Here is a 53,613-nt window from a genome sequence, read left to right on the forward strand (position 1 = left end):
GACTTTGAGCAGGACTTCGAGGCGGTGGTCGAGCCTCTGGGCGGTATCATCGAAGGATGGGGCGTCAAGCAGGAGGTACGAGGGCTACTCGCATAACGTTATGAACAGTGACAATTCAGCAACGGCTGACCTTCGGGTTGGCCGTTTTCGTTTTTGCGGTTTGCAAAGGTTTAAAAGATCGCAGCCTCGTTTCACGCGTTCTCCTGTAGGAGCTGTCGAGTGGAACGAGGCTGCGATCTTTTGATCTGGGTTTTTGATTCATAACGTTTCAAACACGCAAAAAAAACCGCCTGAGCAGGCGGCTAAAGGGAAGTTCGATCAGGTTTTCCAGCGAATGTGCCGATTATCCGCACCGCCGCCCGGGCAGTGAAATCAACTCTGGCTATGCTGCTGATAGGCGACAGCATTGCTTCGCCATGAAGCGGGGGCAATCAGGTTGGGGCATTTACCGCACAGGATTGGTGCGGTGCGCGCAGCGTCATTATCCAACTGATTGATATCAAAGCGTTTATGCCGATGGCACGGGCCTTGCGAAGACCTGGATGTCCATGTGACAAGGAGTACGGCATGATCCGCACCTATTTTGATGAGATGTACGATGCCGGCGGCCAGGTCCGCCCGCATTATCGGGAGTTTGCCCGTTGGCTGGCCGAAACGCCTGACGAGCTTTTGGCACAACGGCGACGCGAGGCCGATCTGTTATTTCATCGTGCCGGGATTACATTCACGCTCTATGGTGATGAGCAAGGGACAGAGCGCCTGATTCCCTTCGACACCATTCCCCGCAGTATCCCCGCCAGTGAATGGCGGGTCGTCGAGCGCGGCTGCATTCAGCGGGTCAAGGCATTGAACATGTTCCTTGCCGACCTCTATCACGAGCAGCGCATCATCAAGGCCGGCATCATCCCGGCCGAGCAAGTGCTGGCCAACGAGCAATACCAGTTGGCGATGCAGGGGCTGGATTTGCACCGCGATATCTATTCCCACATTTCCGGTGTCGACCTGGTGCGCGATGGCGACGGCACGTACTACGTGCTCGAAGACAACCTTCGTACCCCCAGCGGCGTGAGCTATATGCTCGAAGACCGCAAGATGATGATGCGATTGTTTCCCGAATTGTTCGCCGCCCAGCGCATCGCGCCCATCGACCACTATCCGAACCTGTTGCTCGACACCTTGAAAAGCTCCAGCCCGATCGACAACCCGAGCGTGGTGGTGCTGACGCCGGGGCGCTTCAACAGCGCATTTTTCGAGCATGCGTTTCTGGCTCGGGAAATGGGGGTCGAGCTGGTGGAAGGTGCGGACCTGTTCGTGCGCGATGACAAGGTGTTCATGCGCACCACGGACGGGCCGAAAGCCGTCGACGTGATTTACCGTCGCCTCGACGATGCCTTCCTCGATCCGCTGGCATTCAACCCGGACTCGATGCTCGGCGTTCCAGGTCTGCTGTCGTCTTACCGTTCCGGCAATGTGGTGCTGGCGAATGCCATCGGCACCGGGGTCGCAGACGACAAATCGGTGTACCCCTTCGTCACGGACATGATTCGTTTCTACCTGGATGAAGAGCCGATCCTGAAGAACGTGCCGACATGGCAGTGTCGTAATCCCTCCGAACTGTCCCACGTACTGGCCAATCTTCCAGAACTGGTGGTCAAGGAAACCCAGGGCTCCGGTGGTTACGGAATGCTGGTGGGGCCGGCGGCGACGGCGGCGGAAATCGAATCTTTCCGTGAGCGGATCAAAGCCAAGCCCCACGCGTACATCGCTCAACCGACGTTGTCTTTATCGACCTGCCCGACCTTTGTCGAAAACGGCATCGCTCCACGCCATATCGACCTGCGTCCGTTTGTATTGTCTGGCCGCGAAACCCGGGTTGTGCCCGGCGGTTTGACCCGTGTCGCCTTGCGCGAAGGCTCCCTGGTGGTGAACTCCTCCCAGGGCGGTGGAACCAAGGACACCTGGGTGGTCGAGGATTGAAGGAAGCCTGCCATGTTAAGTAGAACTGCCTCGGATCTGTATTGGATGTCGCGTTACCTGGAGCGGGCGGAAAACCTCGCACGGATGCTCGACATCAGTTATTCGCTGTCACTGATGCCGCAAGACGGGCGTGGTGATGGCTTGCATGAACTCGCCATGCCATTGCTGATCACTGGCACCCTGGACGATTACCTGGAGCGCCATGGCGAACTGCATGCTGAACGGCTGCTGCATTTTTTTGCCCTGGATGCGGCCAACCCGGCGAGCATCTACAGCTGCCTCGGTGCCGCGCGAGCCAGCGCCCATGCGGTGCGTGGGCGAATCACCGCCGACATGTGGGAAAACATCAACGCCACCTGGCTGGAAATTCGCGGGATCGCCGAGCAAGGTTTGAGTCGCTACGGCATGAGCCGTTTCTGTGAGTGGATCAAGGAACGTTCCCACCTGTTCCGTGGCGCGTCCTACGGCACCATCATGCGTAACGACGCGTTCCGCTTCATTCGTCTGGGCACCTTTATCGAAAGGGCTGACAACACGTTGCGCCTGCTCGACGCCCGTTACGAAATGGCCGGCGATCAGGCCGAAGCAGTCAGCGACGGCACGGCTCACGCCTATTACCAGTGGAGCGCCTTGCTGCGGGCCTTGTCGTCGTTCGAGGCTTACACCGAGATTTACCGCGACGCTCCCGGTGCCCGGCATGTGGCCGAGTTGTTGTTGCTGCGCGCCGATGTGCCGCGATCCCTGCGGGCCTGCACTGAAGAAATCGACCAGATCCTCGCTCAATTGCCGGGAGCCAACGGTCGTCCTGCCCAGCGGTTGGCGGCAGAAATGGACGCACGCCTGCGCTACACCGGTATCAACGAAATCCTCGACGAAGGCCTGCACGCCTGGCTGACCGAGTTCATCCCGCTGGTGCGCCGGTTGGGCAATGCCATACACAGTTCCTACCTGGAGGCTGCATGAGACTTTCCATTAGCCACGAGACCACCTATCACTACGAAGATCAGGTGCGGGCGAGCATCCAGTACCTGCGACTGACCCCCCATGACAGCGAACGCCAGCACGTGCTCAGCTGGCAGCTCGACCTGCCACGCCCGGTGCGTGCGCAACTCGATCCGTTCGGCAATATCCTGCATGTGCTGACCCTGGACGAACCCCACGAGGCAATCATCATCGGCGCCCGCGGGCAGGTGGACATCGACGAACTGCGCGAAGCCGAACATGAAAGCCAGTCGGCGCTGCCGTTCTTGCGCTTTACGCGCCTGACCGAAGCCGACGACGCGTTGCGCGCGTTTGCCGAGAAGGCCTGCAAACAACGCCGGGATCGTACGGCGCTGATCGATTTGATGCATGGCCTGAACCAGCACATGACCTACACGCCGGGTTCCACGGAAGTCGACACCAGCGCCGCCCAGGCTTTCGCCGGGCGCTCCGGCGTCTGCCAGGACCACACCCATGCATTTCTTGCCTGCGCCCGCAGCCTGGGCATTCCCTCGCGTTATGTGTCGGGGTATTTGTACAGCGAGAACTGCGAACACCTGGCCAGTCACGCCTGGGCTGAAGCCTGGCTGGATGACGCCTGGTACAGCTTCGACGTAACCAACGAACTGGCCCGCCCGGAGCGTCACCTGAAACTGGCGGTGGGCCTGGATTACCTCGACGCCTGCCCGGTGCGCGGCATGCGTCGTGGAGGCGGGTGCGAGCAGATGCATGCCAAGGTGTTGGTCTCGCCGACGCCAGCGCCGGTGATTTTGGTGCAACAGCAGTAACCTGCCACCGATCGTTCCCACGCTCTGCGTGGGATTGCCTCCACGGACGCTCCGCGTTCGGTTTTGGATGTGACGCAGAGCGTCACGGGCTGCATTCCCACGCGGAGCGTGGGAACGATCACTGAGCAGGGAGGGATGTCTTCAGGGCTTCACCTTGCGCCCAGCCATGTGCTTCAAATACCCCACCAACATTTCCAGATCCCCCTCCGGCAACACCGTCGTCGCGAACGCCGGCATCTTCGCCTGTGGCCACTGGCGCAAGCTTTGCGGATCACGAATGTAGCGCTTGAGGAAATCCGCGCCGAAGTACTCGGTCGGGTTGAACGGGATATTCAGGTCCGGCCCGAACTGCGCATCGCCTGCGCCATTCAATCGATGGCACGCCAGGCAGTTCTTCTGAAACAGCGCAAAGCCCTTGTTCACCGGATCGTCCGCCTTCAGTGCAGGGTCGGGCAGCAGGGCAGGGAAGCGCTCGGCCACCGGGGCCATGCGCTTGATGCTGGCGACTTGGAATGGCCATTGCTCGGGGCTGATATTGCCCGCCTGTGGATCGGTCCAGACCAGGTAAAACGGCCCCGCACTGGGCTTGCCTTCTGACAACGGCGGCCAAGGCTTGGCCGGGTCTTCAATCGCCAGCCAGGCCCGCGCGCCTTGGGTATTGAGTAATGGCGCGGCGGTCAGTTCGGCGGCAAAACCGTCCAGGGCAATGGCTTGCAGGTGATCGTCAGGCTTGATGCCTGTCAACAACGCCGCCAACGGCACCGCGCGATAGCTCATGTCCCGTTTGTAGGAAACGTCGTTCGCGATCGTGATGGTCTGAACCTGAGGATGCTTGAGCAATTGCTCGGTCTGCCAGGTGCGAGGGCTCGCGCCTGGCTCAAGATTCAGCTGTGCGGCAGAAAGAGGCATGCTGAGCAGCAAAGCCCCAAACACAATGAGCGCTTTCAAGTGATTGCCGTCCATGTCGTGGAAATGCCGCAAAGGTTGGCACAGCCACGCCGGCTCGAATAGCGAGCCAATCACATTTTTATCAGGCGAAACGAAAACCCTGATGCTCGATCAGCTAATCACCTTGGTCAGGTTCGGCAAAATCAACAGCAGCGTAGTGGCGAATAGAATGAGCCCGGCTTGACGAACTTTCGAATGCTTGAACATGGCTTGACCGCCTTTTTTGTTATTTCCTGGTGCCTGCCTGCATATCCATGACGGCAGAGCGCTGCACTTCCTGTAGTACGAGTGCCTCGGCAAAACCCGACGACAACTTCGTACAGGTTTACCTTAGGGCCCGCGTCAGGCTTGACTTAGATCCATTTCGTATGGGCTGAGTGCTCCTCGCTATTAAAAAAGAATGAGGCTTATTGCCAGCTTCTTGGGCGCCCGTTTGCTAGACAGCTTGGTGACGTGAATCGGTTTATCCGATAGCAGACTACCGTTCGTCTGAGCGTGAGGGTCAACATCAATGAGCACTGTGGTCATTGAATCCCCAGCTGCTGGGCATAAGGTGAGTGCATAAAGATCAGGATCAAACGGTTCCCTGTAGGAGCTGCCGAAGGCTGCGATCTTTTGACCTTTTGACCTTTTGATCTTTTGATCTTCATTCACCACCAGGTTCGAGGACATCATGACCCAGGCTTTGATATTCGACGCGTTACGCACCCCCCGTGGCAAAGGCAAGGCCAATGGCGCCTTGTACAGCGTCAAGCCGGTCAATCTAGTGGCAGGACTGTTGACGGCGCTGCAGCAGCGCATGTCGCTGGACACCAGTCAGGTCGATGATGTGGTGCTCGGCTGCGTGACGCCCATCGGCGATCAGGGTTCCGACATCGCCAAGACCGCCACACAGGTGGCCGATTGGGACGTCAGCGTGGCCGGTATGCAGCTCAATCGCTTCTGCGCGTCAGGGCTGGAAGCGGTGAACCTGGGGGCGATGAAAGTGCGTTCCGGCTTCGAAGACCTGGTGGTGGTCGGTGGCGTCGAATCGATGTCTCGCGTGCCCATGGGCAGCGATGGCGGTGCTTGGGCGCTGGACCCGGAAACCAACTTGCACAACCACTTCACGCCTCAGGGCGTGGGCGCCGACCTGATTGCCACCATCGAAGGCTTCAGCCGTCAGGACGTCGATGCCTTCGCGTTGCAATCCCAGCAGAAGGCGGCGCGGGCGCGAGGGAACGGTTCGTTCCACAAGTCGCTGGTGCCGGTGCAAGACCAGAACGGCATCATCTTGCTTGATCACGATGAATTCATTCGTGCCGATTCGACGATGGAAGGTTTGGGCAAGCTCAAGCCGAGCTTCGAAATGATCGGGCAAATGGGCTTCGATGCCACGGCGCTGCGGGTTTACAGCCAGGTCGAGCGGATCAACCACGTGCACACGCCGGGCAACAGTTCCGGGATCGTCGATGGCGCGGCGTTGATGCTGATCGGCTCCGAAGCGAAGGGCCGGGCGCTGGGCTTGCAACCGCGAGCGCGAATCGTCGCCACGGCGGTCACCAGCACCGACCCGACCATCATGCTCACCGGCCCCGCGCCGGCCACGCGCAAGGCGCTGGCCAAGGCCGGGCTACGGGTCGAAGACATCGACCTGTTCGAAGTCAACGAAGCGTTCGCCTCGGTGGTGCTCAAGTTCATCAAGGACATGGCCGTTGACCCCGACAAGGTCAACGTCAACGGCGGCTCCATCGCCATGGGGCACCCGCTCGGGGCCACTGGCTGCGCGATTCTCGGCACGCTGCTCGATGAACTGGAAGCCCGGCGCCAGCGCTATGGCCTGGCGACATTGTGTGTCGGCGGCGGCATGGGCATTGCCACCATCATCGAACGCCTCTGAGCCCTGACTTCTAGGAAAATTGCCATGACCCAAGCCATCCGTTACGAAAAGGGCCAGGACCGGATCGTCGTCCTGACCATCGACATGCCGGGCCAGAGTGCCAACACCATGAACGCGGTCTACCGCGACGCCATGGCCATCTGTGTCGCCCGACTGGTCGCTGAAAAGGAAGCCATTGCCGGTGTCATCATCACCTCGGCCAAGAAAACCTTCTTCGCTGGCGGCGACCTCAATGAACTGATCAAAGTCGGCAAACCCGAAGCCAAAGCCTTTTACGACGTGGTGCTGAGCCTCAAGGGGCAATTGCGCACCCTGGAAACTCTCGGCAAACCGGTGGTCGCCGCGATCAACGGCGCAGCGCTTGGTGGTGGCTGGGAAATCTGCCTGGCGTGCCACCATCGCGTGGCGCTGGACGATCCGTCGGTGTTGCTCGGGCTGCCGGAAGTCACGCTTGGCCTGTTGCCGGGCGGCGGCGGGGTGGTGCGCATGGTCCGTCTGCTGGGCATCGAAAAAGCGCTGCCGTATCTGCTTGAAGGCAAGAAAATCCGGCCGCAACAGGCGTTGCAAGCGGGGTTGATCGACGAGTTGGCCGCCGATCGCGATGAACTGATGGCCAAGGCGCGGGCATGGATAGTCGCTCACCCGGTCGCTGTGCAGCGCTGGGACGTAAAGGGTTATCAGATTCCCGGCGGCACACCGTCGGATCCGAAGCTCGCGCCGATGCTGGCGATCACGCCATCGATTCTGCGCAGCAAAACCCAGGGCTGCCTGCCCGCGCCGGAGAAAATTCTCTGTGCTGCGGTGGAAGGCGCCCAAGTGGATTTCGACACCGCGCACTTGATCGAAACCCGCTACTTCACCGAGCTGACCACCGGCCAGGTGTCGAAAAACCTGATTGGCACGTTCTGGTTCCAGCTCAATGAAATCAATGCCGGCGGCTCGCGGCCACAAGGCATGGCGCCTTATATGACGAAGAAAGTCGGCGTGCTTGGCGCCGGGATGATGGGCGCTGGCATCGCGTTTGTCAGCGCATCGGCCGGCATCGACGTGGTGCTCAAAGACATCAACCTCGCCGCGGCAGAGAAGGGCAAGGCCCACTCGGCGGCATTGCTGGACAAGAAGGTTGCGCGTGGTCAGTTAACCCAAGAGCAGCGCGAGGCAATTCTGGGGCGAATCCATGCCAGCGAAAACGATGAGGACCTGGCCGGTTGCGATCTGATCATTGAAGCCGTGTTTGAAGATCGCGAACTGAAGGCCAAGGTCTTATCGGCTGCGCAAACAATCGTCGGGCCGGAGGCGGTCATCGCCTCCAACACCTCGACCTTGCCGATCAGCGGCCTGGCCACTGCCGTGCCGGACCAGACGAAATTCATCGGCCTGCATTTCTTCAGTCCCGTGGAGAAAATGCCGCTGGTGGAAATCATCAAAGGCGTCCATACCAGCGATGAAACCCTGGCTCGCGGTTTCGATTTCGTCCTGCAAATCAACAAAACTCCGATCGTGGTCAACGACAGTCGCGGCTTCTTTACCTCGCGGGTGTTCGGCACCTTTACCAACGAAGGCATCGCCATGCTCGGCGAAGGCGTGAGCGCGCCGATGATCGAGACCGAAGCGCGCAAGGCCGGCATGCCTGTCGGACCTCTGGCGATTTCCGACGAAGTTTCCCTCAGCCTCATGAGCCATATCCGCGAACAAACCGCCAAAGACCTGCGAGCAGAAGGGAAACCGCTGACTGAACACCCGGCGTTCGCCGTGATTGATTTGCTGCTCAAGGAATACAAGCGTCCGGGCAAGGCCGCTGGAGGTGGCTTTTATGACTACCCGGCTGGAGGCCGGAAACATTTGTGGCCGGAGCTCAAAACCCGCTTCGAGAAAGCCGATGGGCAGATTTCGCCGCAGGACATACGCGATCGACTGCTGTTCGTCCAGGCCATCGAAACCGTGCGTTGCATGGAAGAGGGCGTGCTGACCTCGACGGCGGATGCCAACGTCGGCTCGATCCTCGGCATCGGCTTTGCGGCCTGGACCGGCGGTGCGCTGCAGTTCATCAATCAGTACGGCGTGAGAGACTTTGTCGCTCGCGCTCAGTACCTGGCCGAGCAGTACGGCGAGCGCTTCGCTCCACCTGCGCTGCTGCTGGAGAAAGCCGCCAAGGATGCGCTGTTCTAAGGGACCGATGACGCGTTCCGGGGCTTGCCTTGCCACCGTGTTTCAAGGCAGGCTCTGGGGTGTGCATTATTCCCATCATGTGTCAGGTATTTTTTATGTCGTTACGCATCTGCATTCTGGAAACCGACATCCTGCGTCCGGAACTGGTCGATCAATATCAGGGTTATGGGCAGATGTTCCAGCGTCTGTTTTCGCAGCAACCCATCGCTGCCGAGTTCACCGTGTACAACGTGATGCAGGGTGATTATCCCAGCGATGACGAGACTTTTGATGCGTATCTGGTCACCGGCAGCAAAGCCGATTCCTTCGGCAACGACCCATGGATTGAAACCCTCAAGACGTACCTGCTGAACCGCTACGAACGCGGCGACAAACTGCTGGGCGTGTGCTTCGGTCATCAGTTGCTGGCGCTGTTGTTGGGTGGCAAAAGTGAGCGGGCGACTCAGGGTTGGGGCGTCGGCACCCATCGCTACAAACTCGCGGCCAAGGCGCCATGGATGAACCCGGTGAGAGAAGAGCTGACGCTGCTGATCAGCCATCAGGATCAGGTCACCGCGCTACCGGAAAACGCTACTGTGATTGCTTCGAGTGATTTCTGCCCATTCGCCGCGTACCACATCAACGATCAGGTGCTGTGCTTCCAGGGGCATCCGGAGTTCATTCACGATTACTCACGGGCGCTGTTGGATATTCGTCAGGAAGCGCTGGGCGAGCAGGTTTATTCCAAAGGCATGGCCAGTCTTGAACACGAGCATCACGGCACGACCGTCGCGGAATGGATGATGCGGTTTGTGGCGCACAAGCCTGAAGGTGAGGGTGAGTCGGTCAAGCCTTAAAAGCTTCGCGGGCAAGCCTCGCTCCTACAGGGGCTTGAAGGAGCGAGGCTGCCCGCGCAGACGCCTCGGTCCCGGCTACAACCACCCCGACCGCTTGAAGCTCGTCCACAAACCGACGCACCCCACGGCGATAAATCCCAGTATTCCGAAATATCCGTAATGCCAAGTCAACTCAGGCATGTTCTCGAAGTTCATCCCGTAGATCCCGGCCACCGCCGTCGGGAACGCCAGAATCGCTGCCCACGCTGCAAACTTGCGCTGCACCACGCTCTGCCGCGACGCCTCCAGCAATATCCCCACCTCAATGGTCTGGCTGGCAATGTCCGCCAGCGTCATCAGGTCTTCCATCTGCCGCGTGACATGAATCTGCACATCACGGAAATACGGGCGCATGTTCTTGTCAATGAATGGAAAGTTCAGCTTCTGCAGTTCCTCACCAATCTCCACCATTGGCGCCACATACCGGCGCAAGCGCAATACGTCGCGGCGCAGGCTATGGAGTTTCTGGATGTCATGCTCGTTCAAAGAATTGCGCATGACGTTGTGTTCCAGTTCATCGATCTCGGCATGGATCGCCTCACCCACGGGCTGGTAGTTTTCAATCACGAAGTCGAGGATGGCATAGAGTACGAAATCTTCCCCGTGCTCCAGTAACAGCGGCCGCGCCTCACAACGCTGTCGGACATAGGCGTAGGACGCTGAATGACCATTGCGTGCGGTAATGATGTAGCCTTTTCCGGCGAAGATATGAGTCTCGATGAACTCCAGTTTTCCTTCATCGCGGACCGGCGAATACGTCACGATAAACAGCGCGTCACCGAACGTTTCCAGTTTCGGTCGGCTGTGTTTTTCCAGGGCATCTTCGATGGCCAGTTCATGCAGGTTGAACTGACGTTGCAAATTGAACAGCTCTTCGGCGTTCGGCTCTTCCAGACCAATCCAGACAAAGTGGCCAGGCTTGGCAGCCCAGGCAGCGCCTTCATCGAGCGTGATATTGGTGACCTTCTTACCGGCACTGTAAACCGCAGCAGCAACGACTCTACCCATGATTTTGGTTCACTTCTTTTAGCGCTTTGTATTAGCAAATATGCAGTGGCAAGCAGGATTGAGCTTAACCTTGTCTGCTGCTTCAGAGTCAGCGAAATCTGTAGAGTTCGTAGGCAAAGAAAACCCGCGCACGGCGGGTTTTTTTCAAGCGGCCTGTAATTGCCGATCCATCGAGTCGATGCATTCGCGCATCTGCTCGCGGCACTGGGCAATCAGCATCGGCATGTCATCCAGGCTCAATCCAGCCGTAGGAATCGCCGGTAACGAACGGATCAGAATTTTCCCACTGCGCCAGCGGTTCAATTGCATGTGTTTGACGTAACTGCTGACACACACCGGAACAATCGGCACGCCTGCGGCAATCGCCATCTGGAACGCGCCTTTCTTGAAGGGCAGCAGCTCTTCGCCAAGGTTGCGCGTGCCTTCGGGGAAAACCCAGATCGAGGTGTCTTCATGCTGCAAGGTGCGAGTCGTAGTCAGCATCGACTGGCGTGCCTTGTGGGCATTGCCGCGGTCGATCAACACATTGCCGGCCAGCCAGAACAACTGCCCGAACAACGGCACCCACTTCAGGCTCTTCTTGCCAATGCACACGGTGCGGCGGGGTACCACATTACCGAATACAAACAGATCGTAGTTGGACTGGTGGTTCGCAACGATCACGCAGCTGTCAGGCTTATCCATCAACGGCCCGACGTCAGCCTTCACCCGCAAACGCAGAATGCACATCGCCGGCCATGCATACAGACGCGCGCATAAACGGCTGTTGTCCGGATTGAACGGCCGGCACAGACCGATAATCACCCCAAGCATACCGGCCAGAATAAAGTGCAAGCCCATCAATAACATACGAAACACAAACAACATTTAAAGGGCCCACCGGGACAAAAGGTGGCGCAGTGTACGGAGGTGTACTGTTTTCGGCAATTGCCGCTATAAAAGTGGGAGATGGCCGATATTTGAGCGCATATTCCCGACATCTGGGTCAGATGCGGTCTAGAGCGGTTGTAGGCTTTAAACCACACGGGCAAAAAAGCCCGACACGACGGTCGGGCTTTTCGTACAGCGCATTCGGGCTTAACCCATATATTCCTGATCCAGGATGATCGCGTTGTCCAGCGTCTCCAGCAGTGCCTTGCGCACTTTCAGCTTGGTATTTTTATGGGCCGTCATATTGAGCTTCTTCAACTGACGAGCCGCCGCCAGCGCTGCGCCTTGCAGCTCTTCGGCCGACACCACCAGGTCAAGGAAACCGGCATCCACGGCACTCTGCGGATTGAACATCTCGGCATTGATCACCGCGCGATGAAACGCCGACTTGCGCAGACGATCACGCGCCAACTCGATACCGGCATGGTGCATGGTCATGCCGATCTGCACTTCATTCAGACCAATGCTGAACGGGCCATCGACACCAATGCGGTAGTCAGCCGACAACAAAATAAACGCACCCTTGGCCACCGCATGCCCAGGACACGCCACGACCACCGGGAAGGGGTGCGACAACAGGCGACGAGCCAGCGTCGAACCGGCAGCCACCAATGCAATCGCTTCTTTTGGGCCGGCCGTCATCACCTTCAAGTCATAACCACCCGAAAAAATACCCGGCTGACTGGTAATGATCACCACCGCCCGATCCGCCACCGCCCGATCCAGGGCTGCGTTAAACGCAACAATCACATCCGGTGAGATGGCATTGACCTTGCCATTGCTCAAGGTCAGGGTCGCGATACCGTCTTCGAGATGGTAGGAAATCAACTCACTCATGACGCCAATCCTATTAATAAAGTAAGCCAGACGTTACTCACCGTCGTAGGCCAGGTAAAGCGCCGTGACTGACCGCTCGGTCACCTTTTCCCCGCCCGGCAAGCGTCGCCGGCCACGCCAGCCGCGCATTCCCCTCTATATAGGAGAGGATGCGAAGCCGGAGATTGGCGGATTTGCCATGACACGGCAGCCAGCGGAACGACTAAATCGCTAACCGCATGAAAATTCTGCAAAAAAAATTTGCCATCAGAAAAGCTTTCGACTACATTAGCGCGCCTCGACAGACAGAACATGTTTGACGAGATACGGTGAAGTGTCCGAGTGGCTTAAGGAGCACGCCTGGAAAGTGTGTATACAGGAAACTGTATCGAGAGTTCGAATCTCTCCTTCACCGCCACATTCTGAAAACGCAAACCCCTGATTTTCCTAGAGAAAATCGGGGGTTTGTGGTTTTTGGCGTCTGAAAAATGCCCATATGGGACTGATATGGGACTCGAGTGTCTTTCCGGCCTAGTAAATGCGAGTCGCATCTCGTTGATCGCGGTGCCTAAAATCAGCGTTTACTACACTCAATCCACGGAACCGACAACTGCCGCCGACCAACTGAAAGGAATACCCCATGACTTGGTTCGGCTTCGTCGGCAATTTGCTCGCCGTCGCGCTTATTGAGTACGTAGCGGTTGGCTCCTATGGCGAATTTAACGTACTGCGCTGGCCGCTTTTCATCTGGCTCTGTTATGCCGCCACGCTCGCCATGTTTGTGGCATACCTGCTACCTGAAGTTCTGGAAGCCCGGCGCAAGGCCAGGGCGCGTGATGCATAACGCCCATTGATCGGAGAGGGAAAACTCTATCTTTAACCGGACAAACTTTCCCCGGAAAGGAACCTCCGCCCGCTGACGGGTGGACTAAGCTGAAGCGGTCGCCCCGCGTGGGCATTCGCAGAGGAAAGGACGCATGCAGCTCCATGAAGCGGCTGAAATAATCGAAGTATTAGGCCAGACCAAGGCGAACGCACTATTAGCCGAAGGCTGGAAACTGCTGGCGGTAACCACCGCCACGGGAAATGACGAAAACAAAAACCTGTATGTGCATTACGTCCTGGGCAAGCCGGAAAAAGCGGTTGGATACATACCGTCGGTGGGCAAGGTGTCCAGGAAAGACTGAGCGCATCACTCGTAACGCGCGCTATGTTCAATCGGTCCCACAAAAAAAAGCCCGCTCCGGCGGGCTTTTGTCGTTTAGCGTCACATCAAGCGTTTATAGATGGCGTTGTTCGACGCAACTTTGCGCAGGCCCCTGCCCGAACGCATCAGCGCTTCAGTCAGTTTTCTTAGCCGTATAAAAATTGCCGTTTTCGCCCCAGAACTCCAGATCGCCCTTTGCGTTAACGAGGTAATACTCACCGAAATCGCTTCCTTCAGCATCGACTAGAACAGATCGGCCGGAAATCTTCTTCGAAACAAATTCCGTGGTTCCCGACGAGCCATCTTTATACGTGGAGCGGATAAATATTTTCCCGCCTTTTCGGTAACCCACCATTTTGTAATCGGTTCCCCAGTTACTCAGCCAGCTACCAAACACCTCTCCTTCTGCTGCTGTGCTGCTGGTCTTAAGTTTTTTGTATTCAGCGACTGTGGTTCCCAAAAACCGAACGTTTAATGTCGGGTCAAAATCTGTCTTGGCCCAGTACCCACCACCATCCTCACCTTTGATCCGCCAGCTGATGAAGGTTCGTTGAAAACTCATTGGGTTCGAATTTTTGATTTGATTCGCCAATGCTTCAAGTGTGGGTTGATCCACACGTTCGTCTAGAACAACCTCGACTGCTCGCTTGATATCGCGCTTAGACTTATCACTGACTACCGAATAGTTAATATCCTGGAGGGAAGAGGCGGCGGAGGTAGCAAAGCTTACGACTGTGGCCAGAATTCCGAAAAAATGCGCAAAACGGTTCATCCATAAACTCCATGATTACAAAGTGACATCGCGGATTCTGTCATGGTTGTTCTGAATCCTCCTCATTTTTAGTTTATGCCGAGGCTGCACTGCGAATAACGGGACATTCGTTAAATGCCCCCCGTCATCCCAGCCCACCCTGGTGGGCTTTTTTGTGGCTGCTGGACGCCAGTAGTTGGGGGAATGGCCTACCATTCCCCTAGTGAGGGGTTTTACGCGCATTCGGCCCCTGTCCTTTCTGCCCAGAGACCTGCTTGAATGTCCGTGCCCTATCTCCCGCTGGAAGCCTGGAACAAACACTGGCAACTCGACGGCTCGCGGGTGCGCTGTCGGCTGTGTAACCACGTCCAGGACCTAACGCAGGCCGGCGCTTTTACCCACGCACCGTACTGCAAAGCTCGGACCGTCGAACCCCAATACCCCAGCCGTGAACTGGCTGTGCTGCTGCAGCAAAAAATCCAGGCCGGGTTGTATTGATGCGCGCCGGGATTACCGTCGATACTGGGACAGGTCCCGGCAAGTCCAATTCTCTAGCGACTTTCGACCGAATGACCAATGCGGAGTCTATCGGTGTCGTCGATTTCGGTGGCTCTTACGTAGCAGGCACCTGAGGCCTTCTGTCCTTGAACTCTCTGGAGCATTAACATTCTTTCCATGCCTTGCTTGCAGTGCGCCTCTGAATTTCTTGGGAAGGCCTCTACACCCTTCCCGTCGATCATCAGGATGAAAACCCACATTTTTAGCATGACGCCTCCTTGGCTTTGGGAGCGAAGCGGGTGGGGGGGTATTACACCCCCACATCAGTACGGTATAGCTGAACCTCTATAGCTTCAGTGCTAATTGCAACATCCCGACGACATCCGGCCCATCCTCGTTGATCCACGTCCCGTAATGCTGGCGGATCATGTTCCCGTTGGTGTGGCCCATCTGTTCGGCTATCCAGTCGATCGAGGCTACACCGGTGGTCAGCAACTGGCTGGCGTATGTGTGCCGGCATTGACCAGGCCCACGATAGCGAACCCCGGCCGCGAGCAAATGAGCCTTGAAGAACCTGTCTCGTACCACGAAGTCATTAACGTGCGGCAGGCCGCTTTTCGTATTCAGGAAGACAAAGTGCAGTTTGTGTTGCCGTACCGTCTTGTTGTCCCGCTCAACGATATCAACGGTTTCTGCTTTCCTCTTTCGATTCAACGCATCGATCTTCTGCAGTGCATCCCAGGCGGGTGCAAGTAGGCGAACCCTACGCGTCGATCGACGGGTTTTCGTCACCCGGTAAGCCCCACGCACCTTGGACCTGCGGAAGGTCACTGTGCCTTGTTCCAGGTCGATATCCTCCCACGCCAGGGCGATCGTCTCGGATACTCGGGGGCCCGCCCATATCATGAACTGGACCATCAACAGCTCTTGCGTGCGGCTGGTCGGAGTATCCAGGATCTGTTTGATTTCCGCCCGGGTGAACGGATCCGGAGCCTCGGGATCTGGCAGACGCACCATCAAACCCTCGGTCGGGTCGTGCGCGACTTTCATCCTGGTGCGGTACAGTCTGAACACCTGCCGCACGTTGCTGATGATGTCGCGGATGGTTTTGTTTTTGAGCGTTTTCGACAGGGTGCCCTGGATCCACTCCTGCAGGTCCAGGTGATCGATCTTGTTGATCTGTGCCTTGCCCCAGCGCGGCCGCACATGAACCTCTGCCTTGTTCGCGTAGCCCCGATAGCTCGATGCCGCCACGCTGTTGGCCTTGATCTTCAACCACAGGTCCAGGTAGTGGCCAAAGGTGTTTTCGACCAGCTTGGCCGAGTTGGGGAAGTGCCGCGCGTAATCAAACGTGCCGGTCTGGATCTCGTATTCGATAATGTCGACCAGGCGCCTTGCCTGGGCGACGATGGCCGGCGTATTGCCTCCCGGGATTGCTTCCCGACACTTTTCCCCATTGTGTTGAAAATAGATTCTCACGGAATTACCGCGAGCTTCGACCCCACTCATGTAAACCCCTAACGCTGTGCTTGTTTATTGACAGTCTGACGATCGGAAACAAAAAGGCCCGTTTCCGGGCCAAGTATCTGGAAGCGCATCTTCTGGTGGACGCGGCTATGGCTTGGGCTTGCGGTTGCGCAGGTGGGCATTCTGCAGCTGGCGCCGCCGGCTGCATTTCAAATGGTTGCCCTGGGCGCGCCACTTGCCGCACTGGTCACAAACGCTGGTGTAATCAATGTTCCAGGGAAAGGGCCGTACTGGTGTTACTGCAGGGTTATTAGACATTGCGCGATTCACCCCGGGTTGCGGGGTTGGCGAGCAGTTGGGCAACCACGGCGGCATCCGTTTCGTTCAGTTCACCCAAGGTGCTGGCCCTCTGACTGAGGCTTTCGAGGCGCGTTCGTGATTCAGGGGTTTTGTGCACCAGGTAGCCAATGATGGCCGCGCCGATGATCGCGGTGGCCACAAGGTGGCGTGCCGGTGTGGTAGCCTTCGTGCCGCTGCTGCTTTGGTTCTGTGCTTGCATGGTATAGCCCTCGGTAGTGGTTAGGTGTCGGGGAGCTGCAACTCCTCGGCACTGCTTCTTTTACGGTCAGTCCTTACGGGCCAGGTGGATCACCAGTCCATCAAACTCCGGCTCATGTTCAACACATGATTGCCATTCCAGAACCCTCAAAATCTGTTGCCTGCTGCAGTCATCCACCAGGATTTCGCGCTGGCCACCTGCTGCCCGGACTTCCAGAATTTCCAGCAAGCCATCCTTCCCATAAGCACCGGCGTGGATGATCGGCGCGCTTTGTCCTGTGAAGTCCAAACGGTCCTGTACTGATTGGAGCTTGCTTGTTTTGCCATCGCCGGCATTGCCCATAAACACTTGGATCTGCATCGGTCTTGCTCTCCTTTACGCCTTGAATGTCCAGCACTTCACTGTCGTCGGCCGGGGTTGTGAACAGGGGTTGCGGTTGTTGAATGCGGCGCGTACGGCGCTGTGCACGGCCTTGTTGCTATCTAGGAACTTGCGGGAACGGGACTCTTTGAGCAGATCGCGCAACGTGGCCACGTCCGCCAATTTCTGTTTGTGTTCGGCGGCTCGCTCGCAGAATTCGTTGAGGTTGATGGCGATCACGGTCGGATCACTGCTGTGGTCAACCACCGGATCCTCACTCAAGGATTCGAGGTAGTCGTAGACCTCCCAAAACTCCGCGACGGCCGCGTGGTCGGAACTGATCGATGCTTGTCGCTCGATGGCCATTCGCACGATCTGACGCTGGGTGGCGGCGACTTGGGGATCACTCAATTTCAGGACCAAGCGAAGGCCGTCCAGCAGCGAAAGCAGTTGAGCGTGGTTCTTGCTGATGCGCTCGACACGGATGTAGCCGCGAAGGTCATAGCCGCAACTGCTGCAGTTGCCTTGGTCGCTGATATAGGCCGTGCCGCAGGCAAAGCAATGGGTGTGCAGGCGGCGCAGCTTCGCTTCGTGTTCAGGCATCCGCTGGGCGAACAGATCGAGCACCGCGGATTCTTTACCCACGGCACGCAACAGGAAGTGGCTGAGGGTGCCGCCCTCCAGCGCGTTCAACTGATCCGCTGCAGCACGGCTTTCAGGTGTGACGGTCGGGCGTACAAAGTGCAGTTTTACGATGCGCGTCATGATCGCTTCGTGGGCGACCACGGCCGCGTTCTGGCTGATAGCGATCGTTCCCCTGAATGGCGGTTCGTACGTCTCGTTGCCGGCCGTCTTGACGCCTTTCGTTGCCAGAGTGCCGCCGCCGTAGAAGTCTTTCAGCTCATCCCATTCAAAGGTTTTAGCGTGTACCCGATCATCGCCGTGGCGATCGGCTTCCAGAAAGACGACCGGCATGCCGGAGACCTGGCCCATCAGGCGAGAGCGCCCGGCCTTGGTGGATTTCATCGGGTCGAAGCCTTCATAGCCTTCGCGGCCGAGTAGTTTCCACAGCAGGTTCAGCAGGGTGGTTTTGCCGGCGCCGGCCTCACCGGTGGCTTCCAGGAACGGAAAGGACTGGTAGCGAGCGCGGATCTGTTCGCAGAAAAGCGAGCCGAAAAAGAACACCAGGGCAACGAAGCCCTGGGCGCCGAAGCAGGTCCACAGCAGCTGCACCCACTTCTCGTCAAAGCCCTTGGCTTCGCGCTGCAGCTTGATCGGCACGCCTTTCTGCAGGGTTTTCAGGCGCAGCTTGCCGAACTCGAAATAGTCTTCGCTGTTGACCTTGTAGGTGGTGCCGTCCTTGATCGCGATATCGCCGTAGACGTAGCAGGCGTACTCCTTGCTGTAGCCCACATAGTCGATCGTCGAAACGGTTTTGATGCCGAACAGCTGGTCTTTCATGAGCTTGTCGAGCTGCTGGCCACTGCCCGTAAACATGGCACCTGCCGCCATGCCGAGCAGCCGCTTTTTGAATTCGCTCGCGGCCGACAGTTGGCCACTGGTGAAGGTGTTTTTCACGCTTTCGGAGTCGTGGGGGAAGTCCACGCGCAGGTAGTACCAGGATTCGTCGGTGACTTCGTTGCGCTGGAAATACAAGGCTTGCGGGTAGCAGTTAGCAATCTCCACGACGCTGCCGGACTGCTGCAGCGCCTTTTCGCGCTGTTGCGCCTGATTGAGTAACTGGTCGTCGTGGTTTTCGCTGTCCTCGATGTCGGACATGGCCCGGTTGAATTTCTCCATGTCCAACTTGAACCAATACAGGCGGCTCCCAAAGCCCAGGTGAAATTCCCCGCGCTTGTTCCAGTCGTACATGAGCAGGGCTTTTTCCGCAGCGCTCTCTGCCAGCAGCAAGGCTCCCTGGTGGCGGGCTTGTTTGAGGTCGGTAGCGATTTGTTCGGCACGCTTGGTGTCGTCCTGGATGAAGCTCCAGCGCTGGTGAAGATCGTTCCAATCAGCCTTACGGCCATCGCGTTGCGGGATCTGCGCTGACTCGCAGACGAAGCCCAGGGCACGGGCTTCGCGTACCCAGCGCCTGGTGTACGCGTTGGCGCTCGGCTCGTTATCAAGCGCCCATACCAACTTGGGCAGCTTCCCTCCCTCGCGGGTCTTAACCAATGCCTTGAGCGAGTCCCCAGGGAACGCATTGGACGACATGGCTGATACGGCCGCGATGTCGTTGTGCGCTAGGGCTATGGCGTCGAAGATCCCTTCAACGATCCAGATTTCCTTGGCTTCAAGAAGGTCGACGCAAGGCGGACACCACCAGACGCCGCGATAACTGTCCTTGGATTTGAAGCGGGCCTTCATTTTGCCGAAGCGATGCGGCTGATCGATCAGCCGTTCCCACCAGCCGCCTTTTTCCAGGGCGAAGCGCACAGTGGCGCTGCCGGCGTTGTGTTCAGGAGAATAGAAACTTTCCTGAGTGAACCAACCCTGGATCAGCTCAAACCGAAAGCCCCGTGCGAACTCCAGGTAGGCACGCGCAGTGGCGTTGGGGTGCTGGTCTGTAGCCGGCGCACGCTTGCTCCAGTCTTCAAACAGATCGTCGTACAGCTCTTTAACGTGCAGGGTGTGGCCACATTTTTCAGGGCGACCACAGATCACCATCCATGGTGTATCGAACCGGGAATACAGCTCTTTCTTCTTGCACTTGGGGCAGGTGCCCCCGCGCATGTAGTCGGTGCCCGTGCGGTGCTTGAGCCCGAAGTCGGACTGGAGGCGTTGCAACACGTCGTGGCGAAGATCTTCTTTCATGGGGTTACTTCACTGCTTTGAGGCTGTGGGACAGAGCTGCCATAAGGCGTTTTTGCGCAGCCATCACCGGAACGTGGGCGAGAATTGCGCCGTGGCGCAGACCGTCCGCAACAAGGCGGAACTGATCGGCATACCAGTGTTCGTTAAGGCTCAAGCGATACTGTTCACGCAGGTTGGCCAGCAATGCTTCGGCCTCTGCGGGGGGCAGTTGAGTGGTGACAATTACGGCATTTGCCATCGTTAAACCTCGATTTCGGGCGCAGCTCACCCAAACCCACGGAGGTGGGACAGGCGATTTATTGGTTGGGGATTACGGTGCGGCTACGCGGAAACGACCGTTGTCCGGTGCGTTGAGAATGCGTTCGTAAATCAGACTGACCGGGACTGCCCAGGCGTTGCCTGTGGCGGGGTCGATGATGACGGTGTGCGTCGACGTGCTGCTGACGATGTCCAGGCGCTGCCGATCTCGGACGGCGGACATATCGCTGCAGGCCAAATGCACCAGTTTTTCAGCAGTCTGTGTCAGCACGTCATAGTCGCTGACCAAGTGCTGCACGGCGCGGTCGAACAACTGTTGATCGTCGCCCAGGTGTTCGCATTGGTGGCGTTCCAAGAACACACGCGCTGCGACTTTGAGTACGTCCTGATATTCCTGTACTGCAGGGAACTGAGTCATTTGCATTTCCCCGCCTGCGACGCGTGCAGTTGGATGACGGCAAGAACCTCGGCGTGCCGGGCAGCCAGGTGCAAGGTGTCTGCATGGAGGATGGCTTCGGCCTCGGTGTCGTTGATGATTCCATCTTTCAATGCCTCGGCAATGAGGTGGTCAACGGTGCCCCTCTTAGCGGCGGCTTGGACGCATCGGGCATACATCTCGACGTTGTCCAACAATTCAGGCTCGACAACCGGGACAAACATGCCGCCGTACATCGCTGCGATGTACTCGGGCAAATAGGATGTTCCGGCCTTGAGCTCGAGCTGATGGATCTGAGCGTCGGTCAAAGGACGGCTGTTGTTGTTCTCGTAGGCGTGGTTATCAAACTTCTTGAGTGACAGGCCGATGCGAGCCGCCGCACATTCGCGTCCGCCTGGGTAGGCGCAAATGACTGCGCTGACTACCTGGCGCCGAGTCTTTAGAATTGAGCTTTTCATGTTCTGCTTTCTCCCTTGGCTCAGTGCCATTACTGTTCAATCACGCCGTCTTTAATTCCGAGCAACACGGCGGCGCGATGCGCCTCCCCACGGCGACCTTTGATCCGACCGTTCAATAGGTCGCTGACTAAATTTTTGTTCAGTCCGTGCTTTCGGCTGAACTCCGCAATGCTCACTCCTTTGCGATCCAGATCCGCACGGGCTTGCTCGGGCGTAACAGTGGCGGGCATAGTGTTCACTCTGTTCAATTGTGTTTGTTTGCGTTTGTCTGTGGTGATTCTTGGTCAAAAAATTGATCAAGTCAACGGTGGTGAATAAAAAAATGCTCATAGCAGATCAAGTAGGTGAACGCCTGAGGGAAGAGCGCGAGCGCTTAGGGCTAAATCAAACAGAGTTTGGGGTGCTTCTTGGGGTAAGTCGGGGAACCCAAAAAAACTATGAATTGGGAGCTAGTTCGCTCGACCTTCGGTATGTGACGGCATTGGAAGAACGTGGTGTAGATGCAGCCTTCGTGTTGACAGGCCGCCGTTCTACGCCGCTCGGACAATTGTTTACGCCAGATGAAGAGAAATTGATTACGCAGTACAGAAGCATTACTCCGTTTGACCAAGAAGCGATTCGTCGTTTCCTGCAAGCCATGGCCGACGACGCCGCCCGCCATAGGAATTAACTTGTAGCAAAGCATGTACGACATTCGTCGCCCTTCCTCTCTAAAGCTAGTTCCCGCCCGGATAATCGATTCAGCAATGCACTTATGGAGTAGTAAGCATGTTGGATCGCACGACAAATGAACGCGACCGCGTTGGAATGACCGAGTTCGAATGGCCTGGTCTGACGAAAATTGAACGCCGGCTGATCGAGCTCTACCGTCGTTTGGGTGAGCTAGACCAGCAACAAGTCCGCCGGGTTACTGAAATTCTGGTTACCAACCCAAAAGGGTCTGCAGTTGATAGCCCCAGTCGTTGTGCCTGAAATAGATCATTCGAAGTAATCGATCGCCGACATCTTTGAGTCGGCGGTTTGCGACTTATACCCTCGCTTGTGATCCCAACTGCTCAAACAACTCACGCTGTTTTGCACTGGGCATATCTCTCAAACGGTCGAACAACATTCTTTCGAATGACTGAGCCGACGGGCTTAAAGTGTGGGAGAACGTCAGATTCGCAACCCACGTGTGCCCGCACTTTGCATCCAGGCACTGACAATAGAGCTTCGCAAAATCCTCCGATAACTGGTCTCGCGAAGCGATTCGCCCCTTGTGTCCGCATTTGCAAATAACTCGCATTGTGTCCCTCCCCAGGGCAGTCAATCGCCACTATCTTGCCATAATGCAGTGACAAACTCTTTATTGTGCGGATTATGTAGTTGAATCAACTGTGTCTTTTTGAGTTCTCCAGGTGAATCGCCTGTCTTCGCGTAACGAGTCATTCAACTGGTTGAACAGCTGGCAGATCGGGCGAATTTCGTTGCTGGTGTATACCCGATCGATCTTCTCGATATCGCCAAAGCCTGCGTTGTTTTCCGGGATGATGCCGGCCAATGCGGGGTTCATGCGCCAAGCCGCGATCACGTCGTTGCGCGTGATGTTCTTGACCTTCTCCAACTCGTCTTTGGCCTGGAAATCCCCCACAGGAATGATCTGAATTGCCTTCTCGGTACCACCGGGGATGTTGACGAATAACGAGCGGAAGTTGCCCACACCCTTGCTTGCGCTTATCTGCTCGCGCAACGACTCTTCGTCGTCCTCAGTCAGGTTTGGGTCGTTGGTGTAGAAGATGTAGCCCGCGTGGGCACCGTTGCTGTAATAGCGCCGGCGGAAGAGGGTAGCGGCCTCATTGAGCAACAGCGCCTGCATACCGCCCAGGTACTCAGGCACGCCGTAGATGTTTTGTTCCACGTCATAGTTCATGACGTGCTCAACCTCGTCTTCGTTGAACTCCAGCTCTTTGCCGTCCTTCTGCAGCATCACAAACCCGCCACCAACTTTGACCCGCATGTTGATCGCCGGGAGGTGGTCCATCTCCAGCACTTGACCGAATGCATTTCGGTTACGGCGGAAATACGCCTCGCCGAACACCATAAAATCCAGCGCTGCACAGCTCATGGTCTTGATCGAGCAGCCTTTGGACGATACGAACTCACGCAGCAACAGGTTGCGCTTGAACCCCGGAATGGCGCCGTGGTGTGCGTTGGCGCGCAGCAGTTTGGCCAGGCCTTGGCGTGACACCGGTGGCGTGTAGGTTCGTCCGTCGTGGGTGGCGAACACGCCCAGGTAATGCCCGATATTTTCGGTCAGTACCTGTTCCGGTGCACCGAATGAAAACGCCCGCATCGGACCGGTTGCCGGCAGTTGCTGCTGGTTTTTTACTGGTTTGCCCATGGTTGCTTGATCCGCTAAATGTGTAGCGGCTACGCCGCTGTTTGTTGGTGTTGAGAGGTTCATGGGCCAAGGCGTGCATGATCGCCCAGGCGATATCGGCGTGACCGGAGGCGTCGGTGCGTGATGCGCTGTAAGTCACTTGACCGCCGCCGGTGGTGCCGCGCTTGATCGTCAGGAAGGCCTGAGCGATATCGTTCCAGCCGGCGTCCCACTCGATGCGGCTGCCCTGAATGGTGTCCTGTGCCTTGAGCACCAGGGTGTTCTTGGTTTCAAGGCTGTAGTGGATCGAGGTCGCACGCGGGTAGAAGTCGCGTACCAGGTCGAACACGCCGTAACCGATGCCGGTGGTATCGATGCCGATGTGCTGGACGTTGAAGCGCTCGGTGAGCTTCTTGACCTGGTCGGCCTGGTACTTGAACGATTGGCCGCGCCAGCTGTGCTTCTCCAGGATTCGGAACTTGCCGCCATCCTCGAGCGGCGGGGCGATAACCACGCAACTGGCATCGTCCCGGGTGCGGCTCGGGTCGTAACCGATCCAGACGGGGCTGTTGCCGAACGGGCGCGGATCGTCGGGGTCGTAGTCGGTCCACAACGACAGGTCGGAGTAACAGCGCTCCAGATCGACCAGGGAAAAGGCGCTCTGCGTGCTGTCGATGAACTTGCACATGAACAGCTGTTGAAATTTGTCCTCGTCGTACTCCAGCTGCAGCTGCTCGAGGTCGAACAAATCGCAGCCGCCGGCGATGGCGTCGAGGATGGTGATGACCTTGCGCCATTGCCCGTCCGGACACAGCGAGCCAGCCGCGGCTTGGGCTTCGCTCGGCCAGGGATCCTTGGCGTTCTTGCGTTTGCTGTTGCGGAATTTCTCACCGGTCCAGAACGGGTACGCCTGGTGCGATACGGCGCTTGGCGTGGAAAAGTAGGTCTTACGCCATTTCTTATGCGTGGCCATGGCACTGGCGACGGTGTTGAGCTTTTCGAAGTCGCGGATCCAGAAATATTCGTCAACGTAGACATGGCCATGGTGACCCTGGGCGGTGCTGCTGTTGGTGCTGAGGAAACGCAATTCCGCCCATGGCTTGCCGTTTTTGCTCAGCACGATCGGGTTGCCGGTCAGCTCCAGGCCGAACCATTCCTGTGCAAACGACACGATATAGCTGCGGAAAATCTCGGACTGGGCACGGCTGGCCGATAGGAAAATCTGGTTATCGCCGGTCAGCACGGCGTCCATGAACGCTTCGCCGGCGAAGTAGTAGGTCAGGCCCACCTGGCGGCTTTTCAGGATGTTCCGGATTCGGCAAGTCAGCGGGTTCTGTTTGGCGGCAAACAACTCCTTCTGGTAGCCGTACATTTTGCTGATGAACTTGTCGAGGAAGTCCACCTCGGTCAGCTCGCCGACTTCGTTTTTTGCCTTCTTCTCGCGCTTCTTCCCGCCCTTGTCGTTGCGATCGCCTCGCTCCCGGCGCTCGTTCCGTTGTCCTTCTTTACGCTGGCCATCGTCCGCCGGCGGATCACCGATCGGCGCCGGTGCCGGTTTCGCGGATTGCTTCAACAGCCGATCGCGGACGGTAGTCAGACGATCGAGCTCGTCTAGATCTCCCTTGGTCAGTGACGTGGATTTGTCCAGGAGGAGGGTGATTCGCCGGCCAACAGCCGTCAGCGGTTCTTCGTCCGACAGCATGTCGTCCCACTCACCCTGGCGGATCCAGTAGTAAATGATTCTGATATTGGGCAGGGACAGTTGCGCCTGAATTTCACGCGGCTTGCAGCGGCGCAAATAGAGGCGTTTAGCGGCTTCTTTAAGTTCGGGGGCGTATGGCATGGCCGCAGTCTATGCGGCGAAAACGCTGTAAACGTGGGCTTAAAATCTGGGTTTGACCTATATCCGAGAAATAGGACCAAAGCAAAAGTGAACCGTTTGTTTGGTGGTCGGCCGGTGCATATCGTGGCGGCTCAAATCACCGATTGAGCGCAGTTATCGCCCATGCCCCGTTCCCTTGTTTCGTTCTGGAAACGTGTCGCCACCAGCGGCACCACCGCTGATGGTCGCGAAATCCTTCCCCAGGAACTGCGTGATATCGCTGAGACCTACAGCCCGACCAAATACACGGCGGTGATCTGGTGTGAACACGAACGCTGGCCCGGTTCCTACGGGACCGTCTTTGCAGTACGCCTGGTAGAAGAAGCGGACGATCTGGAACCGGGCCAAGTCGGTTTGGAAGCCCAGCTCAAGCCTAATGACAAGTTGCTCTGCCTCAATGACCAGGGCGAAAAGCTGTTCACCAGCATCGAAATTACCCCCAACTTCGCAAACAGCGGCAAAGCCTACCTGTCCGGCCTTGCCGTGACCGATTCGCCGGCCAGCCTGGGTACCCAGGAACTCTACTTTTCCCGCAAAACCGGCGAGCCCGTGCATTACGCCGCGTCTGTCCCTCTTGGCGTGCTGGGTGATGAGGAGCCCAAAGGTGAAATCGGCAAGTTGAACAACCTGCTGACCCGCCTATTCAAGCGCTTCGCTGTTGACGACACCACCACCGAAACGACCCAGACCACCCCCACCGAGAGCAACCCCCCAATGGATGAAGCTACAGCCAAGGCATTGAAGGCCTTGATCGAACAACTCGGCCTCGTCGTCACCGGCCTCGCTGCTGTGATCGAACCGGCAACTGTTGAAGTCACCGACCCGGTTACCACTGAAGTCGATGACGTGAAAGAGGCCGTCGACACCATCGTGGCTGAGGCCGAAGCGGATCGTGAGTTCGCCAAAAAGGGCGACGACAGCAAGCGTCTCGATCGTATCGAAGCGCTGTTGGAAAAAGCCTTCAACACCACCACCGGTCAGCCTTTGCCGAAAACCACCGGTTCCACCGAAATCAAAAAGCGGGTGCTGTGACATGAGCCAGCAATCTTTGAGCAATCGTGCTCTGAAGCAATACGCCTCGCTACGTGACGCGATCGCCGAGACCTACGGTGTCGACGTGACTCGCCAGTTCAACGTCGAACCAAGCGTTGCCCAGGAGTTGAACGACAAGATCACCGAGCGTGCGGATTTCCTCGAACGCATCAACGTTGTGCCGGTGACTGAGATCAAGGGCGAGAAGGTCATGTTCGGTGTGAATGGTCCAGTGACCAGCCGCACCAACACCAAGACCACCGACCGCGAAGCGAAAGACGTTTCCGACCTGAACGGCCTGGGCTACGAGCTGTTCCACACTGAGTCGGACGTCGGTCTGCCGTTCGCCAAGATCGACAGCTGGGCGAAGTTCCCGGACTTTGCCGATCGCTACTCGGCGGCAGTGCAGAAGCAAATCGCCCTGGATCGCATCATGATCGGCTGGCACGGCTTGACCGCTGCCATCCAGACCAACCTGGTCACCAGCCCGATGCTGCAGGACGTGAACAAGGGCTGGCTGCAAATCGCTCGCGAGCAGATCCCTGAGCAGGTTCTTGAAGAAGGCGCGACCGCCGGGAAAATCACCCTAGGCGCCGGCGGCGATTACGAAAACCTCGACGCCCTGGTGCACGACGTCAAGCAGATGATCGACTCCGTGTTCCGTGACGGCGGTGACCTGATTGCCATCGTCGGCAGTGATCTGTTGGCGAGTGACAAGGCCAAGCTGTATTCCAACCAGGCCGGTAAACCGACCGAGAAAGAACGCATTGAAAGCGCGCAGGTCATTGCGACCTACGGCGGTCTGCCGACCTTCACCGTACCGCACTTCCCGGTCAACGCCGTTGTTGTCACCAGCTGGGACAACCTGTCGATTTACTTCCAGGACAGCAGCTGGCGCCGTCACTTGATCGAGAATCCGAAACGTTCCCGCGTTGAGGATTACAACGGTCGCAACGAAGGCTACGTGATCGAGCAGCTGGAGAAATTCGCGGCCGCTGAAAAAGTGGAGCTGATCTGATGAGCCTGGCACTGGCGCACAAACGCCGCATTCAGGCCGACGGTCCAGCAGCTGTCCGCGCCGGTGCCGAAGCGATGGCCTATTCATCCGCCACTGCGCTGTCCAGTCCAGCCAACGGCAAGAAACACCTGAAGCTGATGGAAGACGCATTGGCGCAGGACCTGGAGCGCATCAGCGCGATCAATAGCCGCGAACTGCGTCAGCAACTCAAGCGTGACGAGCTGCTGCCCAAGTACCTGGACTATGTGCAGCGCTACCGCGATTCCGGATTGAGTTTCCCGAACTCGGTAGTGATGCAGGTTCTCGTCTGGCTGTTCGACACCGCGCAGTTCGAAGCCGGTCTGGACCTGGCGAACTTCGCGATGGGGCAAAACCAGCAGCTGCCTGAGCGCTTCAAACGTGATGTGCCGACCTTTGTCGCGGATGAGGTGATCGACTGGGCTGAGGCCGAGTACAAGGCCAAGCGTAGCCCCGAACCTTACCTCTCCGACCTGCTGCCCTTGGTGGATGGTGAATGGAAGCTCTTCGAGCGCATCCCGGCTCGCTATCACAAGCAGCTGGGGATTCTGGCCTTGGATCAGCGCGACTTTGCGAAAGCCATCACCCACTTCGAACGTGCGGAAGCGCTGTACGAAGGCATTGGTGTCGGCACGCGCCTGGAAGGTGCTCGCAAGGCTTTGACAAAAGAACTGGCTGAGAAAGCCCCCGAATAACCGACTACCCCCCCGGCGAGAAACTGTGGATGTGAGCCAACCATTTATGGCCTGACCCACTGAAACAGTTTTCCCGCCCCTATTCGAGTGCCCAGCAATGAGCTTTTCCGGGAAACCCACCACCTTTGTGGAACAGGCGATCGAGAACGACGGCTTCTGGCCGGACCTCTCCTTGGCTGAGTTCCAGAAGGGTTACCGCCTGCCGGCGGAGTACCTGGTAGACATGCTGGCCACTGATCTGACCACGGCGATGATCGAGGTCAACTGTGACCTCGCCAAGCGCAAGGCGGCTTGGCAAAACGCAGGCGTCACCACCGTGGAATCTGCTGACCCTATGGTGCTGCCCGAGCGCACATTTCACGCAGCGACGTACAAACGCGCCGTGTATTGCCGTGCTAAAGCCAGCTTGCTGACTCAGTTCGCTACCGTGACTCGGCGTGAAAGTGCGGAAAACACTGGCAAGGAACTGCCCGAGCGTGGCGAAACCTTTCTGGAGTTCAGCCAGCAGGCTGTCCGGTCGCTGCAGGGTCGTGGTCGCATCACGGCGGCACTCCTGTGATCAAACTTCGCGCCCTCACCACGTACCTGATTGAGCACAGTCTGGTGCTGCCGGAACAGCTCGACAGCTGGACCGATCAGGTGAACCTGGAACTGATCTGGAAACCTGATCTCGACGGCCTTCGCATGGGTGACATGCGTTACAGCGCGACGATCGCCCTTGAGCGTTTCGCCGATCACCCGGGGCGCCTGATGGCGTTGATGGGCAGTTGGCTTGAAGCCAATGACCAGGAGCGCGATCGCGACGAACTGTCGGCGCCGAAGTTCGACATCACCATGCTCGACAACGACCAGGCCGACGTGGACATCACCCTCGAGTTCAACGAGCCGCAATACCTGGCCGAAGATCCCGCCGGCGAGATCGAGGCCTTCGGCAAAACGTGGGCGTTTGTCCCGTTTGACCTGTGGATTGCCGAGCACGGCGAGGTGGGCACCCGTGGCGCGTAGCACCTTCGAGCTCGATGCCCGGGGCTACCTGGGCGTGCGTGAGCAGCTGGCGTTGCTCAGCCTGCCGCCGCAGCTGCGCCGGCGTCTGCTGAACAACGTCACCAAGCGCGTGCGGACGATGAGCCGCAAGCGGGCAAGGGACCAGCAGAATCTGGACGGCTCGCCTTTCGAGGCGCGCAAGGGGCCGGCCAAAGGCAAGAAGAAGATGGAAGCCGGCCTGGCCAAGCTGATGATCGTCACCCGTGTGAGCGCTGACGAAGCCGAACTGGGGTGGCGTAACGCGCTGACCAGCTGGGTCGCCGCACAGCAACACAACGGCGTCAGCGAGCGCCGCACCGCCGCCCAGATGCGCAAGTGGAACACCGTTCCCGTGGGCCTGGCTGCCACGGAAAAGCAGGCCAAACGCCTGCGCCGGTTGGGCTTCAAGGTTCGTCAGGAAGGCAAAAAAACCCTGACCCGGCCGTCAGTGGCGTGGATTCAAGAGCATGTGAACTACGCCAAGGCCGGCCTGCTGATCCGCATCCTGGACGACGAAAAAGCTGAGAGCAGCGGCGCGCAAAGCTGGGAAATCACCCTGCCTAAGCGCCAGTTCATCGGCGTCAGCACCGAGCGCGATACCGGCTTGCTGTTGAACCAGGTGCTCCAACAAATCCTTAATTCTCCCCGCTAGCGAGGCACTGCATGGCACTCGGCAAAGTCAGCGTAAACAATCTCAATCTGGGCCAGGGAGCCGTGACTGAGATCGAGCGCTATTTCCTTTTCATCGGCACCGGCGCGAAGAGCATCGGCCAGTTGATCCCTTTGAACACCGACAGCGACCTGGACAGCGCACTGGGCATTCCGGTTAGCGACCTGAAAACCCAGATCACTGCCGCCCGACTGAACGGCGGTGATCGCTGGGCCTGTCTGGCAGCGCCGATCGCGGCGGACGGTGAGTGGTCTGAAGCGTTGGAAAACGCCCAGCAGCAGGGGTTTTCGGTCGAGGCGGTGGTGATCACCAAACCGGTGACTACTGCCGCACAGCTGTCGGCCATGCATGACGCGGCGATCTCGCTGAACAACGTCTACGGCCGCCGCGCATTCGTCATGGCGGCGAGTGCCGGCATCACCGTGCTGCAGACCTGGGATCAATACCTGCTCGAGCAGCGGGCCATCACTGCCGACCTGGCCGCGCCGCGTGTCCTGGTCGTGCCTCAGCTGCACGGTAATGACCTGGGCGTGCTGGCCGGTCGCCTGGCGAATGCTGCCGTGAGCATTGCCGACAGTCCCATGCGCGTGGCTTCCGGTGCGGTGCTGGGCTTGGGCGCGGTCCCTGCCGATGTCGAAGGCGTGCCGCTGCCATCGGCAATCCGTGCCGAGCTGGATAAGGCGCGTTTCTCCGTGTCGCAGACCTACCCGGATTACCCGGGCGTGTTCTGGGGCGACGGCAACATGCTCGATGCGCCGGCCAGCGACTTCCAGGTGGTGGAGTACTTGCGCCTGGCTGACAAAGCCGCACGCCAGGTGCGCCCGCTGCTGATCCGCCGCGTGGCCGATCGCCGACTGAACAACACCCCCAACAGCATGGCCGCCGCGATCAGTGCGCTGATGAAGCCGCTGCGCCAGATGGCCAAGTCCGCCACGTTTGCCGGCCAGGTGTTCCCGGGCGAGATCGAAGCGCCGAAGGACGGCGACATCGTCCTGGTGTGGCTCAGCAAAACCAAGGTCGAGCTCTACATCAAGATCCGGCCGCTCAACTGCCCGAAAGACCTGACGGCCAACATCGCCCTCGACCTTTCCAACGACGATTCGGAGTAACCCCCTATGTCACGTATTGGCGGCAAGAACTTCGACGTGAACCTGGGCGATCTGCTGGTTCACGTCGAAAGCTGTACTTTGGATATCACGGACAACACTGCCGTGGCGCAGAGCGGGGGTGTCCCCAACGGGCACGTTGACGGTGACGTAGCGGCCAGCGGAGAGATGGAGTTCGACACCAGCAACTTCAACCTGCTGATTGAAGCCGCACGCTCAGCCGGCAGTTTTCGCGAGCTGGAACCTTTCGACTCCGTGTTTTTCGCCAAGGCTGGCGAAGAGGAACTGCGTGTCGAGGCTTTCGGTTGCAAATTGAAAGTCTCCAGCTTGCTGAGCATCGACCCGAAAGGCGGCGAGAAATCCAAGCACAAGGTGCCGTTTGACGTCACCAGTCCGGATTTCATTCGCATCAACGGCGTGCCGTACCTGGCCGCAGCCGAGATCGAGGGCCTGCGCTGATGGGGGACTGGCTCGACAACGCCAAAGCGATCGAGGAGCTGGAGCGTGAGCGTTCAATCGCTGCCCAGCTCGCCAAACCGCGGCCAACAGGGCCGAGCCGATCCCATTGCAAAGACTGTGACAACCAGATTCCTGCTGCGCGTCAGGCGCTGGGTGGAATCGCACGCTGCACGCCATGCCAGACCACTTTCGAGAAAGGAAACCGCCGATGACAAACAGTCTGCGGCAGAAAATCGCTGCACCGCTTTCGGCGCATGGCCGGCTGACTGCAGTGGAGGGTGACCTCGCCATGATCGCCTACCGCCTGGGCCAGCTGGAAACCCGGCATGAATTGGTGCCGACACGCGTTACCAAGCTGGAACAGCAGTTCGAACACATGTCTGGCCAGCTGTCTGAACTCAACGTCGGCCAGCAGAAGCTGACCGTTGTCGTGTCCGCGATCGGCAGCAAGATCACCTGGGCATTGGCGATTGCCAGTACCTTGTGGGCAATCCTGCAGATGTTCGGTCCGACGCTGTTGCGGGTACTGCTGCCATGAGCCTGCGCGGCAAGATCACCGCCGGCGCGATCGCCCTGTGCAGCTCCGGGTTGCTGGCGTTCCTCGGCACCTGGGAAGGCAACGGCCAGAACGTCGTCTACGCCGACAAGCTGGCCCGTGGTCTGCCGACGGTATGTAAAGGCATCACCCGCCACACCAGCCCGTATCCGGTCGTGATCGGTGACTACTGGTCCGATGCTCGCTGTGCTCAGGTGGAGCAGCTGGTGATCGAGAAAGGGCAGCTGCAGCTGGCCGACTGCATCACCAATCAGCAAGTGGGGCAGAACACCTTCGACGCGTTGAGTAGTCATGCGCACAACTTTGGCGTGCCGAGTACGTGCGCCAGTCGAGCGGTCGGCCTGGTGAATGCCGGACGTATCGCCGACGGCTGCAAAGCGATCGCTTGGGCTCCGGATGGCAAAACGCCGGTGTGGGCATTCGTTACCGACGCCCAAGGCCGCAAACAATTCGTTCCCGGGTTGCATGGGCGGCGTGTGGCAGAAGCGGAGCTGTGCACGAAATGATCATTACCCCGTTTCGACTTTTTCTCGCAGTGGCTTTGACCGGATTGATTCCACTGTTTTGGTTCATCCAAGTCGTCCAAGACCGCGACACCGCCCGTAGTGAACGCGATCTCGCCCAGATCGAAGTCAGTGGCCTGCGCGAAGCGGCCCGAATCAGCGGTGAGATGTTGGCCGCCCGCGATGAGATCGATCTTCAACGTACCCAGGAGCTGAGTAATGCGCTCAATCAAAACGATGGCTTGCGCCTCTCTGTTGACGCTGGCCATCAGCGGTTGCGCCTCGCCGCCACCTGCAGCACCCCAAAGCCCGCCCAAACCGGCGCCGGCAGCGTGGCTGATGCAGGCACCGCCGAACTCACAGCAAACGCTCGATCGGATTATTTCACCCTCAGAGATCAACTCGCCCTCAGCCGGCAAATGATCCTAGGCCTGCAGGACCACGTGCGCCGGATCTGCCTGCGCTGACCGTTACCCATAAATCTGAATGGAACAACACGATGACTGATAAACGCGAAATCACCCTGGAAGTCGGCGACAAGGAATTCACCTTCTCCATGACCCCGCAGGACGTGACCAAGTACTTCAACGCCATGACCGCCAATAACAAGGTCGCGCCGTCCCACAACCTGCTCAGCAACACCGTGGCTGCCGAACAGCGCGCTGATTTGAAAGCAATGCTGACCAATCCGGTGATGACGATGCAGATCGCCGGTGCGCTGCTCGAGGAGTACGCGCCGGACGTTGAAATCATCGTAAAAAAGCACTCGACCACGCTGAGCGCCTGAGCGAGGACGGACTCGGCCAACTGATGGCCTTGTCCAGTCGCTGGCTACCTGGTCAGGAGCCCACACCCGAGGTGATGGGTACGGCCAAGTGGCTGGAAGACGAACACTGGAAACGCATGGAAATCGCCGTCGCGAACGGCATCGCCCATGCACTGGACGGATAAATACACATGGCTGACCGCGCTGCCCGCCTGGCCTTCATCTTGAGTCTGACCGACAAGGTCACCGCGCCCCTGGGCAAGGTGAAGATGGGATTTTCCGACCTTGCCGAGCAGAGCGAAAAGAACATCAAGACGATGGGCCTGGGGTTGGGCGGTATGGTCGGCGCCAGTGTGGCAATCACCCAGTCTTTGGCGCCTGCCCTGGAGATGAACCGCGCCCTGGGCGAGGTCAAGTCACTGGGCGTGGCGGAAGATGCCCTGACCGCCCTCAATCAAAAGGCGTTGGAATTTTCCGTCGACTACGCCGCCAATGCCCGGGATTTTGTGGCGTCAGCGGCGACGATCGACGGTGCCATCAAAGGGTTGACCGCCAGCCAGCTGACCTCGATCACCAATACCAGCAACGTCCTGGCCAAAGCGACCAAGGCCGATGCGGAAACCACCAGCGCCTACGTGGGCACCATGTACAACCTGTTCAAGGGCCAGGCTGACGCCTTCGGCAAAACCGAATGGGTTGAGCGACTGGGCGGGCAAACCGCGCTGGCAGTGAAGCTGTTCCGCACCGACGGTGCCCAGTTGAAGGACGCCTTCAAGGAAGTCGGTTCGATCGCCACCACTGCGGGGGTGGACCTGGCCGAGCAGTTCGCAGTGATCGGCTCGCTCAGCAGCACCATGGAAGGCGGGGACGCCGGCGGGATCTACAAATCATTCTTCGAGAACATCGGTAGCGCCTCGGAAAAGCTGGGGATGAAGTTTGTCGACCAGAACGGCAAGTTGCTGCCGATGCTCGACATCCTCGGCAAGTTGGAGGGCAAGTTTGGTGATCTGAACAGTGCGTCGGCCGGTGCCAAACTGATTGAGGCCTTCGGCGGCGAGGGCGCTCGCGTGATCACGGCATTGGCCAAGGACACCGATCGCCTGCGTATTGGCATGGACCAGTTGGGCAAAGTCCGGAGTCTGGAGAATGCCGAGCAGATGGCGAAGGCCATGGTGGATCCGTGGGCGCAATGGGCGTCCCTGGTGGAAAGCATGCGCGCCTTGTTTGGTCAGGTCCTGATTCCAGTCTTGGCCCCGTTTATGGAAAAGATGGTGGCGATCGGCAAGGCGCTGATGCGCTGGGTCACTCTCTTTCCCAACATCACCCGCGTGATCGGCATCACCACGCTGACCATCTTCGGCATCATCGCCAGCATGTCTTTGCTGACCCTGGCTGTTGGGATGTCAAAAATGGTGTGGCTGGGGATGCTGACAGTCTGGAAGCTCCTGACCTGGACGGGCTACCGCAGTATCGCGATGTTCCTGTTTCACTCCGTCATGACCATCGCCTTCGTTGCCGGCCTGGTCTTGTTGTACAGCTGGATGGGCCTGGTCAAAGTCGGGATGCTCGCTTGGCAAGCCGCTATCTGGCTCGTGAACGGGGCACTGCTGGCCAACCCGGTTCTTTTGATCATTGTCGGGATCGTGGCCTTAGTCGCGGCGGTGGTCGCTGCCGTCTATTACTGGGACGAATGGACCACGGCACTGCTCAACAGTGACGCCTTCAAGTGGGTCAGTGATCAGTTCAAGACCCTGTCCGACTGGTTCAACTCCATGGGCGGCTGGTCAGCCATGGCCAAAGGCGCCTGGGACAGCATCGTCAGCGTCTTTTACAAGGCGATCAACAGCCTGATCGAAATGATCAACAGCATCCCGGGCGTAAACATCGAAGCGCGGTTTGGCGGCATGCCAGAAGTGCCGGGTGTCGACGCGGCGGTGAACGCGGCCAACACCGCCAGCAGTGGACAGAAGACCCAGCAAACCATTAACGCCGCAATCCCGAGCCTTTCCCCGTCGCGGGCAACGGCGGTGCCCCCGGGCGGCCTGCTGACCAGCATTCAGAACTCCAGCAGCCAGAACAAGGGTACGCACGTCGAGAACGTGAACATCCATACCGCCAAGCCAATGACCCCGTTGGAGCTGGAAAACATGGTGGCGATGGGAGTCGGTGGATGAGCCTCTACATCGATCTGCTGATCACCAACAACGACCTGACCCTGGACCCCTCGAACCAGCCGTTGCTGGTGGACGATCGGGCCAGCATCGCCCAGGACATCGGTCACATGATCCGCGAAAGCGGGCTCCTGGTGACGCTGGTCGCCGAGCGCGACCGCTTCCGTCAAGCCGACTGCATCCAGCAGCTGGAACTGCTGGTGGAGGCGGACGTGCGCCTGGTACCGGGCACCGTCCGCATCCTGGAGGAAGGGAAGGGCCAGTACCTGGTCACGGCCAAAACCGTTGAATTCGGATCTGTCGAGGTAGTGCTGTGAGTGACGTAGATTTCAAACAGGCGTTGAGCGACGCCGGCATTCCGACCACCGAGGCCAAACTGCGCGCCGCCTGGGAACTTGAAGTCGTCGCCCAGGGCAGCAAGTTGAGCAACACCAGTGCCTGGTCGCCGTTCTGGCGGTTGATCACCGCCCTGGTCACCAAGCCGGTCATGTGGCTGATCGACTTCATCGCCGGCACCGTGTTGCCGAACTTCTTCGTGAAAACGGCCGAGAAGGCGTGGCTGGACATGTTGGCTTGGGCGGTCAACGTCACCCGCAAGCCGGCGACCAAGGCCGAGGGGATGTTGCTGTTCACCCGCAGCGCGCTGGCCGGCTTGCTGGAAATTCCAGCCGGTACCCGTGTGCAGTCGATCGCAATCAACGGCAACGTGTACGAACTGGTGACGGTCGCAGCGGCCAGCTTTGCCGATGGCGAATCCCAGATCCGAGTATTGGCCCGGGCGAAACAGGCAGGCAGCGGCTTCAATCTCGCACCAGGTTATTTTTCGATTCTCCCGGAGCCCGTGCCCGGGGTTGTCCAGGTGGTGAATGCTGACGGCTGGCTGAGCCAGCCCGGCGCCGACACCGAGCCCGACGACGAGTTGCGCCTGCGCGTGCGTAACCAGTTCTCAGCGGTCAACCAGTGGCACACCGATGCGGTGTACCGCGCCATGATTGCCGCGTTCCCGGGCGTGCAGCCCGATGGCGTTTACTTTGAACACAACGCACCCCGGGGCCCGGGCAGTGCCAATGCCTTCGTGCTGTTCGAAGCCGACTCGCCGGCGGACACCTTTCTGGCCGAGATCAACACCTACATCCGCGACCAGGGCAACCATGGCCACGGCGATGACCTGTTGGTGTTGGAGATGCCCGCCACGCTGCACGCCGTCAGTTTGACGGTGTGGCCCAAAGCCGAAGTCGGTACCGAGCGCTGGCCTGCGTTGAAGGCTGACATCGAGCTGTACATCCGTGCCGCGTTTCGCGAGAGCACGGCCAGCGACTATCAACCGACGCTGACTCACCCCCAATCGCGTTTTTCCTTCAGCCGCTTGGGTGAGGAATTGCACCAGCAATTCCCTGGCATCGACTCCCTGAAGTTCGACAACACGGACATCATTTCCGAGCTGACTATCCCGCGCCTGTCCGGGGTTGAGGTGGGACTGAATGCTTAAGTTGAGCCTACCTTTTTGGCTAGACGGGCCGGAGCTGGCCAAGCTCAAAGCGGCGGCGCAAGCCTGGTGGAGCAAAGTCGAAAACTGGCTGCACTGGCCGTTGCTGCAAATGGACGCCGAGACCTGCCACCTGAGTGTGCTCGATCTGTTGGCCTGGCAGCGCGACATTCAGCGCTTCCACGGCGAGCCCGAAAAGCTGTACCGCCTGCGGGTCAAGTACGCGTTTATCAACGCCGTGGACGCGGGCAGCACCGCCGGCATGGTCCGTATTTTCGAGCGCCTGGGCGTGGGTTATGTGGAGATCCAGGAGCGCCTGCCCGGTCTCGATTGGGACGTGGTCCTGCTGCACCTGTCCGACACGCAGCTGAGCGAAAACCCAGTGCTGCTGCGTGTCCTGATGCAGCAATACGGCCGCACTTGCCGGCGTTACGACTTCGTCACGATCACCCCCGTGAAACTGAACATTGGCGTGGCCGACTTCAACGATGACCAACAGACCCTGATTGCCACGTTGGATGACAGCGCAAGCCGCCTGATCGTGATCAACGAGCTCGCAATTCTCACCTTTCTGAACGATTCATTTTAGGAGCCCCCATGGGAGCTAGCATTACCCTTGCCGGCGAAAGTCTCATTGCCCAAAAGCAAGGCGCTGGGGAGAAGCTTGATATTGCTCGCTTCATTCTTGCCCTTGTTCCTGGCCTTGACCCCAATGCCCCTGTAGATCGATCGGCCGGGAAACCACCGGCGAACCAGATCGTCTTCACCAAGGCCTACGACCGCAAAGGCTACGTCAGCCCCAATCAAGTGATCTACAGCCTGATGGTGGGCTCTGACGTCGGTGACTGGGACTTTAACTGGATCGGCCTGGAAGCCGCCGAGGGCGTGTTGCTGGCGGTCGCAACCGTTCCAGTCCAGCAGAAGCGCAAGAACATTCCGCCGCTGCAGATCGGCAACAACGTCACCCGCAACTTTCTGGTGGAGTTCAACGGTGCCCAGGCGCTGACGGGCATCACGGTCGACGCCAGCACCTGGCAGCACGACTTCACGATGCGCCTGAACGGCATCGATCTGCGCGAGCGCATGAGCAATCGCGACGTGTTTGGTCGTGTTTGCTATTTGGCCGACAGCCTGCAGATGGAACGCAGTTTCGGGCTGTACCAGATCAAGGCGGGGATTGCCTACGTGGAAGGGATCCGCGTCGAATTGGCCGAGCCTGTCCAGGTGCAGTTGCCGGCTCTACCGGCCAAAGCCTGGCTGGACGTCGCACTGGCCCGCGAAGGCAGTGACGCGGTCGCCGTCTGGAAGGTGGTATTCGGGGCCGTGAAGACGGACTACGTCGACAGCAACGGCACAGCCCATTACTTGGTGGAGCTGGCCAGCGTAGACGCATCGGAAACCATCACTGATCTACGCCAAAGCGAGCCGATCACCGGCGCCCTGGTGAAGCAATTTGCGTTGCGCCATGGCGACTACGAAAACCTGCGAGCCCGCGCTACCACCAAAGAAGACGTCGAGCTGGGCGAGCTGCCCAACGCCAAAAGCGACGACCCAGTCACCGACAGTAGCGAGATCCTGGCGACCACCAAGGCGCTCAATGTGCTGCGCAAGATCATTGCGGACTCCGAGGTCGGCCGAATCGGCACGTTTGCGATGGCCACGCCACCGCCTGGTTGGTTCAGGGCCAACGGTGCGGCGGTGTCGCGTACGGTCTATGCCGCGTTGTTCGCCAAGATCGGCACCACTTACGGCGCCGGCGACGGCGTCTCCACCTTCAACCTGCCTGACCCACGCGGCAAGTTCATTCGTGTCCTCGATGATGGTCGTGGGATCGATGTCGGTCGGGTGCTGGGTAGCTCTCAGGCCGACGAAATTCGCAGCCACAACCACAGTGGCAGTGCAGCCAATGCCGGTGGCCACGCGCACACCGCCTCTTCGGATACTCAAGGCGCTCACAACCACACCATTGATCGCGGGCGCGGTGAAGAGGATACCCAAAAGCCAGCCAACCCCGGCGGCGCTCTCGGCGGTTACGCGGATGTAACTTCCACGGCTGGGGCACACGCCCACAACATTACGGTCAACGCTGCAGGGGATCACAACCACGTCATCACCGTTGGCTACACCGGCGGGGCAGAAACACGCCCCCAAAACATCGCTTTCCTTGCCTGCATTAAGTACTGAGACCCGTCATGGATACCAAAGTCGTCTACCAAACCGATCACCTGGGAATCTTCACCGGCAAAACCGTGGCTGATCGCTCGCCGCTGGAACCGGATGTCTGGTTGATCCCAGGCGGTTGCGTTGAAGTCGCGCCGCCAGCGGTACCGGATAGAAAGGCCGCGTTTTGGGATGGCCGACGCTGGCAGCTGGTTGACTCCTACCAAGGGCTGACGGTCTACAACATCCAGACCCGCGAGCCCCTGGTGATCGAGCGTGCGGGTTCGCTGCCGACCGGGTACACGCTGGAAGTGCCAGGCCCGGGCCAGATCTGGGGCAATGGCCATTGGATCGACGACATCCCGGCCGTGATCGAGCTGCGCTATGTCGCCCAGTTATCGGCGGTCAATACGGCTTGTCTGCAGGAGATCACCGGCGGGTTTTGGTCGGCGGTGTTGGGCGATCGCTTTTTCTACGAAACCCAGCTGCAGGATCAACTGAACCTGACCGGCATGATTTTGCGTGGCCTTGGCGGCGGCTATGCCTGCCAAGATCAAGCTGGGGTGAAAGCCTTCCTCGATCACACCGCCGAGCAGCTGCGCCAGATCGGCGACGAGTTCACCGAATTCAAAATGCAGCGGCTTCGCAAGGCCAACGACCTCAAGCAAGCCTTGGCACTGGCGCGATCGACTTCGGACCTGGACGCCCTTAACGCAGTGACTTGGGAGTCTGCGCCGGTATGACTTGGGCACCCATCACCATGCGTTGGCCGGAGCAATCAACGCAATGGCTCAGCGACCTCGAGGCGGCCAAGGATCTCGCGAGCAGCGAGCTCACCAGCACAGGGCAACGCCTGGAAGGTCTGGCCGACCTAGCCACCACCTCGCCCGGCCCGGTCGGTGCCGCAGCAGAAGCCGCCGTGGTCGCTGGCCGCGCCGGGCTCACCGATGCCTTGGGCGAGGTACCGACCTGCCTGGTGGTGACGCCATTTCAAAGTGGTGTGGGGCAGGGGCGCGGATACCAGCGTTACCTGTCCGCGCCCAACCTGCTGCAGCAGATGGGCGAGAAGCTGGAGGACACCGGCGACGACGGACGTCCGGCCGGCCCGCAGTACGCCCTGGCAGTGATGTTTCTGGGTACGCGCTACGACAAATTCGCGGTGACCTTGGCCCGATTTAATGCCGTGCTGCCAATGCCAGACCTGCAGCGCGCCGAACGCCGGGCGAAAAACCTGTTCGCACTGGACACTGAAAAGTGGGAACTGCCGACTGCCGGCACACTGCCGCGCTGGGGGGCACTGCCTTTGGAGCGTTGCACCGTGACCAAGGCCACTACGCAAGCCCTGAACGGTCAGCTATCGGCATTGGAGAGCTACGCGGACAGTTCGCCGATGGCCGATCTTGGCCGGCTGGCTGCTCGCAAAGCCGACCAGGCACAAACACAGGCCAAGAAATTGGCCGACCTCAAGTCGCAATTCGCCGGCGGTACTGCAGACGACACCATGCGCGCGCGCCTGATCGGCCCGGGTAATGCCGCCGAGTTGCGTCGCCAGCTGCTGCAGGGCGAAGCACCAGGTCACGAGTGGGGGTTGTCCGCCGGATTGCTCCTGGTCGGATCCCTGAAAGGCTTAGGCTTTGTTCGGGAACTGGTGGGCCTATGACTTTATTGCTCGATGGCGAACAGGTGCGCGGCAAAAACCTCAAGGTCGCCGCCAACCTGCGAATCGAAAGCGACGACCTGTCCGGACAGACCAGCAACACCGATTCGGCCCACAAAGGGTTCAAGCCCAAGACGCTGGCGGTCACCTTGCAGATCCCATTCGTCGATAACACGTATTTACGCAACCTGATGCGCTTGGCAGAAGCGACCGGCACCGGTGGCCAACTCAAAACCTACCGGGTCGTAAACGACACCGCGTCCGCGTTTGGCGTGCGCCAGGTGCAGTTTTCCGACGGCGTCAGCGCCCGGGAAGACGATTCTCTTCGGGCCTGGCTTGTTCAATTCACGCTGTCGGAAAAACTCTCTAACCCTGAGCGGGTCGAGACGCGCCGGGCCGGTAAGGGCGTAACCCAGCAAGGTGCGTCGGGGCAGTCCGTGACTGCACCAGGTGCAAGCGAAACCGGCGCACCAGGTGAGGAACTGACCGGCTTCGAAGCCACCCTGAAAAAACTGGATAACTACCTGGGCGGTGGCTCATGAGCATGAAACTGCACAAGGTGCTGACCATTGGCAATGTGGTGTATCCCTTGGTCAGCGATGACGTTCGCCTTGAACTGCGAACCCCAGGCCGAGCAACGCTGACCATCCAGGCAGCGGCACCGGTGAAGGGGTTAGTCACCCTTGATATCGGCTACAACGACAGCCCACTGCAGCGCCACTTCATCGGCTACGTCGAGCGCTGCACGTCGTCCAACGCGATCGAGCAGGTGCTGTTCTGTCGCGAGCTGGCCGCGATCCTGACCAACCCATTGCCGCTCAATCTGCGCCATGCGGATCTGAGTACGGTGCTGGCCGAGATCAACCAGAAAACCGGGCTGAGCTTTCGCGTACCTGACAAGGCCTACGCCAAGCTAAAAGCCCCGTTCTTCTACAACCTGGCCGCCGGCTACCAGGCGATGGACAGCTTGGCCCGGGTGTTCGGGATTCCCGACTTCATGTGGCAGCAGCAAGGCGACGGCGAAGTGTTTGTGGGCAGTTGGGCCGACAGCTTCTTCGGTACCCGATCGCCGCTGCAGCTGCCGGTCGAGCTGTTCAACGACTACCAAAACAATCAGAGCGCGATGATTGCAGCCCTTCCCGGGTTGCGACCGGGTGCATCCATCAACCAAGGCGAGCGCATCACTCATGTGACGCTCACCGGCAACCAAATGGCGATCCGATGGAAGACGCAATCCGCCGCAGCGTAGAGCGGCAATTTCCCGAACTCACCGGTGGTTATCACCTGCCGCGCTTTGCTCGTGTGGTGGGGGTGGCCGATGCCCCGGCCGGCGCCGGGATCTGCGACGACTTCCGTCCGCGCTTCGCGGTGGACCTGGAACTGTTGGATGAGGATGACGAGCCGGATCCGGAGCTTCCGGTGCTCGCCGGCGTGCCGCTGCCCATGCCCATGGGTGGCGACGAAATGGGCTTCTTCGCCTTCCCCGAAGAAGGAACCCGGGTGGTCGTGTCCTTCGCCTACGGTCTTCCGAACAAGCCTTTTATCCAGGCGATTCTGCCGCATGGCCTAAGCCTGCCGAAGGTGCCGAAAGGTGACCAGGTGTGGCAGCACAGCGAAGCGGCCCAGCAACGCGCCGATGTGGACGGCAACTGGCTGCGCCAGACCGACGGCCGGATTCTGGACAAGTCGATCGAGCGGGAGGTTGAGAGCCTGACCAACGCCGAGCGCCACCAGAGCAGCAAGGTGGAAGTGGACGACCATTCGACCGAGTCGGTCGGAGGCATCAAGACGATCGAGGCGATTGGCGCGCTCAAGTTGTTGTCGGGCGGATCCGCCAGCCTTGCCGCACTAGATGACCTGCACCTGGCCAGCGGGCGGGACCTCAACCAGGTCGTGGCCCAGAAACTCAACCTCACCGTGGGGGGCGATCTGCTCGAGCGGATCGAAGGCGCCCGTCGCAGTATCGCGCCCAAGACCTGGTTGGGATCAGCAGACGTGAACGTGCTGCAGGTGCTGTGCGATTTGATTGACCTGGTCACGCAGATGAATACCGAGATCGCGACCCATATGCACGGATCCAGCCCCGCCCCCAGCAACGCCGCGAACTTCATCACCAACGCCGGTACCGGCCTAACGTTTGCTGGGCAGCTTAAGCCCATCACCGGAGCTTAATTTGGAACTCAAGAATTTCTTTCCCCAGGACGATCAAGGAAATGCTCTCGTTGGGGCGACTTGCTACCTGTATTTGCGCGGTACCGAAAGCAAAGCCAACGGATTGCTCAAGGCCAACGGTGAGATCCTTTCTAACCCGTTCATAGCCGAAGAGAACCTGGTGCAATTTGCGGCGCCCAATGGTTTGTACGACTTGCGGGTAATCAAGGACGCCCGGGATTACCGTATCCGCGTGCAGTTCAATGATGTGTCCGAATCACTCCAAGCGGCTGAGTCCGCCGCCAATCGTGCCGAAGTGGCCCGGGACGCCACCCAACTGGTGGCCGGCGTCAAAAATGACATCGCACACGGATTAGCGACGACGGTCAGTGGCCAAACCTTCACGGTCGCTTCTGCAGCGGGCAGCCAGTTTTTGATCGTGTACAAAAATGTCGCCGGTGAAGCCGTTGAGCAAAGCGGATACCCCAGCACAAGTAGCCTGCAGGCCATTGCTCGCTCGACTTACCCGTTGGCATCGAAACGCTTCCATCGGAATGCGTTTCGGGCGCCGTGGGTCCATATGATCCACGGCAAAAAAGTGCATGCGATTCGCCCAGATGGCGTTCACGAAATGAATGGCCTGACGTTGACGAAATCAGAGTCGGCCAGGCACACCGGTTTTTCGGGGCTTACGCTCTTTTATGCACGCGATCCGGCCGGTACGCCGCACCAGGTGCTGTCGGCAGATCCTCAGGGACGTTTGTCTTTCATTCCGTCGCCCAAGCTCATACAGCACCTGGAAGCCAGTCAGGTCTACCCGACTTCGGATATCCGCGGCGCCTACGCTGTCAGCAACATACGCAAGACCGATACCCACAATATTGCTGCAGTCCAGGACAAAGGCGGGCAGATCTACGATGCGCTGCAACGTCGTAATGGCATTCATGACACGTTGGTCGTCAGTCGTGCAGTTCCCATCGAGCTGATGCCCGGGGCTGGTCAATCGAACCAGGGAGGCGCGGGCACTGGCGCTGCAGCGGGTGCAAAGCTCACCAGCGCGCAATGGCCCCATAGCGTTCTCTCCTTGAACGGCCGTTTTCAGATGCAAGGAAGCAACGGGCTGGTCGACGGCGCCACGCTGACCGATCTGGTCCCCCTGTACGATCCGGCGACGCCTTTGGGTCAGTACCCGATCACCATGCAAGCGTTTGCCTGGGCCAGACAGCAATGCCGCGAAGGCATCGCCCAGCCAGGCGTGATCGGTTACACGGCATGGCAGGGGGACACGCCCGCCAGCGGTTTCCTGCCCGGGACCAACAACTGGACCAACTTGATGACGTTCACGGAGAAATCCGTGCAGTGTGCCGCCCTGTATCAACGCACGACCGAGTGCCACTACATCACCCGTGTACAGGGTGAGGCCGGAGCGAACTGGGCAGCGGACTACGCCACTTGGGCCGACGCGGTTAAACCAGCAATAAAGGCACGTACCGGTCAGTTGTTTGATCCGAAAATTGCCCTCTGGCAGATCGCGGGAGTCGCGCCGGATAACGGAGTGGCCAATCCGCAGCTGGATGCCGCGAACAACCGCGCCGACACGGAGCTCGTTGGCACGTTGTATCCGTACCCCGTGAGCGATGTTCAGCATTTGACCGCTGAAGGCCGAATGATGATGGGCGACGTTTACAGCGATTTTCGGTTGCAGCTCCAACGCGCAAGAACCTGGACACCGTTGCAAATGCAAAGCGTCACTCGGGTGGGAGCAGTGGTCACCATCACGCTGGCATTGCCCCCGGGGACGTTCGAGGTGCTGAAGAAAACCGACTGGCCACCTCAAGTTGCACAAGATGGGTTTGTATACCGAGACAGCAACGGTGACACCCCGATCAGCAATATCGCCTACAGCGCGAACACTATCGTCCTGACATTGGCCACTGTACCTACCGGAAACCTTGCGGCTGTCCGCTATGGCATGGACGCCGGTTCCGGTGTCGCTGGCTGGTATCAGCTGGGCGGCAATGTATGCGCCGTGTCACGCACCCGCAGCGCCTATTACGAACAGGGTTTCAACGTCCCTGAATTTATTCGCCATTACCTGGCCCGTCATTCACGTCTCGTAGCGTAAGGAACAAACAACATGCCTGCAGGAATCGAACTCCCTTGGTCCATTGAACCCGCCGGTCAGGAGCCGATGCTGGTAGAACTTATTAAGGGTGCATCTGGCTTCGCCGGGTGGATCCAGGCGGACGCGGATTACGCCACGTTTGCCGGTGGCAAAGTTCTGTCCTTAGGTGGACCAAGTGCCATGGCGGTCATGCAGCCGATCGCGGCCAACCAGGCGGCCTTGGTTGATAACGCAGTACCGGGTGGTTACTCCGCGCTGGCCTTTACACCGGCAGCTACGACACGTTATCCACTTTCCACTGGCGTGCTCGACACCACTAAGCCGTTCTCGCTTCTGGTGTTGATCAAGCCCGCTTTGCCAGGGGCGGCTACGCAAATTTGCCTGGGCCGTTTTTCCAGCTCAACAGTACGAGCCGCGCTGTCCACCCCGGCGAATGCGGTGGCGAAGATGAACTTCCTCTATGGCGCAGCCACCATCGAGTTTCCAATTGCCTTTGGCCAGTGGAACGCGGTGTGGATTGTTTGGGACGGCGCAAAGCTCAAAGCCCGATCAAATGGCGTGCGTGCTGCAGACGTGACAGCTGCAGCGGACACGGCAACGTCCCCGTTCGTTATCGGTGGCCCGGCCAGTGGTGTTTTGTTTTGGGAAGGTCAATTTTCAGAGTTGATCATGTTCAATGTGGATATGTTTTCGACGGACCATCAAAGTGGTTTTGAAGACGTTAATGCGTATATGGCTAACGTGTACGGGTTGGCTGCGTAAATTGCGGTTTACTACATAAGTATAAGCCCGAAGGGTTCGGGCTTATACTTATCTGTCACCAGAATAGCAGTGGCATTAGTTCAGAAATGTCTAATATCGCGCTATCTGTCGTAGGCGAAATTATTGTTTTGTTGTGCACCAGCGTGTAGACAAATCTGAATTCTTTTTCCGGCTCATACGGGATTGGTTTGGTAAAGGCTTTGTGTGCCATTTGTTTTACTAGTTCTTCAAGCTGCGATGCGTTCGAATTATTGATATGGACCTCTCTAGGGAGGTAGTACACCTCATTGCATTGAAAATAGACTTCAACATCTGAGGGGTTGATACCGTTAGGCAGTATGTTGTTCCCTGCTGCGTGCGCATCAGTTATATGTTTGTGAAGCGCTACGGAAACTTTTCCTCCGAACTCTTCTGCATTTTCTTCATTTAGATACCAATAGTCATCGTATTCTGGGAATATCCCCTTTGCATCTTCAGCTTTTTCTACACGTGACATGCAGAATATAAAGTTGTTGTGGTGTGTTTGTTTGATCGTGGCGTCAGCGCTCAATATGGTGGCGGTGGATTTTGTATAGGTGTGAAGTTGTAGATGTTTAACGTGGGTTGTAATATATCCCTCGTAAGGAGGGTTTTCGCCGTGGTCCTCCCCAAGATGCATCATTCCCCAAAACAACGTGTTAAATGCGGGGGTGCTAACGGTTACTCTTTCGTCGAATTTGACGTGAAAAGAAATCTCCCCTTCCTCTTTATCTACGATTTGTTCGTGCACTGTTTTTTTATAGTAGTCTAGTGTTCCAAGGCGTATGGTTTTACGTTTGTTCACATGATCTTTTGAAAAGCAACTTTTTGCTAAAAGCATTTTCGTTCCTAGGTTGGTATAAGTTGGCCTGGAAAGTGTATCAGTGCGTCCTTGGATTCTGCTCCTGTTTCGGTCGGCTCAGAACAGTCGTTTTCTAACACCAGCTATTCCAGTCGACACCACCAAGATTGCGCGTAAGCGCAACCGTCAATGTATTCAATGCCGCTTAAAACAAAACCCGTATGAGCCATCCCTGCCAGTGTTGCGTCCAGCAGCTGCGGCAGTGGATCCGGATCAAGCGGCATTCCCACCTTGATACGGGCAATGTTGGTGCTGCGGCCGAGATCAGCGCTGACCGCCGGACCACCGAAAATAAACCACCGTGATCAGATACCCATTATTGCGAAAAGCCATCCTTTGGGGTTACCAATGTCATGTCCATTTTAAATTCGTGACGGTCGTGACTCATTCGATAAAGCTTTATCCTTCTTTCGGTAGCTATTTCAGTCAAATCTTCCTCGATCCTTGGACAGACGTTCGACCCCATATAGATGGCTTTTGGGCTTGGCATAGAGATGCTTTCACACTCGCCACCAGGCGCTATCAAACGCCATTCTTTTTCGTATTTCCAATCAATTGCTTTGTGTAAAGCGGGTAAAAGTGGAATGAGATTGGAGTGAATTTTTTTTAAAAAATTACTTATATCAAACAATTTTTCACGATAAAAAACCGGCCAAAGTTGTAACGCAACTGAAGACTTTTCATTAGGTCCATATTCAAGCGCAAACCCTTTGTGTTCATTTGCATAGTGTGTCCACATGAGCATTGATTCAATTGACTCACTGAAACAGCAAATTCTCATTGACCGTTTTGCAGGCTTGTAAAACATCTCGTCGAGCAATCGCTTTTCAATCTCATTATTGGCTTTGATTGCTATATTAAAGAAAGAGTCATATGGATCGTTAAATGCTTCGGGCAACGTCATCCTGATTTGATTGTTTTTTAAGTTTTCAATATCCCAGCATTTTCCGCATTCATCATACCTTCCGAGGCGATATTTATAGATCGATTTTGGTATGAATTTTTGCTTAAGTTCTTGCGCAGTTTTTATGTCCGCAGATCCCAAGTCGTCAACTTCGACTATATGCCTTATCAATTCTTCGTAAATTCTTTCTGCTTCCATTGCGCTCTCACTGCGGTGGCGTTGAGCCTTTAGTAAAGCAGGTATCACCGAAGGTGCGCCAGTTTCTAATTTGGAGAGATTTACCCGGTGGTGAATAGATCAAAAATATACGCATGAGACGAGGGTCTTTTGGAGGAGAACAGGTTACCGGTGGGGTTGATGTAGGCTGAAGCGTATCGGTGAATAAGCGACCTTGTGGCAGAGCGCTTGATGCAAACCCATCGGGCAGCAGAGCTGACTAATCTCAGAACCCTGCTGCGCCGTTCTCTGCCGATCATGGTTACCAAGCGTGCTGGTCAAATCCGATGCAATCGGTGGTTAGAACGAATGCAAATGACTGGTCAAGTCGAATGCAAGCGGGTGTTCAAGTGGAGTGCAATTTCGCAAAAACTGCCCAGGAAGAAATAACAGCTGAAAACGCACTTATCCCCCTCCCGCCGACGGGCTTTACGTCCCTTTTTTGTGCAAAGGCGAGCGGGGGTGCAAATGATGGTTCCGCCCAGGCCCACTGCGGGGGGGGCGGGCTGTTTTGCAATTGCACGGAGTGAAAGGATTTGCAAAAAAGTGCAGCGGCTTTGCACAGCGGAATGGGGCCGGCGCAATTTGACCAGCGAAGTGAGGGGCCCGGTTTACAGGGGGACGGTTGCGAAAACCAGCTGCAGACGAGGTTTTCGTTTTCGGAACGGTTCACACCAGGTGCGAATTATTGACCGCCCAACCCAATAGCAAAACAGCTGTGAGGGCCGCTTCGCGAGGCTTTCCGGCGTTTTGCGGTATTGCACGACATCACCACGGCTTGGCTGACATTCAGAACAATTTCAGACGCTGTAAAAAAACGCCAAAACTGTTGGCCCCTGGATATTTTTCAGACGTGGGATGGGAAAAGGGTAATTTTAGTAAGCGAGGGATCAGAACGGGCTGGAACCCTTATAGATCTTGGCTTTCACCCATTACCTCAGAGGGTAATTTAAGGTAAGCGGAAGGGTAATATTTTGTTCAAGCCCTTATTTTACTGGGTTTGATAGCAGATGGGCATTACTGGTACTGAGAGTAATTTTATAACCGTTTACTTACCTTATTATTACCTCTATAAAAACATATCAACTATCTGATTTTATTGGATTTTATCTGCGTTCTGATAACACATTACCAAAATTACCTTTTTCCCATGGCTCAACATAAAACACCGAAAATGCCTGTCGCGGCCGTATTCTGCAACCTGGTGCGTTTAACCTCTGGGACCACGCTGGGACAGATCCTGCGCATGCTGCCAGGCTGCAACCCTTGTAAAACCTGAGGGTAAGGTTCCGAAAGTCGCTCACGGGTAGTTTCGAATCTCTCCTTCACCGCCAAATTCGATGTACACAAAACCCCTGATTTCGAGAGAAGTCAGGGGTTTTGTGGTTTCTGGTGTCTGGATTATTCAATCATGGCTGTCACTGGCTGCCGCTTTTTCAAGCTCCCCTAAGCCCCATTTCAGGTGCGTTCAGCCCCCCTGTTAAACTGGCAACCCGCTCGACGGGAATCGATCTCTATACTCAATTCTCGCGCCGTTTCCCATCGTTTCACCCAATCGACGGCAGCTCTGAACAAGGACATTTTCATGATCACCACCACAACCCACACCATCGAAGGCCGGCAAATCACTGCTTATCTGGACATCGTCAGCGCTGAGTCGGTGCAGGGGGTCAACGTGATCCGAGATCTGTTCGCAGGCATGCGGGATTTTTTCGGTGGGCGTTCACAAACGTTGGAACGAGCATTGAAGGATGCGCGGATTCAGGCAACCGACGAGATCAAGGAGCGGGCGCGGGCGCTTCAGGCGGATGCGGTGGTAGGGCTCGACTATGAGATCAGCATGCCGGCCGGTAAAGGTGGGATGGTAGTGGTGTTTGTGACCGGGACAGCAGTGAAGCTAAGGTAGGAGGCTGCACCGGCCATTCGTCGATCATGCAACAATCTGAATCACAAGTCTTGGAATGACCAGCTAGTCTCAAAATCCTGGGTGGTCGATATTTTTCAGGCAAAAAGGGCTTGCCGGTATCGACCCGTTGAGAGGAGCGAAGATATGACTGAGCCGTATATCGAAGACGACGGGGCGGAGTTTCCAATCAATAATTGTGTGCAGTGTGGTCAGACGGACTATGTGCCGAGCTTCGGTGAAGACCGTATCAAAATCAACAAAATCAAATCTACGGTGCCTCGAACTCGGGGACCTAAATCGAAATTCATGCCCAAGCTGCGTGCGTCTTCCAGGAAGTAAACAGTGACCGTACAGAGCCCCGCCATCGAGCGGGGTTTCTTGTTTTTGAAGGGTGAAAAGCGGCTTGGCGATAATGTGGGGAAACGTCCTGCAACATTGCGATTTTTTTCACAATCTTTTCACACCTTCCTACGTAGTCTCAGCTCATCCGTTAGAAAGCAGTACCCTGGCCCGTCTCCCCAGCGGGCTTTTTTTTGCCTGTCATAAAACCTTTCCCATAAATGCTGTCCAACCGTCGCCAATGACGAGGTTGTTCCGTGTTTGTGTCCGGACTTTGCCTCCTCTGAAGCATTCAATCTCCGGCCTTCCGGTTTCCCCCTTTCTTGAGGTTCTCGTTATGCGTTTGACACTGCCTGCTCTGGTTCTGGGCCTTCTGTTTGCTCAAGGTGCGATGGCTGCCGGTGATGGCACTGCTGCGCTCGGTGGTGGTCTGGGTGGCGCGCTGGGTAATGTGGTCGGTCAGAAAATGGGCGGCAGCACAGGTGCAGCGATTGGTGCCGGCGTGGCGGGTGCAGCTGGTAGTGCGGTTGCAGCACGCAAAGGCAGCCGCACCAAAGCGGCCATCGGCGGCGGTGTTGGCGCGGCGGGCGGTTCGTTGATCGGCAACAGTTTGGGTGGCAAGACTGGCTCCACCATCGGCGCCGGTCTGGGCGGTGCATTGGGCGGTGGCGTGGGCAGCAATCTGTCCAAAAAAGGCCACTGATCCTGAGATGATCCCGCTGAAGACGCCCGGCTCAATGCCGGGCTTTTTCGTTTTGGAACGTTTCTACAGGATGTGGCTCAAAGCTCTTACAGTCGGTATCTGATTCGCTGTTAAACAGACGCAGAAGCCAGACTGATGCCTATCCGCGGCACGATCTTCCCCCGATGCGGAAATTAGAGGTTCCTATCATGCGTTTGACATTATCCACGGTGGTTTTTGGACTTTTGATTGCTCAGGGTGCAATGGCTGCCAGCGACGGCACCGCTGCAGTGGGCGGTGGTCTTGGCGGCGCGTTGGGTAACGTGGTCGGCGGTCAACTAGGCGGCAGCACCGGAGCAGCGGTTGGCGCGGGCGTCGGCGGTGCGGCGGGCAGCGCGGTCGGTGCGCGCAAGGGCAGTCGAACAGAAGCGGCTGTTGGCGGCGGTATCGGCGCGGCGGGCGGTTCGGTCATCGGCAATAGTCTGGGCGGCTCCACCGGTTCGACCATTGGCGCTGGCGTGGGCGGTGCAGCCGGTGGCGCGGTGGGCAGCAACCTGGGTAACGACAACGACAGTTCGCATTCTGGCGGTGGAAAACACAAGCACAAACATAAAAATAAGTACAAGCATCACTAACTCGATATCGAGTGACAAGAAACCCGGCCCCCGCGCCGGGTTTTTCGCGTCTGTCACCAGGACTCTGGAACGTTTGCCCGCCGGACGCCTCGAACTAATACCCCCTGAACGTTGTGAGGCAGGTCATGACTCCGGAAACTGAAAGTATGGAAGATGAAGGTCCGATCAATGATCCTGGCAACGAAGATCCGGGGTCGCTGATGGACGACGCCACGGTGCCGCTCAACGATGCCGATGACGCAGGCGATGTGGGCAATTGCGAGTACGACGAATACGACGAGGAAGATGACGAGTAATCGTGCTTTACGGCCAGACCGACCGATCGTCCCTCTGATCGAACCGCGCCTGTCGCGTTGTCCTCGAAATGTCAGGATCTGCTTTTCAGGTCCAATTGAGAGGTGCGTTATGAACGCTGATCCAAAAGACTCCGATATCGACGACGATACCCCTGAATACCCGCTGCCTTCACCCACCGATTCCCTGAGTCGCGACCAGCGCCCGCCCGACGATGACGACACCGGCGTGGAGCAAGTGCCCACCGATGATGTGAAGCGCGGTGATGTGGAAGCCCATCCCGATGATCCAGACATTGCCGGCGACGATCTATCGGGAGAGCCGAGTTGAAACCTGCGCAGCGATCCATCACCGCTTGTCGATTGCGCGGCACCTTTAAAAAGCGACTGCGGCCAGACTTCAGGTAAAGCACTCTTTAAGGAGGTGCGTCATGATCAGGTCAAAACTGACGACGCTGACGGTGGTTGGCTTATTGTCGATCAGTTCATTGGCGGCGTTTGCTCAGTCTTCTGGCCGCGATGCGCCGGTCGACAAGGGCGGAATGCCGCCTTATTCGGAAATGAATGCGGGCGCCTCGGATGGGAAGGTGCCGCCACCGGACACCATTGGTGGTGGGAATGGTGGTGATGCCAGCGGGAGTAGCACCAGCCCGGGGAAGGGAAGTGGGTCGATGAGCGATGGCAGTTCGATGGGGAGTGGTTCTGGAAGTGGGTCTGGAGAATCAGGTGGTTTTGAAAGTAGTCGAACGGATAGGGCAGATAGTGATACTGGAGGTTAGAAATCCTTAAGCCCGGACATGAGCCGGGCTTTTGATGATTAGAGCTTTTCTGATTCAATCCAGCACTTATAGAAAGAGCTCTGTTCGCTTGGATCATTTGTTAGGTCGTTATCATCATAATCAAAAATATAAACTACATCGGTGAGCGACGACGCCTTACCCAATGTCAATTCATATGCTTTCAACCCAAGAGACATTTGTGATGACATGCTGGAAGGGTGTACGTTGATTTTTGATCCCTTGCAGAGGAATTGTATGTTGGGATTGTCCTCTCTGACACGTGCGAAGCACCTATAAAAGTCACTGCCAGAATATGTTTTTCTAAAGCCATTTTTCATTGTGAAAGTTATGGTTATATCTTTGTTGTCGCATATAAGATTGGCGATTTCTCTTGTATTACCAATGCTGATGGTTATTTCGACCTTGGATCTCATTTGTTTATTATCCTGTACGGATTTGGTATTGAATAACCGAACTCTCTGCCATCGTCAATAATTAGGGTGGCACCCAGTACGTCGGTATTATCTATTCGATTAGCTATGGCAATCTCTTTTTCTGACCCGAAAAGATAGGCTTTTCCTAGCTCTTTCTGTAAATCATATCCATCTATTTTTTTAAGAGTATAGAGGTAACCTACTTTTGTGTGATAGGCGGTTGCGAAAAGTTTGCCCACGTCTCGTGATGGCGATGTGCTGATAAAATTGCTGGGTGGGTGTTCACTATCTATAGAGTGGAGCAATAGATCATTGCTTTTTCCTTTGCTTTTAAAACCGTTTTGAAATACATCATTGGGCTCTCGTTCATCCCCGCGGTATAAGTAATCCTCTTCTCTTTTAGGTGAAGGAGTTGTTGCCTCCCCCTCATCAACCCCCACCTTACCCGCCGGATCTTCATCCCCAAACGACGGCTTCTTACACCCATCCCCTCCAGGACAATCACTCAATCCCAACGGATCAACCCAACCCGTGGGATTGCGCGTGTACTGATACCCGTTTAACCCACCCGCCAACTTGCTCGGGTCCGGCGTCAGGTACCGTCCAATGTCTGGATTGTAGTAGCGGTGCCGGTTGTAATGCAGGCCGGTTTCGGCGTCGAAATACTGGCCTTGAAAGCGCAGCGGCTGATCGAGGACCTGGTGGGTGTCGCGATTGAGGCGGGTGAGGCGGCCATAGGCGGTGTATCGGGCGGCCCAGATGATGTC

The 53,613-nt window shown here is 57.6% G+C and carries 65 protein-coding genes, 1 tRNA gene and 1 pseudogene (2 of these 67 cut by a window edge); 46 read left to right on the top strand and 21 right to left on the bottom strand.

What is annotated here, in order from left to right:
- The 4 genes from BZL43_RS19365 to BZL43_RS19380 form a co-directional block, all read left to right on the top strand.
- Positions 1-96, top strand: the final stretch of a protein-coding gene (locus tag BZL43_RS19365; protein WP_007902188.1) for a ribonuclease E inhibitor RraB. The gene continues 246 nt to the left of window position 1, outside the view; 96 of the gene's 342 nt are visible here — the last part of the coding sequence; its start codon lies off the left edge, out of view; its stop codon occupies positions 94-96.
- A gap of 471 nt (positions 97-567) precedes the next feature.
- Complete coding sequence (locus BZL43_RS19370) at positions 568-1,977, top strand: circularly permuted type 2 ATP-grasp protein (RefSeq protein ID WP_007902187.1); 1,410 nt, start codon at positions 568-570, stop codon at positions 1,975-1,977.
- A gap of 12 nt (positions 1,978-1,989) precedes the next feature.
- Positions 1,990-2,940 (top strand): alpha-E domain-containing protein, encoded by a 951-nt coding sequence (locus BZL43_RS19375; RefSeq protein WP_095633785.1) that lies wholly within the window; start codon positions 1,990-1,992, stop codon positions 2,938-2,940.
- Complete coding sequence (locus BZL43_RS19380) at positions 2,937-3,746, top strand: transglutaminase family protein (RefSeq protein ID WP_095633786.1); 810 nt, start codon at positions 2,937-2,939, stop codon at positions 3,744-3,746. Before BZL43_RS19375 ends, BZL43_RS19380 begins: the two co-directional genes overlap by 4 nt.
- Before the next feature lie 141 nt (positions 3,747-3,887).
- Here the strand turns inward: BZL43_RS19380 and BZL43_RS19385 are convergent, their stop codons facing one another.
- Complete coding sequence (locus BZL43_RS19385; protein WP_095633839.1) at positions 3,888-4,709, bottom strand: cytochrome c; 822 nt, start codon at positions 4,707-4,709, stop codon at positions 3,888-3,890.
- Positions 4,710-5,367: 658 nt separating this feature from the next.
- Between BZL43_RS19385 and BZL43_RS19395 the strand changes: the two genes are divergently transcribed.
- The 3 genes from BZL43_RS19395 to BZL43_RS19405 all read left to right on the top strand — a co-directional run bounded on the left by BZL43_RS19395 (position 5,368) and on the right by BZL43_RS19405 (position 9,578).
- The gene (locus BZL43_RS19395) at positions 5,368-6,573 is read left to right on the top strand and encodes an acetyl-CoA C-acetyltransferase (protein ID WP_095633788.1); all 1,206 of its coding nucleotides are present in this window, start codon (positions 5,368-5,370) and stop codon (positions 6,571-6,573) included.
- Positions 6,574-6,597: 24 nt separating this feature from the next.
- Complete coding sequence (locus BZL43_RS19400; protein WP_095633789.1) at positions 6,598-8,742, top strand: 3-hydroxyacyl-CoA dehydrogenase NAD-binding domain-containing protein; 2,145 nt, start codon at positions 6,598-6,600, stop codon at positions 8,740-8,742.
- Between the two features lie 95 nt (positions 8,743-8,837).
- A complete protein-coding gene (locus tag BZL43_RS19405) occupies positions 8,838-9,578 on the top strand; it encodes an amidotransferase (protein ID WP_095633790.1) in 741 nt (246 codons plus the stop codon).
- 75 nt (positions 9,579-9,653) lie between these two features.
- Here BZL43_RS19405 and BZL43_RS19410 read toward each other — a convergent pair whose 3' ends face one another.
- From BZL43_RS19410 to BZL43_RS19420, 3 genes are all read right to left on the bottom strand, one after another.
- On the bottom strand, positions 9,654-10,625 hold the full coding sequence (locus BZL43_RS19410; protein WP_095633791.1) for a magnesium and cobalt transport protein CorA: 972 nt from the start codon (positions 10,623-10,625) through the stop codon (positions 9,654-9,656).
- A 144-nt stretch (positions 10,626-10,769) separates the two neighbouring features.
- Positions 10,770-11,492 (bottom strand): 1-acyl-sn-glycerol-3-phosphate acyltransferase, encoded by a 723-nt coding sequence (locus BZL43_RS19415; RefSeq protein WP_095633792.1) that lies wholly within the window; start codon positions 11,490-11,492, stop codon positions 10,770-10,772.
- Positions 11,493-11,702: 210 nt separating this feature from the next.
- Positions 11,703-12,392, bottom strand: coding sequence for a crotonase/enoyl-CoA hydratase family protein (locus tag BZL43_RS19420; protein WP_095633793.1), 690 nt, complete (start codon positions 12,390-12,392; stop codon positions 11,703-11,705).
- A gap of 307 nt (positions 12,393-12,699) precedes the next feature.
- Here BZL43_RS19420 and BZL43_RS19425 point away from each other — a divergent pair.
- The 3 genes from BZL43_RS19425 (at position 12,700) to BZL43_RS19435 (ending at position 13,558) form a co-directional block, all read left to right on the top strand.
- Positions 12,700-12,789 (top strand) — tRNA-Ser (locus tag BZL43_RS19425).
- A gap of 222 nt (positions 12,790-13,011) precedes the next feature.
- Positions 13,012-13,215, top strand: a complete 204-nt coding sequence (locus BZL43_RS19430) for a hypothetical protein (protein WP_095633794.1) — start codon at positions 13,012-13,014, stop codon at positions 13,213-13,215.
- A 133-nt stretch (positions 13,216-13,348) separates the two neighbouring features.
- Positions 13,349-13,558 (top strand): hypothetical protein, encoded by a 210-nt coding sequence (locus tag BZL43_RS19435; protein ID WP_095633795.1) that lies wholly within the window; start codon positions 13,349-13,351, stop codon positions 13,556-13,558.
- A 153-nt stretch (positions 13,559-13,711) separates the two neighbouring features.
- Here BZL43_RS19435 and BZL43_RS19440 read toward each other — a convergent pair whose 3' ends face one another.
- Positions 13,712-14,350 carry a hypothetical protein gene (locus tag BZL43_RS19440; RefSeq protein WP_095633796.1) on the bottom strand — a complete coding sequence of 213 codons (639 nt, stop codon included), beginning with the start codon at positions 14,348-14,350 and terminating at the stop codon, positions 13,712-13,714.
- Between the two features lie 258 nt (positions 14,351-14,608).
- Between BZL43_RS19440 and BZL43_RS19445 the strand changes: the two genes are divergently transcribed.
- Positions 14,609-14,827 carry a hypothetical protein gene (locus BZL43_RS19445; protein ID WP_095633797.1) on the top strand — a complete coding sequence of 73 codons (219 nt, stop codon included), beginning with the start codon at positions 14,609-14,611 and terminating at the stop codon, positions 14,825-14,827.
- Between the two features lie 345 nt (positions 14,828-15,172).
- Here BZL43_RS19445 and BZL43_RS19455 read toward each other — a convergent pair whose 3' ends face one another.
- The 8 genes from BZL43_RS19455 to BZL43_RS19490 all read right to left on the bottom strand — a co-directional run bounded on the left by BZL43_RS19455 (position 15,173) and on the right by BZL43_RS19490 (position 21,409).
- Entirely contained in the window at positions 15,173-16,336 is a 1,164-nt protein-coding gene (locus tag BZL43_RS19455) for a site-specific integrase (protein ID WP_095633799.1), read from the bottom strand.
- 268 nt (positions 16,337-16,604) lie between these two features.
- The gene (locus tag BZL43_RS19460) at positions 16,605-16,853 is read right to left on the bottom strand and encodes a hypothetical protein (protein ID WP_052966979.1); all 249 of its coding nucleotides are present in this window, start codon (positions 16,851-16,853) and stop codon (positions 16,605-16,607) included.
- Positions 16,854-16,919: 66 nt separating this feature from the next.
- Positions 16,920-17,213 (bottom strand): hypothetical protein, encoded by a 294-nt coding sequence (locus BZL43_RS19465; protein ID WP_095633800.1) that lies wholly within the window; start codon positions 17,211-17,213, stop codon positions 16,920-16,922.
- A 15-nt stretch (positions 17,214-17,228) separates the two neighbouring features.
- A complete protein-coding gene (locus BZL43_RS19470) occupies positions 17,229-20,027 on the bottom strand; it encodes a toprim domain-containing protein (protein WP_095633801.1) in 2,799 nt (932 codons plus the stop codon).
- A 4-nt stretch (positions 20,028-20,031) separates the two neighbouring features.
- Positions 20,032-20,265 (bottom strand): hypothetical protein, encoded by a 234-nt coding sequence (locus BZL43_RS19475; protein ID WP_032895725.1) that lies wholly within the window; start codon positions 20,263-20,265, stop codon positions 20,032-20,034.
- Between the two features lie 72 nt (positions 20,266-20,337).
- Complete coding sequence (locus BZL43_RS19480; RefSeq protein WP_095633840.1) at positions 20,338-20,703, bottom strand: hypothetical protein; 366 nt, start codon at positions 20,701-20,703, stop codon at positions 20,338-20,340.
- Entirely contained in the window at positions 20,700-21,179 is a 480-nt protein-coding gene (locus tag BZL43_RS19485) for a YmfL family putative regulatory protein (RefSeq protein WP_095633841.1), read from the bottom strand. The genes BZL43_RS19480 and BZL43_RS19485 overlap by 4 nt, the downstream gene beginning before the upstream one ends.
- A gap of 29 nt (positions 21,180-21,208) precedes the next feature.
- Positions 21,209-21,409, bottom strand: a complete 201-nt coding sequence (locus tag BZL43_RS19490; protein WP_095633802.1) for a DNA-binding protein — start codon at positions 21,407-21,409, stop codon at positions 21,209-21,211.
- A gap of 92 nt (positions 21,410-21,501) precedes the next feature.
- Here BZL43_RS19490 and BZL43_RS19495 point away from each other — a divergent pair, with 92 nt between their 5' ends.
- Together BZL43_RS19495 and BZL43_RS19500 are read left to right on the top strand one after the other, a co-directional pair.
- Entirely contained in the window at positions 21,502-21,849 is a 348-nt protein-coding gene (locus tag BZL43_RS19495; protein WP_095633803.1) for a helix-turn-helix domain-containing protein, read from the top strand.
- Positions 21,850-21,947: 98 nt separating this feature from the next.
- Positions 21,948-22,151 carry a hypothetical protein gene (locus tag BZL43_RS19500; protein ID WP_095633804.1) on the top strand — a complete coding sequence of 68 codons (204 nt, stop codon included), beginning with the start codon at positions 21,948-21,950 and terminating at the stop codon, positions 22,149-22,151.
- A gap of 55 nt (positions 22,152-22,206) precedes the next feature.
- Here the strand turns inward: BZL43_RS19500 and BZL43_RS19505 are convergent, their stop codons facing one another.
- The 3 genes from BZL43_RS19505 to BZL43_RS19515 form a co-directional block, all read right to left on the bottom strand.
- A complete protein-coding gene (locus BZL43_RS19505) occupies positions 22,207-22,464 on the bottom strand; it encodes an ogr/Delta-like zinc finger family protein (RefSeq protein WP_081791031.1) in 258 nt (85 codons plus the stop codon).
- 72 nt (positions 22,465-22,536) lie between these two features.
- A complete protein-coding gene (locus tag BZL43_RS28610) occupies positions 22,537-23,406 on the bottom strand; it encodes a phage portal protein (protein ID WP_095633805.1) in 870 nt (289 codons plus the stop codon).
- Positions 23,318-25,381: a terminase large subunit domain-containing protein gene (locus tag BZL43_RS19515; RefSeq protein ID WP_095633806.1), complete on the bottom strand. Its 2,064-nt coding sequence runs from the start codon at positions 25,379-25,381 to the stop codon at positions 23,318-23,320. Before BZL43_RS19515 ends, BZL43_RS28610 begins: the two co-directional genes overlap by 89 nt.
- Positions 25,382-25,543: 162 nt before the next feature.
- Between BZL43_RS19515 and BZL43_RS19520 the strand changes: the two genes are divergently transcribed.
- The 26 genes from BZL43_RS19520 to BZL43_RS19640 all read left to right on the top strand — a co-directional run bounded on the left by BZL43_RS19520 (position 25,544) and on the right by BZL43_RS19640 (position 45,778).
- On the top strand, positions 25,544-26,452 hold the full coding sequence (locus BZL43_RS19520; RefSeq protein ID WP_095633807.1) for a GPO family capsid scaffolding protein: 909 nt from the start codon (positions 25,544-25,546) through the stop codon (positions 26,450-26,452).
- A 1-nt stretch (position 26,453) separates the two neighbouring features.
- Positions 26,454-27,470: a phage major capsid protein, P2 family gene (locus tag BZL43_RS19525; RefSeq protein ID WP_095633808.1), complete on the top strand. Its 1,017-nt coding sequence runs from the start codon at positions 26,454-26,456 to the stop codon at positions 27,468-27,470.
- Complete coding sequence (gpM, locus tag BZL43_RS19530; RefSeq protein WP_095633809.1) at positions 27,470-28,183, top strand: phage terminase small subunit; 714 nt, start codon at positions 27,470-27,472, stop codon at positions 28,181-28,183. The genes BZL43_RS19525 and gpM overlap by 1 nt, the downstream gene beginning before the upstream one ends.
- Positions 28,184-28,280: 97 nt before the next feature.
- Positions 28,281-28,742: a head completion/stabilization protein gene (locus tag BZL43_RS19535; RefSeq protein ID WP_095633810.1), complete on the top strand. Its 462-nt coding sequence runs from the start codon at positions 28,281-28,283 to the stop codon at positions 28,740-28,742.
- Positions 28,739-29,188, top strand: coding sequence for a phage tail protein (locus BZL43_RS19540; RefSeq protein ID WP_095633811.1), 450 nt, complete (start codon positions 28,739-28,741; stop codon positions 29,186-29,188). The genes BZL43_RS19535 and BZL43_RS19540 overlap by 4 nt, the downstream gene beginning before the upstream one ends.
- Positions 29,178-29,858 (top strand): virion morphogenesis protein, encoded by a 681-nt coding sequence (locus BZL43_RS19545; protein WP_095633812.1) that lies wholly within the window; start codon positions 29,178-29,180, stop codon positions 29,856-29,858. The genes BZL43_RS19540 and BZL43_RS19545 overlap by 11 nt, the downstream gene beginning before the upstream one ends.
- A gap of 11 nt (positions 29,859-29,869) precedes the next feature.
- Positions 29,870-30,985: a DUF2586 domain-containing protein gene (locus BZL43_RS19550; RefSeq protein ID WP_095633813.1), complete on the top strand. Its 1,116-nt coding sequence runs from the start codon at positions 29,870-29,872 to the stop codon at positions 30,983-30,985.
- 6 nt (positions 30,986-30,991) lie between these two features.
- The gene (locus BZL43_RS19555; protein ID WP_095633814.1) at positions 30,992-31,441 is read left to right on the top strand and encodes a DUF2597 family protein; all 450 of its coding nucleotides are present in this window, start codon (positions 30,992-30,994) and stop codon (positions 31,439-31,441) included.
- Positions 31,441-31,653, top strand: a complete 213-nt coding sequence (locus BZL43_RS19560; protein ID WP_095633815.1) for a TraR/DksA C4-type zinc finger protein — start codon at positions 31,441-31,443, stop codon at positions 31,651-31,653. The genes BZL43_RS19555 and BZL43_RS19560 overlap by 1 nt, the downstream gene beginning before the upstream one ends.
- Positions 31,650-31,979 carry a hypothetical protein gene (locus BZL43_RS19565; protein ID WP_256582884.1) on the top strand — a complete coding sequence of 110 codons (330 nt, stop codon included), beginning with the start codon at positions 31,650-31,652 and terminating at the stop codon, positions 31,977-31,979. The genes BZL43_RS19560 and BZL43_RS19565 overlap by 4 nt, the downstream gene beginning before the upstream one ends.
- Positions 31,976-32,503: a lysozyme gene (locus BZL43_RS19570; RefSeq protein WP_095633816.1), complete on the top strand. Its 528-nt coding sequence runs from the start codon at positions 31,976-31,978 to the stop codon at positions 32,501-32,503. The genes BZL43_RS19565 and BZL43_RS19570 overlap by 4 nt, the downstream gene beginning before the upstream one ends.
- On the top strand, positions 32,500-32,967 hold the full coding sequence (locus tag BZL43_RS19575) for a lysis protein (RefSeq protein ID WP_095633817.1): 468 nt from the start codon (positions 32,500-32,502) through the stop codon (positions 32,965-32,967). Before BZL43_RS19570 ends, BZL43_RS19575 begins: the two co-directional genes overlap by 4 nt.
- Positions 32,968-32,999: 32 nt before the next feature.
- On the top strand, positions 33,000-33,287 hold the full coding sequence (locus tag BZL43_RS19580) for a putative phage tail assembly chaperone (protein ID WP_095633818.1): 288 nt from the start codon (positions 33,000-33,002) through the stop codon (positions 33,285-33,287).
- A 23-nt stretch (positions 33,288-33,310) separates the two neighbouring features.
- Positions 33,311-33,451 carry a hypothetical protein gene (locus BZL43_RS28315; RefSeq protein WP_168185113.1) on the top strand — a complete coding sequence of 47 codons (141 nt, stop codon included), beginning with the start codon at positions 33,311-33,313 and terminating at the stop codon, positions 33,449-33,451.
- Positions 33,452-33,457: 6 nt separating this feature from the next.
- Positions 33,458-35,440, top strand: coding sequence for a phage tail tape measure protein (locus BZL43_RS19585; protein WP_095633819.1), 1,983 nt, complete (start codon positions 33,458-33,460; stop codon positions 35,438-35,440).
- Positions 35,437-35,754 carry a DUF2590 family protein gene (locus BZL43_RS19590; RefSeq protein ID WP_059406720.1) on the top strand — a complete coding sequence of 106 codons (318 nt, stop codon included), beginning with the start codon at positions 35,437-35,439 and terminating at the stop codon, positions 35,752-35,754. Before BZL43_RS19585 ends, BZL43_RS19590 begins: the two co-directional genes overlap by 4 nt.
- A complete protein-coding gene (locus tag BZL43_RS19595) occupies positions 35,751-36,926 on the top strand; it encodes a baseplate J/gp47 family protein (protein ID WP_095633820.1) in 1,176 nt (391 codons plus the stop codon). Before BZL43_RS19590 ends, BZL43_RS19595 begins: the two co-directional genes overlap by 4 nt.
- Positions 36,919-37,512 carry a phage tail protein gene (locus tag BZL43_RS19600; protein WP_095633821.1) on the top strand — a complete coding sequence of 198 codons (594 nt, stop codon included), beginning with the start codon at positions 36,919-36,921 and terminating at the stop codon, positions 37,510-37,512. Before BZL43_RS19595 ends, BZL43_RS19600 begins: the two co-directional genes overlap by 8 nt.
- Positions 37,513-37,520: 8 nt before the next feature.
- On the top strand, positions 37,521-39,107 hold the full coding sequence (locus BZL43_RS19605; protein WP_095633822.1) for a phage tail protein: 1,587 nt from the start codon (positions 37,521-37,523) through the stop codon (positions 39,105-39,107).
- Positions 39,108-39,115: 8 nt separating this feature from the next.
- On the top strand, positions 39,116-39,826 hold the full coding sequence (locus BZL43_RS19610) for a phage tail protein (RefSeq protein WP_095633823.1): 711 nt from the start codon (positions 39,116-39,118) through the stop codon (positions 39,824-39,826).
- The gene (locus BZL43_RS19615; protein ID WP_095633824.1) at positions 39,823-40,743 is read left to right on the top strand and encodes a hypothetical protein; all 921 of its coding nucleotides are present in this window, start codon (positions 39,823-39,825) and stop codon (positions 40,741-40,743) included. Before BZL43_RS19610 ends, BZL43_RS19615 begins: the two co-directional genes overlap by 4 nt.
- A complete protein-coding gene (locus BZL43_RS19620; RefSeq protein ID WP_095633825.1) occupies positions 40,740-41,282 on the top strand; it encodes a DNA-binding protein in 543 nt (180 codons plus the stop codon). Before BZL43_RS19615 ends, BZL43_RS19620 begins: the two co-directional genes overlap by 4 nt.
- Positions 41,279-41,989 (top strand): hypothetical protein, encoded by a 711-nt coding sequence (locus BZL43_RS19625; protein ID WP_095633826.1) that lies wholly within the window; start codon positions 41,279-41,281, stop codon positions 41,987-41,989. Before BZL43_RS19620 ends, BZL43_RS19625 begins: the two co-directional genes overlap by 4 nt.
- A complete protein-coding gene (locus BZL43_RS19630; protein ID WP_095633827.1) occupies positions 41,962-42,912 on the top strand; it encodes a hypothetical protein in 951 nt (316 codons plus the stop codon). Before BZL43_RS19625 ends, BZL43_RS19630 begins: the two co-directional genes overlap by 28 nt.
- Position 42,913: 1 nt before the next feature.
- Positions 42,914-45,016: a hypothetical protein gene (locus BZL43_RS19635; protein ID WP_095633828.1), complete on the top strand. Its 2,103-nt coding sequence runs from the start codon at positions 42,914-42,916 to the stop codon at positions 45,014-45,016.
- Positions 45,017-45,028: 12 nt separating this feature from the next.
- On the top strand, positions 45,029-45,778 hold the full coding sequence (locus BZL43_RS19640; RefSeq protein WP_095633829.1) for a LamG-like jellyroll fold domain-containing protein: 750 nt from the start codon (positions 45,029-45,031) through the stop codon (positions 45,776-45,778).
- 55 nt (positions 45,779-45,833) lie between these two features.
- Here BZL43_RS19640 and BZL43_RS19645 read toward each other — a convergent pair whose 3' ends face one another.
- The 3 genes and pseudogenes from BZL43_RS19645 to BZL43_RS19655 form a co-directional block, all read right to left on the bottom strand.
- Complete coding sequence (locus tag BZL43_RS19645; protein WP_095633830.1) at positions 45,834-46,637, bottom strand: hypothetical protein; 804 nt, start codon at positions 46,635-46,637, stop codon at positions 45,834-45,836.
- Between the two features lie 104 nt (positions 46,638-46,741).
- Positions 46,742-46,921: pseudogene (locus BZL43_RS28615) on the bottom strand (hypothetical protein); the annotation flags it as partial.
- Positions 46,922-46,974: 53 nt separating this feature from the next.
- On the bottom strand, positions 46,975-47,760 hold the full coding sequence (locus tag BZL43_RS19655; protein WP_095633831.1) for a DUF2971 domain-containing protein: 786 nt from the start codon (positions 47,758-47,760) through the stop codon (positions 46,975-46,977).
- Between the two features lie 1,603 nt (positions 47,761-49,363).
- Here BZL43_RS19655 and BZL43_RS19660 point away from each other — a divergent pair.
- The 7 genes from BZL43_RS19660 (at position 49,364) to BZL43_RS19685 (ending at position 52,412) form a co-directional block, all read left to right on the top strand.
- On the top strand, positions 49,364-49,684 hold the full coding sequence (locus BZL43_RS19660; RefSeq protein ID WP_007902143.1) for a YbjQ family protein: 321 nt from the start codon (positions 49,364-49,366) through the stop codon (positions 49,682-49,684).
- Between the two features lie 144 nt (positions 49,685-49,828).
- Complete coding sequence (locus tag BZL43_RS28620; RefSeq protein WP_095633832.1) at positions 49,829-50,023, top strand: hypothetical protein; 195 nt, start codon at positions 49,829-49,831, stop codon at positions 50,021-50,023.
- Between the two features lie 337 nt (positions 50,024-50,360).
- Positions 50,361-50,726 (top strand): glycine zipper domain-containing protein, encoded by a 366-nt coding sequence (locus BZL43_RS19670; RefSeq protein WP_095633833.1) that lies wholly within the window; start codon positions 50,361-50,363, stop codon positions 50,724-50,726.
- Between the two features lie 188 nt (positions 50,727-50,914).
- On the top strand, positions 50,915-51,340 hold the full coding sequence (locus tag BZL43_RS19675) for a glycine zipper domain-containing protein (protein WP_095633834.1): 426 nt from the start codon (positions 50,915-50,917) through the stop codon (positions 51,338-51,340).
- Positions 51,341-51,465: 125 nt separating this feature from the next.
- Complete coding sequence (locus BZL43_RS28320) at positions 51,466-51,636, top strand: hypothetical protein (RefSeq protein ID WP_168185114.1); 171 nt, start codon at positions 51,466-51,468, stop codon at positions 51,634-51,636.
- Between the two features lie 109 nt (positions 51,637-51,745).
- On the top strand, positions 51,746-51,964 hold the full coding sequence (locus BZL43_RS19680) for a hypothetical protein (RefSeq protein WP_095633835.1): 219 nt from the start codon (positions 51,746-51,748) through the stop codon (positions 51,962-51,964).
- 100 nt (positions 51,965-52,064) lie between these two features.
- The gene (locus BZL43_RS19685) at positions 52,065-52,412 is read left to right on the top strand and encodes a hypothetical protein (RefSeq protein WP_095633836.1); all 348 of its coding nucleotides are present in this window, start codon (positions 52,065-52,067) and stop codon (positions 52,410-52,412) included.
- 38 nt (positions 52,413-52,450) lie between these two features.
- On the opposite strand, the gene BZL43_RS28625 is transcribed toward BZL43_RS19685, so the two are convergent.
- On the bottom strand, positions 52,451-52,846 hold the full coding sequence (locus BZL43_RS28625) for a hypothetical protein (RefSeq protein WP_095633837.1): 396 nt from the start codon (positions 52,844-52,846) through the stop codon (positions 52,451-52,453).
- On the bottom strand, positions 52,843-53,613 hold part of the coding region annotated (locus tag BZL43_RS19695) for an RHS repeat-associated core domain-containing protein (RefSeq protein WP_177409344.1) (this coding region is incomplete at its 5' end). 1,855 nt of the annotated region lie beyond the right edge of the window; 771 of 2,626 annotated nt are visible. The genes BZL43_RS19695 and BZL43_RS28625, both read right to left, overlap by 4 nt.

Origin of the sequence: Pseudomonas sp. PICF141, from assembly GCF_002286815.1 — a bacterium.
In the GTDB taxonomy this organism is placed as follows: domain Bacteria; phylum Pseudomonadota; class Gammaproteobacteria; order Pseudomonadales; family Pseudomonadaceae; genus Aquipseudomonas.

What these genes read in the sequence shown, in the direction of transcription:
- BZL43_RS19370 (WP_007902187.1), top strand. Translation starts at nt 568, where the DNA reads ATGATCCGCACCTATTTTGATGAGATGTACGATGCCGGCGGCCAGGTC.
- BZL43_RS19375 (WP_095633785.1), top strand. Translation starts at nt 1,990, where the DNA reads ATGTTAAGTAGAACTGCCTCGGATCTGTATTGGATGTCGCGTTACCTG.
- BZL43_RS19380 (WP_095633786.1), top strand. Translation starts at nt 2,937, where the DNA reads ATGAGACTTTCCATTAGCCACGAGACCACCTATCACTACGAAGATCAG.
- BZL43_RS19385 (WP_095633839.1), bottom strand. Translation starts at nt 4,709, where the DNA reads ATGGACGGCAATCACTTGAAAGCGCTCATTGTGTTTGGGGCTTTGCTG.
- BZL43_RS19395 (WP_095633788.1), top strand. Translation starts at nt 5,368, where the DNA reads ATGACCCAGGCTTTGATATTCGACGCGTTACGCACCCCCCGTGGCAAA.
- BZL43_RS19400 (WP_095633789.1), top strand. Translation starts at nt 6,598, where the DNA reads ATGACCCAAGCCATCCGTTACGAAAAGGGCCAGGACCGGATCGTCGTC.
- BZL43_RS19405 (WP_095633790.1), top strand. Translation starts at nt 8,838, where the DNA reads ATGTCGTTACGCATCTGCATTCTGGAAACCGACATCCTGCGTCCGGAA.
- BZL43_RS19410 (WP_095633791.1), bottom strand. Translation starts at nt 10,625, where the DNA reads ATGGGTAGAGTCGTTGCTGCTGCGGTTTACAGTGCCGGTAAGAAGGTC.
- BZL43_RS19415 (WP_095633792.1), bottom strand. Translation starts at nt 11,492, where the DNA reads ATGTTGTTTGTGTTTCGTATGTTATTGATGGGCTTGCACTTTATTCTG.
- BZL43_RS19420 (WP_095633793.1), bottom strand. Translation starts at nt 12,392, where the DNA reads ATGAGTGAGTTGATTTCCTACCATCTCGAAGACGGTATCGCGACCCTG.
- BZL43_RS19430 (WP_095633794.1), top strand. Translation starts at nt 13,012, where the DNA reads ATGACTTGGTTCGGCTTCGTCGGCAATTTGCTCGCCGTCGCGCTTATT.
- BZL43_RS19435 (WP_095633795.1), top strand. Translation starts at nt 13,349, where the DNA reads ATGCAGCTCCATGAAGCGGCTGAAATAATCGAAGTATTAGGCCAGACC.
- BZL43_RS19440 (WP_095633796.1), bottom strand. Translation starts at nt 14,350, where the DNA reads ATGAACCGTTTTGCGCATTTTTTCGGAATTCTGGCCACAGTCGTAAGC.
- BZL43_RS19445 (WP_095633797.1), top strand. Translation starts at nt 14,609, where the DNA reads ATGTCCGTGCCCTATCTCCCGCTGGAAGCCTGGAACAAACACTGGCAA.
- BZL43_RS19455 (WP_095633799.1), bottom strand. Translation starts at nt 16,336, where the DNA reads ATGAGTGGGGTCGAAGCTCGCGGTAATTCCGTGAGAATCTATTTTCAA.
- BZL43_RS19460 (WP_052966979.1), bottom strand. Translation starts at nt 16,853, where the DNA reads ATGCAAGCACAGAACCAAAGCAGCAGCGGCACGAAGGCTACCACACCG.
- BZL43_RS19465 (WP_095633800.1), bottom strand. Translation starts at nt 17,213, where the DNA reads ATGCAGATCCAAGTGTTTATGGGCAATGCCGGCGATGGCAAAACAAGC.
- BZL43_RS19470 (WP_095633801.1), bottom strand. Translation starts at nt 20,027, where the DNA reads ATGAAAGAAGATCTTCGCCACGACGTGTTGCAACGCCTCCAGTCCGAC.
- BZL43_RS19475 (WP_032895725.1), bottom strand. Translation starts at nt 20,265, where the DNA reads ATGGCAAATGCCGTAATTGTCACCACTCAACTGCCCCCCGCAGAGGCC.
- BZL43_RS19480 (WP_095633840.1), bottom strand. Translation starts at nt 20,703, where the DNA reads ATGACTCAGTTCCCTGCAGTACAGGAATATCAGGACGTACTCAAAGTC.
- BZL43_RS19485 (WP_095633841.1), bottom strand. Translation starts at nt 21,179, where the DNA reads ATGAAAAGCTCAATTCTAAAGACTCGGCGCCAGGTAGTCAGCGCAGTC.
- BZL43_RS19490 (WP_095633802.1), bottom strand. Translation starts at nt 21,409, where the DNA reads ATGCCCGCCACTGTTACGCCCGAGCAAGCCCGTGCGGATCTGGATCGC.
- BZL43_RS19495 (WP_095633803.1), top strand. Translation starts at nt 21,502, where the DNA reads ATGCTCATAGCAGATCAAGTAGGTGAACGCCTGAGGGAAGAGCGCGAG.
- BZL43_RS19500 (WP_095633804.1), top strand. Translation starts at nt 21,948, where the DNA reads ATGTTGGATCGCACGACAAATGAACGCGACCGCGTTGGAATGACCGAG.
- BZL43_RS19505 (WP_081791031.1), bottom strand. Translation starts at nt 22,464, where the DNA reads ATGCGAGTTATTTGCAAATGCGGACACAAGGGGCGAATCGCTTCGCGA.
- BZL43_RS19515 (WP_095633806.1), bottom strand. Translation starts at nt 25,381, where the DNA reads ATGCCATACGCCCCCGAACTTAAAGAAGCCGCTAAACGCCTCTATTTG.
- BZL43_RS19520 (WP_095633807.1), top strand. Translation starts at nt 25,544, where the DNA reads ATGCCCCGTTCCCTTGTTTCGTTCTGGAAACGTGTCGCCACCAGCGGC.
- BZL43_RS19525 (WP_095633808.1), top strand. Translation starts at nt 26,454, where the DNA reads ATGAGCCAGCAATCTTTGAGCAATCGTGCTCTGAAGCAATACGCCTCG.
- gpM (WP_095633809.1), top strand. Translation starts at nt 27,470, where the DNA reads ATGAGCCTGGCACTGGCGCACAAACGCCGCATTCAGGCCGACGGTCCA.
- BZL43_RS19535 (WP_095633810.1), top strand. Translation starts at nt 28,281, where the DNA reads ATGAGCTTTTCCGGGAAACCCACCACCTTTGTGGAACAGGCGATCGAG.
- BZL43_RS19550 (WP_095633813.1), top strand. Translation starts at nt 29,870, where the DNA reads ATGGCACTCGGCAAAGTCAGCGTAAACAATCTCAATCTGGGCCAGGGA.
- BZL43_RS19555 (WP_095633814.1), top strand. Translation starts at nt 30,992, where the DNA reads ATGTCACGTATTGGCGGCAAGAACTTCGACGTGAACCTGGGCGATCTG.
- BZL43_RS19560 (WP_095633815.1), top strand. Translation starts at nt 31,441, where the DNA reads ATGGGGGACTGGCTCGACAACGCCAAAGCGATCGAGGAGCTGGAGCGT.
- BZL43_RS19565 (WP_256582884.1), top strand. Translation starts at nt 31,650, where the DNA reads ATGACAAACAGTCTGCGGCAGAAAATCGCTGCACCGCTTTCGGCGCAT.
- BZL43_RS19570 (WP_095633816.1), top strand. Translation starts at nt 31,976, where the DNA reads ATGAGCCTGCGCGGCAAGATCACCGCCGGCGCGATCGCCCTGTGCAGC.
- BZL43_RS19575 (WP_095633817.1), top strand. Translation starts at nt 32,500, where the DNA reads ATGATCATTACCCCGTTTCGACTTTTTCTCGCAGTGGCTTTGACCGGA.
- BZL43_RS19580 (WP_095633818.1), top strand. Translation starts at nt 33,000, where the DNA reads ATGACTGATAAACGCGAAATCACCCTGGAAGTCGGCGACAAGGAATTC.
- BZL43_RS28315 (WP_168185113.1), top strand. Translation starts at nt 33,311, where the DNA reads ATGGCCTTGTCCAGTCGCTGGCTACCTGGTCAGGAGCCCACACCCGAG.
- BZL43_RS19585 (WP_095633819.1), top strand. Translation starts at nt 33,458, where the DNA reads ATGGCTGACCGCGCTGCCCGCCTGGCCTTCATCTTGAGTCTGACCGAC.
- BZL43_RS19590 (WP_059406720.1), top strand. Translation starts at nt 35,437, where the DNA reads ATGAGCCTCTACATCGATCTGCTGATCACCAACAACGACCTGACCCTG.
- BZL43_RS19600 (WP_095633821.1), top strand. Translation starts at nt 36,919, where the DNA reads ATGCTTAAGTTGAGCCTACCTTTTTGGCTAGACGGGCCGGAGCTGGCC.
- BZL43_RS19605 (WP_095633822.1), top strand. Translation starts at nt 37,521, where the DNA reads ATGGGAGCTAGCATTACCCTTGCCGGCGAAAGTCTCATTGCCCAAAAG.
- BZL43_RS19610 (WP_095633823.1), top strand. Translation starts at nt 39,116, where the DNA reads ATGGATACCAAAGTCGTCTACCAAACCGATCACCTGGGAATCTTCACC.
- BZL43_RS19615 (WP_095633824.1), top strand. Translation starts at nt 39,823, where the DNA reads ATGACTTGGGCACCCATCACCATGCGTTGGCCGGAGCAATCAACGCAA.
- BZL43_RS19620 (WP_095633825.1), top strand. Translation starts at nt 40,740, where the DNA reads ATGACTTTATTGCTCGATGGCGAACAGGTGCGCGGCAAAAACCTCAAG.
- BZL43_RS19625 (WP_095633826.1), top strand. Translation starts at nt 41,279, where the DNA reads ATGAGCATGAAACTGCACAAGGTGCTGACCATTGGCAATGTGGTGTAT.
- BZL43_RS19630 (WP_095633827.1), top strand. Translation starts at nt 41,962, where the DNA reads ATGGAAGACGCAATCCGCCGCAGCGTAGAGCGGCAATTTCCCGAACTC.
- BZL43_RS19640 (WP_095633829.1), top strand. Translation starts at nt 45,029, where the DNA reads ATGCCTGCAGGAATCGAACTCCCTTGGTCCATTGAACCCGCCGGTCAG.
- BZL43_RS19645 (WP_095633830.1), bottom strand. Translation starts at nt 46,637, where the DNA reads ATGCTTTTAGCAAAAAGTTGCTTTTCAAAAGATCATGTGAACAAACGT.
- BZL43_RS19655 (WP_095633831.1), bottom strand. Translation starts at nt 47,760, where the DNA reads ATGGAAGCAGAAAGAATTTACGAAGAATTGATAAGGCATATAGTCGAA.
- BZL43_RS19660 (WP_007902143.1), top strand. Translation starts at nt 49,364, where the DNA reads ATGATCACCACCACAACCCACACCATCGAAGGCCGGCAAATCACTGCT.
- BZL43_RS28620 (WP_095633832.1), top strand. Translation starts at nt 49,829, where the DNA reads ATGACTGAGCCGTATATCGAAGACGACGGGGCGGAGTTTCCAATCAAT.
- BZL43_RS19670 (WP_095633833.1), top strand. Translation starts at nt 50,361, where the DNA reads ATGCGTTTGACACTGCCTGCTCTGGTTCTGGGCCTTCTGTTTGCTCAA.
- BZL43_RS19675 (WP_095633834.1), top strand. Translation starts at nt 50,915, where the DNA reads ATGCGTTTGACATTATCCACGGTGGTTTTTGGACTTTTGATTGCTCAG.
- BZL43_RS28320 (WP_168185114.1), top strand. Translation starts at nt 51,466, where the DNA reads ATGACTCCGGAAACTGAAAGTATGGAAGATGAAGGTCCGATCAATGAT.
- BZL43_RS19680 (WP_095633835.1), top strand. Translation starts at nt 51,746, where the DNA reads ATGAACGCTGATCCAAAAGACTCCGATATCGACGACGATACCCCTGAA.
- BZL43_RS19685 (WP_095633836.1), top strand. Translation starts at nt 52,065, where the DNA reads ATGATCAGGTCAAAACTGACGACGCTGACGGTGGTTGGCTTATTGTCG.
- BZL43_RS28625 (WP_095633837.1), bottom strand. Translation starts at nt 52,846, where the DNA reads ATGAGATCCAAGGTCGAAATAACCATCAGCATTGGTAATACAAGAGAA.